General features: G+C 70.5%; 57 protein-coding genes, 1 pseudogene and 1 riboswitch (1 of these 59 only partly in view). Of the genes and pseudogenes, 36 read left to right on the forward strand and 22 right to left on the reverse strand.

Annotated features, from left to right (window positions below; genetic code table 11):
* The 4 genes from P3L51_RS08480 to P3L51_RS08495 all read left to right on the forward strand — a co-directional run.
* The coding region (locus tag P3L51_RS08480; protein WP_354604473.1) for a wax ester/triacylglycerol synthase domain-containing protein at positions 1-1,247 on the forward strand (1,247 nt) is incomplete at its 5' end.
* Positions 1,248-1,623: 376 nt separating this feature from the next.
* The gene (locus P3L51_RS08485) at positions 1,624-2,238 is read left to right on the forward strand and encodes an ABC transporter ATP-binding protein (RefSeq protein WP_354604474.1); all 615 of its coding nucleotides are present in this window, start codon (positions 1,624-1,626) and stop codon (positions 2,236-2,238) included.
* Complete coding sequence (locus P3L51_RS08490; protein ID WP_354604475.1) at positions 2,235-3,098, forward strand: ABC transporter permease; 864 nt, start codon at positions 2,235-2,237, stop codon at positions 3,096-3,098. The genes P3L51_RS08485 and P3L51_RS08490 overlap by 4 nt, the downstream gene beginning before the upstream one ends.
* A gap of 120 nt (positions 3,099-3,218) precedes the next feature.
* Positions 3,219-3,737: a hypothetical protein gene (locus tag P3L51_RS08495; protein WP_354604476.1), complete on the forward strand. Its 519-nt coding sequence runs from the start codon at positions 3,219-3,221 to the stop codon at positions 3,735-3,737.
* Here the strand turns inward: P3L51_RS08495 and P3L51_RS08500 are convergent.
* Entirely contained in the window at positions 3,710-3,883 is a 174-nt protein-coding gene (locus P3L51_RS08500; RefSeq protein ID WP_354604477.1) for a hypothetical protein, read from the reverse strand. The two genes, P3L51_RS08495 and P3L51_RS08500, sit on opposite strands and share 28 nt — an antisense overlap.
* Positions 3,884-4,204: 321 nt before the next feature.
* Between P3L51_RS08500 and P3L51_RS08505 the strand changes: the two genes are divergently transcribed.
* Positions 4,205-5,224, forward strand: a complete 1,020-nt coding sequence (locus P3L51_RS08505; RefSeq protein ID WP_354604478.1) for a DUF4331 family protein — start codon at positions 4,205-4,207, stop codon at positions 5,222-5,224.
* Positions 5,225-5,547: 323 nt separating this feature from the next.
* On the opposite strand, the gene P3L51_RS08510 is transcribed toward P3L51_RS08505, so the two are convergent.
* Positions 5,548-6,006 carry a hypothetical protein gene (locus P3L51_RS08510; protein WP_354604479.1) on the reverse strand — a complete coding sequence of 153 codons (459 nt, stop codon included), beginning with the start codon at positions 6,004-6,006 and terminating at the stop codon, positions 5,548-5,550.
* A 71-nt stretch (positions 6,007-6,077) separates the two neighbouring features.
* Between P3L51_RS08510 and P3L51_RS08515 the strand changes: the two genes are divergently transcribed.
* Complete coding sequence (locus P3L51_RS08515; RefSeq protein WP_354604480.1) at positions 6,078-6,566, forward strand: GNAT family N-acetyltransferase; 489 nt, start codon at positions 6,078-6,080, stop codon at positions 6,564-6,566.
* Positions 6,567-6,583: 17 nt separating this feature from the next.
* Here the strand turns inward: P3L51_RS08515 and P3L51_RS08520 are convergent, their stop codons facing one another.
* Positions 6,584-6,724 carry a hypothetical protein gene (locus tag P3L51_RS08520; protein WP_354604481.1) on the reverse strand — a complete coding sequence of 47 codons (141 nt, stop codon included), beginning with the start codon at positions 6,722-6,724 and terminating at the stop codon, positions 6,584-6,586.
* Positions 6,725-6,941: 217 nt separating this feature from the next.
* On the opposite strand from P3L51_RS08520, the gene P3L51_RS08525 reads away from it, so the two are divergent.
* Positions 6,942-7,691: an immunity protein CdiI family protein gene (locus P3L51_RS08525; protein ID WP_354604482.1), complete on the forward strand. Its 750-nt coding sequence runs from the start codon at positions 6,942-6,944 to the stop codon at positions 7,689-7,691.
* A 321-nt stretch (positions 7,692-8,012) separates the two neighbouring features.
* Positions 8,013-8,663, forward strand: coding sequence for a nuclease-related domain-containing protein (locus P3L51_RS08530; protein WP_354604483.1), 651 nt, complete (start codon positions 8,013-8,015; stop codon positions 8,661-8,663).
* Between the two features lie 57 nt (positions 8,664-8,720).
* On the opposite strand, the gene P3L51_RS08535 is transcribed toward P3L51_RS08530, so the two are convergent.
* Entirely contained in the window at positions 8,721-9,425 is a 705-nt protein-coding gene (locus P3L51_RS08535; protein WP_354604484.1) for a hypothetical protein, read from the reverse strand.
* 268 nt (positions 9,426-9,693) lie between these two features.
* Entirely contained in the window at positions 9,694-10,917 is a 1,224-nt protein-coding gene (locus P3L51_RS08540) for a saccharopine dehydrogenase family protein (protein ID WP_354604485.1), read from the reverse strand.
* Between the two features lie 183 nt (positions 10,918-11,100).
* Between P3L51_RS08540 and P3L51_RS08545 the strand changes: the two genes are divergently transcribed.
* Positions 11,101-11,844 (forward strand): TetR/AcrR family transcriptional regulator, encoded by a 744-nt coding sequence (locus P3L51_RS08545; RefSeq protein WP_354604486.1) that lies wholly within the window; start codon positions 11,101-11,103, stop codon positions 11,842-11,844.
* 92 nt (positions 11,845-11,936) lie between these two features.
* Here P3L51_RS08545 and P3L51_RS08550 read toward each other — a convergent pair whose 3' ends face one another.
* From P3L51_RS08550 to P3L51_RS08565, 4 genes are all read right to left on the reverse strand, one after another.
* Positions 11,937-12,386: a hypothetical protein gene (locus P3L51_RS08550; protein WP_354604487.1), complete on the reverse strand. Its 450-nt coding sequence runs from the start codon at positions 12,384-12,386 to the stop codon at positions 11,937-11,939.
* A 159-nt stretch (positions 12,387-12,545) separates the two neighbouring features.
* Positions 12,546-13,907 (reverse strand): glycoside hydrolase family 18 protein, encoded by a 1,362-nt coding sequence (locus P3L51_RS08555; protein WP_354604488.1) that lies wholly within the window; start codon positions 13,905-13,907, stop codon positions 12,546-12,548.
* Between the two features lie 190 nt (positions 13,908-14,097).
* Entirely contained in the window at positions 14,098-15,027 is a 930-nt protein-coding gene (locus P3L51_RS08560) for a M56 family metallopeptidase (RefSeq protein WP_354604489.1), read from the reverse strand.
* 15 nt (positions 15,028-15,042) lie between these two features.
* Positions 15,043-15,429, reverse strand: coding sequence for a BlaI/MecI/CopY family transcriptional regulator (locus tag P3L51_RS08565; protein ID WP_354604490.1), 387 nt, complete (start codon positions 15,427-15,429; stop codon positions 15,043-15,045).
* A 270-nt stretch (positions 15,430-15,699) separates the two neighbouring features.
* Here P3L51_RS08565 and P3L51_RS08570 point away from each other — a divergent pair, with 270 nt between their 5' ends.
* From P3L51_RS08570 to P3L51_RS08580, 3 genes are all read left to right on the forward strand, one after another.
* The gene (locus P3L51_RS08570; protein ID WP_354604491.1) at positions 15,700-16,536 is read left to right on the forward strand and encodes an undecaprenyl-diphosphate phosphatase; all 837 of its coding nucleotides are present in this window, start codon (positions 15,700-15,702) and stop codon (positions 16,534-16,536) included.
* A gap of 99 nt (positions 16,537-16,635) precedes the next feature.
* Entirely contained in the window at positions 16,636-17,271 is a 636-nt protein-coding gene (locus P3L51_RS08575; protein WP_354604492.1) for a DedA family protein, read from the forward strand.
* Between the two features lie 64 nt (positions 17,272-17,335).
* On the forward strand, positions 17,336-17,854 hold the full coding sequence (locus P3L51_RS08580) for a DUF402 domain-containing protein (protein WP_354604493.1): 519 nt from the start codon (positions 17,336-17,338) through the stop codon (positions 17,852-17,854).
* 87 nt (positions 17,855-17,941) lie between these two features.
* Here the strand turns inward: P3L51_RS08580 and P3L51_RS08585 are convergent, their stop codons facing one another.
* Both P3L51_RS08585 and P3L51_RS08590 read right to left on the reverse strand, forming a co-directional pair.
* Positions 17,942-18,952, reverse strand: a complete 1,011-nt coding sequence (locus P3L51_RS08585) for an alpha/beta hydrolase (protein WP_354604494.1) — start codon at positions 18,950-18,952, stop codon at positions 17,942-17,944.
* Positions 18,953-19,075: 123 nt separating this feature from the next.
* Positions 19,076-19,384, reverse strand: coding sequence for a putative quinol monooxygenase (locus P3L51_RS08590; RefSeq protein WP_354604495.1), 309 nt, complete (start codon positions 19,382-19,384; stop codon positions 19,076-19,078).
* A 144-nt stretch (positions 19,385-19,528) separates the two neighbouring features.
* Here P3L51_RS08590 and P3L51_RS08595 point away from each other — a divergent pair, with 144 nt between their 5' ends.
* The 4 genes from P3L51_RS08595 to P3L51_RS08610 all read left to right on the forward strand — a co-directional run bounded on the left by P3L51_RS08595 (position 19,529) and on the right by P3L51_RS08610 (position 24,456).
* Positions 19,529-20,434 (forward strand): AraC family transcriptional regulator, encoded by a 906-nt coding sequence (locus P3L51_RS08595; protein WP_354604496.1) that lies wholly within the window; start codon positions 19,529-19,531, stop codon positions 20,432-20,434.
* Positions 20,435-20,873: 439 nt separating this feature from the next.
* Entirely contained in the window at positions 20,874-21,707 is an 834-nt protein-coding gene (locus P3L51_RS08600) for a hypothetical protein (RefSeq protein ID WP_354604497.1), read from the forward strand.
* A 263-nt stretch (positions 21,708-21,970) separates the two neighbouring features.
* Positions 21,971-22,930 carry a 5-dehydro-4-deoxyglucarate dehydratase gene (locus tag P3L51_RS08605; protein WP_354604498.1) on the forward strand — a complete coding sequence of 320 codons (960 nt, stop codon included), beginning with the start codon at positions 21,971-21,973 and terminating at the stop codon, positions 22,928-22,930.
* Between the two features lie 188 nt (positions 22,931-23,118).
* Positions 23,119-24,456 (forward strand): enolase C-terminal domain-like protein, encoded by a 1,338-nt coding sequence (locus P3L51_RS08610; RefSeq protein ID WP_354604499.1) that lies wholly within the window; start codon positions 23,119-23,121, stop codon positions 24,454-24,456.
* A 101-nt stretch (positions 24,457-24,557) separates the two neighbouring features.
* Here P3L51_RS08610 and metE read toward each other — a convergent pair whose 3' ends face one another.
* Complete coding sequence (gene metE / locus P3L51_RS08615; RefSeq protein ID WP_354604500.1) at positions 24,558-26,882, reverse strand: 5-methyltetrahydropteroyltriglutamate--homocysteine S-methyltransferase; 2,325 nt, start codon at positions 26,880-26,882, stop codon at positions 24,558-24,560.
* Positions 26,883-27,042: 160 nt separating this feature from the next.
* A riboswitch (cobalamin riboswitch) is annotated at positions 27,043-27,262 on the reverse strand.
* A 45-nt stretch (positions 27,263-27,307) separates the two neighbouring features.
* On the opposite strand from metE, the gene P3L51_RS08620 reads away from it, so the two are divergent.
* The 3 genes from P3L51_RS08620 to P3L51_RS08630 all read left to right on the forward strand — a co-directional run bounded on the left by P3L51_RS08620 (position 27,308) and on the right by P3L51_RS08630 (position 28,924).
* Positions 27,308-27,454, forward strand: coding sequence for a hypothetical protein (locus tag P3L51_RS08620; RefSeq protein ID WP_354604501.1), 147 nt, complete (start codon positions 27,308-27,310; stop codon positions 27,452-27,454).
* A 9-nt stretch (positions 27,455-27,463) separates the two neighbouring features.
* Positions 27,464-28,375 carry a methylenetetrahydrofolate reductase [NAD(P)H] gene (gene metF / locus P3L51_RS08625; protein ID WP_354604502.1) on the forward strand — a complete coding sequence of 304 codons (912 nt, stop codon included), beginning with the start codon at positions 27,464-27,466 and terminating at the stop codon, positions 28,373-28,375.
* A gap of 81 nt (positions 28,376-28,456) precedes the next feature.
* A complete protein-coding gene (locus P3L51_RS08630) occupies positions 28,457-28,924 on the forward strand; it encodes a GNAT family N-acetyltransferase (protein WP_354604503.1) in 468 nt (155 codons plus the stop codon).
* A 107-nt stretch (positions 28,925-29,031) separates the two neighbouring features.
* Here the strand turns inward: P3L51_RS08630 and P3L51_RS08635 are convergent, their stop codons facing one another.
* Entirely contained in the window at positions 29,032-30,114 is a 1,083-nt protein-coding gene (locus tag P3L51_RS08635; RefSeq protein WP_354604504.1) for an aldo/keto reductase, read from the reverse strand.
* A gap of 187 nt (positions 30,115-30,301) precedes the next feature.
* On the opposite strand from P3L51_RS08635, the gene P3L51_RS08640 reads away from it, so the two are divergent.
* From P3L51_RS08640 to P3L51_RS08650, 3 genes are all read left to right on the forward strand, one after another.
* On the forward strand, positions 30,302-31,222 hold the full coding sequence (locus P3L51_RS08640) for an AraC family transcriptional regulator (protein ID WP_354604505.1): 921 nt from the start codon (positions 30,302-30,304) through the stop codon (positions 31,220-31,222).
* A 78-nt stretch (positions 31,223-31,300) separates the two neighbouring features.
* A complete protein-coding gene (locus P3L51_RS08645; RefSeq protein ID WP_354604506.1) occupies positions 31,301-32,551 on the forward strand; it encodes an MFS transporter in 1,251 nt (416 codons plus the stop codon).
* A gap of 153 nt (positions 32,552-32,704) precedes the next feature.
* Positions 32,705-33,283: a TetR/AcrR family transcriptional regulator gene (locus tag P3L51_RS08650; protein ID WP_354604507.1), complete on the forward strand. Its 579-nt coding sequence runs from the start codon at positions 32,705-32,707 to the stop codon at positions 33,281-33,283.
* 112 nt (positions 33,284-33,395) lie between these two features.
* Here P3L51_RS08650 and P3L51_RS08655 read toward each other — a convergent pair whose 3' ends face one another.
* Positions 33,396-33,959: a TetR/AcrR family transcriptional regulator gene (locus P3L51_RS08655; protein WP_354604508.1), complete on the reverse strand. Its 564-nt coding sequence runs from the start codon at positions 33,957-33,959 to the stop codon at positions 33,396-33,398.
* 104 nt (positions 33,960-34,063) lie between these two features.
* Between P3L51_RS08655 and P3L51_RS08660 the strand changes: the two genes are divergently transcribed.
* From P3L51_RS08660 to P3L51_RS08675, 4 genes are all read left to right on the forward strand, one after another.
* Complete coding sequence (locus P3L51_RS08660) at positions 34,064-34,972, forward strand: NmrA/HSCARG family protein (protein ID WP_354604509.1); 909 nt, start codon at positions 34,064-34,066, stop codon at positions 34,970-34,972.
* Between the two features lie 233 nt (positions 34,973-35,205).
* On the forward strand, positions 35,206-36,003 hold the full coding sequence (locus P3L51_RS08665) for an SAM-dependent methyltransferase (RefSeq protein WP_354604533.1): 798 nt from the start codon (positions 35,206-35,208) through the stop codon (positions 36,001-36,003).
* Between the two features lie 153 nt (positions 36,004-36,156).
* On the forward strand, positions 36,157-36,603 hold the full coding sequence (locus tag P3L51_RS08670) for an SRPBCC domain-containing protein (RefSeq protein WP_354604510.1): 447 nt from the start codon (positions 36,157-36,159) through the stop codon (positions 36,601-36,603).
* On the forward strand, positions 36,600-36,953 hold the full coding sequence (locus P3L51_RS08675) for an ArsR/SmtB family transcription factor (protein WP_354604511.1): 354 nt from the start codon (positions 36,600-36,602) through the stop codon (positions 36,951-36,953). The genes P3L51_RS08670 and P3L51_RS08675 overlap by 4 nt, the downstream gene beginning before the upstream one ends.
* 249 nt (positions 36,954-37,202) lie before the next feature.
* On the opposite strand, the gene P3L51_RS08680 is transcribed toward P3L51_RS08675, so the two are convergent.
* On the reverse strand, positions 37,203-38,039 hold the full coding sequence (locus P3L51_RS08680) for an SDR family NAD(P)-dependent oxidoreductase (RefSeq protein WP_435594408.1): 837 nt from the start codon (positions 38,037-38,039) through the stop codon (positions 37,203-37,205).
* Positions 38,040-38,147: 108 nt separating this feature from the next.
* Here P3L51_RS08680 and P3L51_RS08685 point away from each other — a divergent pair, with 108 nt between their 5' ends.
* The 3 genes and pseudogenes from P3L51_RS08685 (at position 38,148) to P3L51_RS08695 (ending at position 40,823) form a co-directional block, all read left to right on the forward strand.
* Complete coding sequence (locus P3L51_RS08685; RefSeq protein WP_354604513.1) at positions 38,148-38,798, forward strand: TetR/AcrR family transcriptional regulator; 651 nt, start codon at positions 38,148-38,150, stop codon at positions 38,796-38,798.
* Between the two features lie 176 nt (positions 38,799-38,974).
* Positions 38,975-39,937 (forward strand): annotated as a pseudogene (locus P3L51_RS08690) (threo-3-hydroxy-L-aspartate ammonia-lyase).
* 85 nt (positions 39,938-40,022) lie between these two features.
* On the forward strand, positions 40,023-40,823 hold the full coding sequence (locus P3L51_RS08695; RefSeq protein WP_354604514.1) for a GNAT family N-acetyltransferase: 801 nt from the start codon (positions 40,023-40,025) through the stop codon (positions 40,821-40,823).
* Between the two features lie 87 nt (positions 40,824-40,910).
* Here the strand turns inward: P3L51_RS08695 and P3L51_RS08700 are convergent, their stop codons facing one another.
* The 4 genes from P3L51_RS08700 to P3L51_RS08715 all read right to left on the reverse strand — a co-directional run bounded on the left by P3L51_RS08700 (position 40,911) and on the right by P3L51_RS08715 (position 44,553).
* Positions 40,911-41,768 (reverse strand): ABC transporter ATP-binding protein, encoded by an 858-nt coding sequence (locus tag P3L51_RS08700; protein ID WP_354604515.1) that lies wholly within the window; start codon positions 41,766-41,768, stop codon positions 40,911-40,913.
* The gene (locus P3L51_RS08705; protein ID WP_354604516.1) at positions 41,752-42,807 is read right to left on the reverse strand and encodes a taurine ABC transporter substrate-binding protein; all 1,056 of its coding nucleotides are present in this window, start codon (positions 42,805-42,807) and stop codon (positions 41,752-41,754) included. Before P3L51_RS08705 ends, P3L51_RS08700 begins: the two co-directional genes overlap by 17 nt.
* A 74-nt stretch (positions 42,808-42,881) precedes the next feature.
* Positions 42,882-43,757 (reverse strand): ABC transporter permease, encoded by an 876-nt coding sequence (locus P3L51_RS08710; protein ID WP_354604517.1) that lies wholly within the window; start codon positions 43,755-43,757, stop codon positions 42,882-42,884.
* A 301-nt stretch (positions 43,758-44,058) separates the two neighbouring features.
* Entirely contained in the window at positions 44,059-44,553 is a 495-nt protein-coding gene (locus P3L51_RS08715; protein WP_354604534.1) for a hypothetical protein, read from the reverse strand.
* Between the two features lie 539 nt (positions 44,554-45,092).
* Here P3L51_RS08715 and P3L51_RS08720 point away from each other — a divergent pair.
* From P3L51_RS08720 to P3L51_RS08730, 3 genes are all read left to right on the forward strand, one after another.
* Positions 45,093-46,505 (forward strand): family 2B encapsulin nanocompartment shell protein, encoded by a 1,413-nt coding sequence (locus tag P3L51_RS08720; protein WP_354604518.1) that lies wholly within the window; start codon positions 45,093-45,095, stop codon positions 46,503-46,505.
* 156 nt (positions 46,506-46,661) lie between these two features.
* Entirely contained in the window at positions 46,662-47,843 is a 1,182-nt protein-coding gene (locus P3L51_RS08725) for a family 2 encapsulin nanocompartment cargo protein terpene cyclase (RefSeq protein WP_494338540.1), read from the forward strand.
* Between the two features lie 15 nt (positions 47,844-47,858).
* Entirely contained in the window at positions 47,859-48,737 is an 879-nt protein-coding gene (locus P3L51_RS08730) for a geranyl diphosphate 2-C-methyltransferase (protein ID WP_354604519.1), read from the forward strand.
* A 155-nt stretch (positions 48,738-48,892) separates the two neighbouring features.
* On the opposite strand, the gene P3L51_RS08735 is transcribed toward P3L51_RS08730, so the two are convergent.
* Positions 48,893-49,753, reverse strand: coding sequence for an MBL fold metallo-hydrolase (locus tag P3L51_RS08735; RefSeq protein ID WP_354604520.1), 861 nt, complete (start codon positions 49,751-49,753; stop codon positions 48,893-48,895).
* Positions 49,754-49,928: 175 nt separating this feature from the next.
* Between P3L51_RS08735 and P3L51_RS08740 the strand changes: the two genes are divergently transcribed.
* Entirely contained in the window at positions 49,929-50,627 is a 699-nt protein-coding gene (locus P3L51_RS08740; protein WP_354604521.1) for a TetR/AcrR family transcriptional regulator, read from the forward strand.
* 23 nt (positions 50,628-50,650) lie between these two features.
* Here P3L51_RS08740 and P3L51_RS08745 read toward each other — a convergent pair whose 3' ends face one another.
* Together P3L51_RS08745 and P3L51_RS08750 are read right to left on the reverse strand one after the other, a co-directional pair.
* The gene (locus P3L51_RS08745; protein WP_354604522.1) at positions 50,651-51,505 is read right to left on the reverse strand and encodes an NmrA family NAD(P)-binding protein; all 855 of its coding nucleotides are present in this window, start codon (positions 51,503-51,505) and stop codon (positions 50,651-50,653) included.
* The gene (locus tag P3L51_RS08750) at positions 51,505-51,945 is read right to left on the reverse strand and encodes a nuclear transport factor 2 family protein (RefSeq protein ID WP_354604523.1); all 441 of its coding nucleotides are present in this window, start codon (positions 51,943-51,945) and stop codon (positions 51,505-51,507) included. The genes P3L51_RS08745 and P3L51_RS08750 overlap by 1 nt, the downstream gene beginning before the upstream one ends.
* A gap of 101 nt (positions 51,946-52,046) precedes the next feature.
* Between P3L51_RS08750 and P3L51_RS08755 the strand changes: the two genes are divergently transcribed.
* The 3 genes from P3L51_RS08755 to P3L51_RS08765 all read left to right on the forward strand — a co-directional run.
* The gene (locus tag P3L51_RS08755) at positions 52,047-52,676 is read left to right on the forward strand and encodes a TetR/AcrR family transcriptional regulator (protein ID WP_354604524.1); all 630 of its coding nucleotides are present in this window, start codon (positions 52,047-52,049) and stop codon (positions 52,674-52,676) included.
* A gap of 42 nt (positions 52,677-52,718) precedes the next feature.
* Positions 52,719-53,408 (forward strand): TetR/AcrR family transcriptional regulator, encoded by a 690-nt coding sequence (locus tag P3L51_RS08760; protein WP_354604525.1) that lies wholly within the window; start codon positions 52,719-52,721, stop codon positions 53,406-53,408.
* 69 nt (positions 53,409-53,477) lie between these two features.
* Positions 53,478-54,507, forward strand: partial view of an FAD-dependent oxidoreductase gene (locus tag P3L51_RS08765; protein ID WP_354604526.1) — the 5' portion only. The gene runs 140 nt beyond the window's last position; the window shows 1,030 of its 1,170 coding nt (coding positions 1-1,030); the start codon lies at positions 53,478-53,480; the stop codon falls past the right edge of the window.

Below are 54,507 nucleotides of genomic sequence, written 5' to 3' on the forward strand. Positions count from 1 at the left end.
GCGCGTTCTTCGCCATGGAACGCCGCCACCCCGACGTCCGCTGGGACGCGGGCGGTGTCGCGTATCTGAGTGGTCCGCCCCCGAGCCTGGCGGACTTCCGCGCGTACGTCGGCTTCCGCCTGCGCCGGCTGCCCATGCTCACAAGCCTGGTCGAGGGGGGCTCAGGGCGCCCCCGCTGGCGGCCGGACGCCGGCTTCACCGTCGACCGGCACGTCCACGAGGCGGTCGCGAACGGCCCCACGGGATGGGACGCCGCCCTGCGCACCGCGCTCGACACGCCGTTCACGCCCGGCACCTACTGGGGGGTCTGGCTGGTCCACGGCCATGTGCCCGACGAGTACGCCGTGTGCTACCGCTTCCACCATGCCTGCCAGGACGGTTCGGCCGCCGCGATGACTTTCCGGACCATGCTGGGCGAGGGGGAGCCCTCGGCACGCCCCGTGCCGAGGAAGGGCCGTCTGGTCGGTCTGCCACGGCGGGTGGGCACGGCGGTCGGGCTGACCACGATGTTCCTGGCCGGGTCCCTCGCCGTTCGGGCCCGCCGCCCGGCCGTCCCTCAAGTCCCCACGGGAGAACGGCGGCTGTGGCGGGGCCGCGTACCGGCGGACACTCTCCGCCGGATCGCCGCGGCACATGGCGGATCGGCCCACGACGTCCATCTGGCCGCGCTCGCGGGGGCGTTGTCGGCCTGGTCGGCCCGGTCCGGCGTCCCGCTCCCCCGGGTACGGGCGCTGCTGCCCGTCGACGCACGCCGCCCGGGAGATGAACAGACCTGGGGCAACCGCTGCTTCGCCCTGCCGCTGGAACTGCCCGTACGGACCGCCCCGGAACGCGGGACCGGATCCCGGGACGGTGAATCCCTGCGGCGACTGGAGCAGGTCATGGCCAGGACCCGGAGACTGCGGAGCGAGACCTGGCGGCAGGCCATTCAGGACCTGGTCCACCACATGCCGGACCGCCCGACCGAGTGGTACCTGCGAAGGATGCTCTCCCCGCGCGTCACCGACGTCATGGCCACGTCCATGCCGGTCGCCGACAAGGGAAGTCTGGGGGACGGCCGCGTGACAGGCGTCGCGCTGCTTCCCCTGCTCGTGCCCGGCCACCTCTTCGGGGTGGGTCTCTCGTTCTTCGCCAACTTGGCCGAGTCGTCCTTCGTGGCCGACCGCGCCCTTCCGCTCGGGGAGCTGCTTCCGGAACTGTGGGAGCAGGCCGTGGGCGAACTGGCGGAAGCGTCTGCGCCGCTGTGACGCGGAGGCGCCGGGGCCGGCCACGGCGGGCAGGGCATGGCCGGGCCGGCCCCGCGTGCGCGGCGCCTGCCTGCGCGGCGCCTGTCTGCTCGGCGTTCCCGGCGGAGGCAACCTCGGTAGGAGCGGACGTCAACTCTCGATCCCGTGGCGGTAGATGGACACGTACGTTCTGCGATTGCGGCGCCACTCGCGCGTGATCGCCCGCGACATGTCCGTCGGCGACGGCAGGGCGGCCGCGCACTCGATCAGCTTTCCTGGCGCCGTTTCCCTTGTGCCGCCTGCTCGTTGGGCACCGGCGGACCGGTTCCGCCGCCCATCGGAAGACGCGTACCGCTTCCGTGGCCATCGGGAAGACCTGGCACGACGGAGCAGCGCGATGGACGTCACAGATGTGCACCACTCCTACCGGCAGCACGCCGTTCTACGGGGCGTCGACCTCCCGCTGCGGCCCGGGGTCCTCGCCGGGATCGTCGGGGAGAACGGCGCGGGCAAGACGACTCTGCTGAGGATCCTCGCCGGTGAACTCCGCCCGGACCGGGGCTCGGTGCACCACAGCGGCAGGTTCGGCTACTGCCCGCAGTCCGTGGTCCTCGACGACTCCTTCACCGTCCGCCAGCACCTGGACTTCTTCCGGCACGCCTTCGGTCTCGCGGACCTGCGGCGAGCCGAGGAAGTGATGGAGACCCTGGCCTTCACCGAGTACGCCGACCAGCGCGCGGGTCTGCTCAGCGGCGGCTCACGGCAGAAGCTGAACCTCACCCTCGCGCTCATGCACGACCCGGACGTGCTGCTGCTCGACGAGCCCTACCAGGGCTTCGACTGGGAGACGTACCTGCGCTTCTGGGAGCTGGCGACGACGCTGCGCGACGCCGGACGCTCGGTGCTGGTCGTCTCGCACCTGGCGTACGACGTCGAGCGGCTGGACCAGTTGTGGCGCCTGGAGGACGGGCGCCTCCTGCGCCAGGACCGTTGCGCGGAGGCGGCGGCATGAGGCGGCACTGGTCCCTGTTCACCACGGCCTCCCGGTACGCGCTGATCGGGCACGCCCGCAACCGCTTCGCGATGCTGCTGGTGGTGGTGTACATCCCCGTGTGGATCGCCCTGGCCTACGCGACCATTCCCGACCGGCCCGCGCCGTTCCGGCTGCGGGCCACGGGCGAGATCCTGACCCCGCCCGGAAATCACCTCACCCAGATCACCGGCGCGCTGAACGCGGTCACCCTGATCGCCGGGTTCATGATGTTCGCCGCCACCTTCACGGGTGGTGCCTTCGACCGGCGCCTGGCCATGGCGGGATACCCGCGTCACCACCTGGTCCTCGCCAAGCTCTCCGCGCTCACCCTGGTCTGCGCGGCCGTCGCCGTGTACGCCACGGCCGCCGCCGGCTTCGCCTGGTCCCCCCGGCAGCCCCTCATGCTCGCCGCCGCGCTGTTCTGCGCCGCGCTGACGTACGGCGCGCTCGGAGTGATCTTCGGCTCCGTGCTCCGCCGCGAGGTGGAGGGCATGTTCGCCATCCTCATGATCAGCATCATCGACGTCGCCCTGCAGAATCCCCTGTCGAGCTCCGGGTCGGACAGCGCCGTCGTACGCCTGCTGCCGTCGTACGGAGCCGTGCAGGCCAGCATGGCCGCCGCCTTCTCCACCGCGCCCGTGGCCCAGGGCCTCGCGATCCAGTCACTCTGGCTGCTGGGGGCGGCGCTGGCCGGGTTCATGGTCTTCCGCCGGCGTACCCGCGACGCACTCCCACCGGAACGGAAGCACCGCGCCCCGGACCACTCCGGGCCCGGCGCGAACGCGCCCGCGCACACGCCGGACCCCGGCGCAGTCGCACAGCGCGCACGACCCACCTGACCGTCCGGCCACCCCCGCCGGCCCGACGGCCGCCGTGACCTGCGGGAGACGGAGGTCGTTCTGCAACCGGGTGACGATTCGTCGCCAGAGCGCCACATCCCGCACGCAAGGAGCACCCCCATGACCCTTTCGCGTACCGCCCGGAGCGCGGTCCTCACCGCGGCTCTCCTCTCCTCCGGCCTGGCCTTCCCCGCCTCCGCGCAGGCGGCTCCGCTGCCGCCCGCGTGTCAGGAGGCGCTGCTCAAAACCCTCGACAAGTTCCCCGTCGCGGACTTCACGGTCCCGGACAAGGTCCAGAGCGCCTTCCTGAACGAGGCCGGAGCCCTGAGCGAGGCCGACCAGGAGGCCTTCACCGAGAACGCGTGCGCGTCCTGGAACACCTGGGCCACCAGGAACGGCCAAGCGGTGGCCACGGACCTGGACACCCGCTACCGGAACGCCGCCGGACCCGTGTGCAACAAGTTCAGCACCTCCGCCATCGGGACGATCAAGAAGTACGCCCCGAACATCCCCGCCCAGACGCGGGAGTTGGAGAAGGTGGCCAAGAAGGTCTGGCAGAACGCCATGCAGAAGCTCGCCGTGGAGGCCACCAACGCCGACTGCCGCAAGGCCTACAACGGGGTGAAGACCGGCTGGTAGCGAAGCCCGTCGGATGACGCCCCGGCCGCCGTCCGGCGTGCCTTCGGCCCGTCGCCCGACCCGACGGCCTCGGCCACATCGACGTCACCGGGGCGGCGGACCCGCTGGGTCGGGTCCGCCGCCCCGGAGGCGGCGACGTCCCTCACCCTCCGACGGCAGGACGCCCCTCGACGGCAGGACGCCCGTCGCCGGTGACTACGGACATCCGGTCCGCCTGCGAAACGCCTCCGCCCCCGCCCTGCCCGTACCGCTCGACGGCGTGTCGCCCGGTCGCCGCCCGGTTGTCGCCCCTTGCGGTGGCCCATTCGGGCGCCATTTCACGGCGGTGCTTTCGCCTTCGGCGGTCGGACTGCCGTGGCGGGCTAGCTTGGCCGCACCGCCCGGGTGCGGACGCACCTCACGAGCGGTGGAACGGCTGTTCGTGCGCTCTGGCGGTCTCCCGGCGAGCGAGCAGAGGAAAGCCTGACATGTCCAACCACTTCACCGGCCTCAGTCTCGGGGCGCCGCTCGGCGACCAGCGTCTCGATCTGTGCGACCTGTACGCCTTCGCGGCACCCGGCGATCCGAGCAGGACCGTTCTCATTCTCAACGCCAATCCCAACGCGGACGCCCTGCACCCCGACGCCGTGTACCGCCTGAACATCGACAACGACGGCGACTACCTGACCGACATCGCATTCAGCTGGGTCTTCGGCCGGCCGGCGGCCGACGGATCGCAGACCTACAGCGTCTTCATGGCCACCGGTACGGAGTCCCGCGAGCCCGAGGCCGTCGGCACCAGGATCGTGTCGGACGCCGCGGTGTCCTTCGGCACCGAGGCCAACGTGGTCGTCAGCGGCGACTACAAGGTGGCCGCCGGCAGCCGCAGTGACGCCTTCTTCTTCGACTTCGACGGCGTCCAGAAACTCTTCGACACCAGCGGTAAGCGGAACTTCACCGAACCGCATGTGAGCGGGGAGTCCCCGTGGACCGGCGTCGACTCCAACAGCACGGCCAACGTCTTCTCCATGGCCGTCGAGCTGCCGACCGCGGCGCTGGCGCCGCGGTCCGAGCTGCACGTCTGGGGCCGGTGCAGCGTCCTGCGCGACGGTGAACTCGTACACGCGGACCGGGCCGGGCACCCGTCGGTGAGCAGCTTCTTCAACACCGACGACACCAAGGAGGAGTACAACGCCGGCGAGCCCGTCAACGACCGGGCGCGGTGGACGGACCAGTTCGTCCACTTGCTGGGCCACACCGGCGACTACACACGGGAGGAGGCGATCGCGGCGCTCGACGAGCACGGCATCCTGCCGGACGTGCTGCACTTCGACCCGTCCAAGCCCGCGGCGTATCCCAACGGCCGTACGTTCACGGAAGATGTCATCGACATCCGCGTCGCGTTCCTCACCAAGAACGAGGCGCCGCCCTCCGGCCTGACGCCACACACCGACACCCTGGACCGGTTCCCGTACCTCGGCGACCCGCACCCGGCAGCCACTTCCTGACGGAGCCCGGCGGGAACAGCCCGGGGCGCCGGTTGACCACGGGCACGGAAGGCCGCCCGCTCACGCCTTGATCGGGACTTCGCCCGGCGCCCGGAGGCGCTGGGCGGATTCCGGGTCGATGGAGTGGGACGTGACAGCGGAGTTGGGGCGCCGCGGGTCCCTGTTGCGCTACCCGCGGATGCCGTCGGCGGCCCGACGGCGGTCCAGCTCGTGGGCGAAAGTGTGTTCGTAGCCGGTCGTGAAGTGCGTGGCGTCCCGGTGGATGTCGGACAGGCGCCGTGCGCGGCGCGCAGGGCGGGCCGCGATCGTCTGCGGTCCGGTGGTCAGCCGAAGATGAGCTCAACGTCCTTGTCCAAGCAGAGGTTCATGACAGCGACCAGCTGGCGGGTGTCTTCGAGGCGCCGTCGGAGAACGGGGTCGCTGTCATCGTGTTGCCGCTGGCCGATGATTGCCTCCAGCCGGGGCAGCATGGCCGCGCATTGAGCGGGCGTAAGGTCCGGGCCGTCGTCATCCGGATGGTCGAGAAGTGGTGCCAGCGTTGTGGAGACGCCGATCCACGGGCGGTCTCCGCCGAAGCCGCACATCTCGGAGAGCCTGAACCCCTCGGCATGGGCCAGCCACTTCCTGAACATGCTGAAGCCTGTGTAGGACCACGAGATGTCGGGGCTGGTCACATCGCCGTCTCCGGGGAAGAGCATGATCCCCATCCTGTTCTCCTCGTTCGTCCGGTGCCCAGGATCGGGCGTGGGGCGCAGGTCGGCAACTGAGATGATCTGCCGCACGGCCGGTGACCCTGGTGCGGTGACCGGCATTGTCCATCGCGTCACTGAAGTACGAGCAGTAGTCTCATCGGATGATCGACCACGGATCTTTCGACCGGACCGGACGGCGCGTCACCCTACGGGAGGTGGGCGACGAGAACTGGCGGGCAGTCGCTGACATCGTGCCTCTCGACGAGCAGCGAAGCCATGTCCCGGCCATGGCAGCCCGCTACCTCTTGCTGTCGACGCTTGAGGACAGTTGGAACTCGCTGGCGGTCTACGCCGACGACGTGGTCGTCGGACACGTCATGTGGGGTCTGGACGAGGACGGCTCGCACTGGATCGGGGGAATGCTGATCGATGGTGCCGAGCAGGGCAAGGGCATCGGCCGGGCCCTTCTGCTGACCATGACGGGCTGGTTGGCGGCGCAGGAGGGTTGCTGGACGATCCGGCTGTCGTATCAGCCGGACAACGCCGTTGCCGGACGGCTCTACAAATCGCTGGGTTTCCTGCCGACGGGAGCAGTTGATGGCGACGAGGTCATCGCCGAGTTGGCGCCGAGCCGGGTCGCCAGTCGCTGAGAGATGACGGGGACGACTCACGGGACCCGGCCGGGGCGGCCCTGCCTGGCCCGGCAGGACCCGCCGGTGGGGCGGATGCCCAGCGGGCCGAACTCGTCGAAGGCGAAGGCGAAGGCGAACACGAACACGAAGACGCGTTCGGGAAAGTACTCCAGCACGTGCTCGATGCGGTCGAGTTGAACCGGTGGATCAGGTCACGAACCGTCTCCTCGTTGACCTTCACCAGCTGCGCGATGACCGGCACGCGGTTCCCCCGGCCGAGGCCGGCAGCGTCATCGCCTGTCGATAGCGCACCGAGTTGGTGCTGCCCAGGCGCACGATCCGCTGCCGCTGCCCCTCCTGAGACGACGGATTAGTGATCGGAGCAAATCCCGTATGACCTTCGATGAGCTGCGCCACGTGCTCGTGCGGGCCCGAGACGAGCAGTCCCCGCTGTACGAGTCGGAGGATCCCGGGGCCTTCGAGGACCTCGGCGCCTTCACCCGTGGCATCGCCCTGGACGATTCCCGGCTGGACCTCCCGGCAGATCTGACGGACGCGCTGCGCTCCTGGTCGCTGACCCACCCGGCAGGGGGTTTCGCCTCGCGCCCGGACCTGCGTAAGTACGTAAAACGGGGTCTGGCGGCCGCTCAGCGACTGGCCAGGCATCTGGGGCCGTCATGGACGGTGCGCTACTGGGACGAGGGTCACGGGTCGGTGAAGTGGCTGTGCTGGGGCTGCGATCGCCTCCACTGGGAGCGCGATCCCCACGGTGCGGCCCCGCACCCGCTCGACATCACGGTCGAGGGCGAGTACAGGTTCGGTCCGCTGCGCTCCGAAGGATTCGGGGACTTCTTCCCGGATGATCCCGCCGCCGCCCTGCCGCTCTCCGACGACCTCGTCGCCGCTCTGTACACGTGGGCGGGGAGTATCGACACCACGCTGAACCTGTACGTGCGAGACCGGGAGGAGGGCAAGTACGACGCCGAGTGGCAGCGGCTGTTCTCCGAGGGAACCGACCTGGCCCGCCGGACCGCACACGAACTCGGCCCCACCCGGACGGTGACCTACAAGGGACTGGCGAACGGTGGCCTGGACGCGCTGACGTCGATCACCTGGCAAGGGGACCGAGTTGTAGACGGCTGAACGTGGCTGGTTCGGCGTGTGGTCCTCGGTCACGGCGTCCGTTCGAGCTCGTGCTCGCCCGCTCGCCCGCTCGACCACGAGGCCATGGATCGCCCGCCGGCCTCGGCCCGCCGCCCGGCGCGACTCGTCGCCCCGTACCCAACTCCCCGTAAGTGGACGGGCTTTGGCCTCATGGTCAGGGCGGTGATCGCGTGACACCGTGGGGTGCCACCGCGAGAGGACGGCGCTGCGCCGCAATCCGTACGCGGGGCACCTGACCACCTGTCTCGCCCACGACGGTCGTCGCGGCGAGGTTCGTCACTACGGCGGGGAGACCACTCGATGAGTGCGGGGAACTCGGCTTCGGCGCGTGCCGCGGCATTGCGAGCGGCGGCACGGAAGGGCTGGTGGCGGCGCGTCCTGGCCTGGATGGGCGTCGGACGGCGCGCGACGCGCCGCGCGGACGCGAGAGCGGCGTTGTGGTCGCACGGCGCCGCGGGGGAGGAGCGGACCGCCCGATTACTCGCCGAGGTTCAGGCGCGGGGGTGGGTGGTGTGGCACGACCTGATGCTGTACGGGCGCCGGTTCAACCTGGACCACGTCCTGATAAGCCCGTGCGGTACGGCGGTGGTGGTGCTGGACACGAAGGCGTGGCGCCGCACTTGGACCACGGGGCTTGTGTCCGGGCGGGTGCACTGCGGGCCGGACGACCGTCACAACCAGATCGAGAAGGTCGCCTCGTACGCGCGGGCGGTCGCAACCGTCGCCGGTTTGCATCCGGCGGCGGTACGGCCCCTGATAGTCGTTCATGGTTCCCCGGTCGCCGGCGGGTTCCTTGAGGCGATGACACCTCACGGCCCGGTGCGTGTCCTGAGCCCGGAGTCCCTTGTGCCGACACTGTTCAACGGTTCCGGCGTGCCGGATGTATGGCGTGCGCGGGCGTTGGCCGAGCAGGTGGGCCATGTGTTGTCCCCGTACGTGGACCGGGGGTAGCGGTACGGGACGCCGGCGCGGTTCACGTGGAGGACCGCACGCCCGGCCCGGGTGCGCTCACACCGGCCGGGGCCCCACCCGCGCCGCCTTCAGACAGTTCACGATCCGCTCATGGCTGTCGCCCACGGCGTCCGTGACCCGTACCCGCAGATACAGCGCGTCGACCTGGTCGACCACGCGCTTCGAGAAGGCGCCCACCAGAACGGTCTCGTAGTTCCCGCTGCCGACCAGCGGGAATCCCGGGCCGAATGAGACGAGCAGGTAGTCGTCCCCGGCGGTGAGCCCCGCCGCGGTCAGTACGGCGCCGGCGCCCCGCGCGTCCACCCACGCCGCGTCGCCGTCCTCGGAAACCCCCGCCCGGACCACCCGGAAGCCATAGCTCTCGATCACCGCGGTGTGCTGGCCGCCGTTGAGGATGCCCACGCGCCATGCCGCGCCCTCCGACCGGAGGTCTCCCTTCTCCCAGGACGCCCGCCACCCCAGATACGGCCTGACGGTACGGGCGTACTGGGCCCGGGCGAAGACCGCGCCCGCGGCGACCGCCAGCAGACTGCCCAGCGGGTCCGGTTCGAGTAGCCGCAGCCGCCAGGGCCAGTCGGCCCGGGTCTCTGCCGGCATGTTGGACCGTACGACCTCCCACAGCAGGATCGCGAGGAGTATCCCGAGCAGCACGAGTGGCGCGACGAACAGCAACCGGCTGCGGCGGATGCGCCGTTGGGTATCGGACAGGGGTATCGGCGGGTCGGGTCGCGTCGGACTCACACTCTCCCTTTCGTCAAGAGGCGAGTACCCGGCCCGAGTTGGCCGCGCTCGCCCGCTGCTGATCGCGCATGACGAGTATGCCCGCGAGAGGGTCGTGCCGGTCAGTAGGCGTCCCAGGGGCGAGCCCGCGTTCGCCCCGACCACGACGTACGGAGTCGATTCGCGCACCCGTACCCGTACCCGTACCCGTACCCGCACCCGGGTCCGGGTCCGGGTTCGCACCAGCACCCGGATCCGGACCCGCACCGGGATCCACACTCACCCGCCGTCAGTTCTCCTCGCGCAGGCCCCAGGGAGAGCCGTACGCGGTGAGGAGGTCGAGGAACGGGCGGGGCGGCAGCGCCTCGGGGCCGAGGACCCCGCTGCCGGTCCATACGCCGCCCGCGATCAGTTCGAGGGCGATGACCGGATTGATGGCGGTCTGCCAGACCACGGCTTGGGAGCCGTACTCGCGCATCGACCACTGGTTGTCGACCACGTGGTAGAGGTACACCTCACGTACGGCGCCGTCCTTGACGCCCTTGACCCAGGTGCCCGCGCAGGTCTTGCCGGTCATGCGGTCGCCGAGGGTGGCCGGGTCGGGCAGACAGGCGGCGACCACATCACGGGGCGAGACCTGGACCGGGCCGCTCCGCCCCGGGACCGTGACCTCGGTGGTGGAGTCCAGGCCCAGCTCGTGGAGGACCTTGAGCTTGGCGATGAAGTCGTCGCCGAGGCCGTACTTGAACGTCACCCGCCGCGCGTCGACCCAGCGGGGGATCAGCAGCACCTCCTCGTGTTCCACGTTGACGCACTCGACCGGGCCGATCCCCTCGGGAAAGTCGAAGACCTCCGGCTCGCTGAACGGCGCGGTGGTGAACCAGCCGCGCTCCTTCTCGTAGACCACCGGCGGATTGAGGCATTCCTCGATGGTGGTCCAGATGCTGAAGGACGGGGCGAAGTCGTAGCCTTCCACGGTCAGGTCGGCGCCGTCCCGGATGCCGATCTCCTCGATCTCGTCGAAGAGTTCGTCGGCCGCGTACCGTGCGAAGACGTCCGACAGGCCCGGCTCCACGCCCATGCCGACCAGAGCCAGGCGGCCCGACCGCTCCCACTCGCCGGCCATCTCGAACTGCCCGTCGCCGAGCTTCACACCACAGTGCTCGTACGGGTGAGTGCTGTGCGGCGAGGACAGGGACATCGCCATGTCCAGGTAGTGCGTGCCCGCTGCCAGGGCGGCCTGGAACAGCGGCATGACGAACCGCGGGTCGGTTGCGTTGAGCAGGACGTCGCACCTGTCCTCGGCGAGTGCGCGGCGCACCGCTTCCTCGTCTGAGGCGTCCAGGCGCCGCGCGCTGAAGCGGCCCCCGTGCTCCCCCAGCGCGGCGACGGCCTTCTCGGCGCGGGAGAGGTCGTAGTCGGCCACGGTCATATGGGTCAGGAAGTCCCGGCGGGCCGCGATCCGGGTGACGGCGGTTCCGACGCCGCCGGCGCCCACGAGCAGTACACGCATGTCGCACACCTTTCGTTCCCGCAGGCGGGCGCCTGCCGGTCGCCCCGATGCAACGGGATGGCACCGGCTAGGGTCAACTGTGTTGGCATAAGACCGGCCGGTGGGCGGTGGGCGGTGGCCGGTGGGCGGCTGACGGGGGACAGGCCGACAGGGAACGCCGACGCGGAACGGAGGAGGAACGCGATGCCGAAACAGGTGGTGCCGGAGGGGGCGCGACGCAGGCGCCGTCCGACCCGGCAAGGCTCCGTACTCTCCGAGACGCTGATCGTGCGGACCGCGCTGCGGGTCCTGAGAGAGCACGGCGGCACCGGGCTGACCGCCCGCCGGCTGGGCGCCGCCCTCGGCGCCGACCCGAGCACCCTCTACCGGTACTTCGCGGGTATGGACGATCTGACCCGGGCGATCGGCGAGGAACTCATGGGACGGGCGCTGGACAACTGGACGGCCACGGGGCACTGGCAGGCCGACCTGCGCGCCCTCGGGCTCGCGATCCACTCCTCCTACCTCGCGCATCCGCAGGCCGCCGTACTGACCGCCAGCCGGGTCACCGGCCGGCCCCGGGAGATCGCGGTGGACGAAGCGATCCTCGGCGTCCTGCGCGACGCGGGCTTCCCCGACGCCGCCGCGGTCCGCGTCTACCACGCCTTCATCGACTCAAGTCTGGCCTTCGCCGCCCTGGACGCGGGATCGCTGGCCCTCACCGACGAGGCCCGCGAGACGGACGAGGAGATGTGGAGCTCCACCTACGCCCGGCTCCCCGCCGCCACTCATCCCCACATCGCCGCCACCGCACGACTGCTGGTCGGCCGCATGACACAGAGCGCCTACCCGGTCGTCCTGGACACCCTGCTGAACGACGCGGCAGCCCAACTCACGCCCGCCCGCCCCCGCCGGGCCGCCCAGTCCCGCGCCGGGCGCAGCACGTGAACGCGGCACACTGTTCCTCGGTCGGGGGCCCGCTGACAGCGCCCGCCCGAGCCGAGGGTGTTGCCACTGCCCGAAAAGGTTCCACCAGGCGGTCAGAAGCTCCAGCTGTAGAGGCCACCGCCCGTGTCCACCGCGGACGCCGCCAGCCGGGACACACCCTCCAGGACCGCCAGTAGATCATCGTCGGTCATATCGTCCCCGTCGGCAGCCCTGAGCCGCGTGGTCCAGCGACCTGCCAGCTCCGCCAGCTCGGTGGGGCTGGCGTCGGCCAACGCCCGCGTCAACCGGTGCGGTAGAGCGAACACCTCGACGCCATCGTTCAAGGGGGCGGTGACATACTCCGGCCACCGCTCATGGAGCCGCTCAAAATGCGGGATCTCGGCGGAGGGCTCCTCGAAGTACGTGTCCCACTCCGCGATGGCACTGTCCGGCTCAATGAAACGGCAGGTCACAGAGTCAAAGGCCTTGCCAGGTCCCCGCTGTCGCGTCCCGGCGGCGCTCTCGTCGTCGGGAGCGAGGAAGAACACGATGTCGCGCGCCATCGCACCATGATGGCAGGCCCGAACCGGCACCGTTCGTGGCAGGAAGATCGACTGCGCGGGATCCCCGGTTCCGGTGACCGGGGATCCCGCGCAGTCGCGGTCCGGCGGGCCGAGCCGACGACGGGTCTCGAACCGCCGGCTCGGCTCTGACCCGGATCGCTAGCGGCGACCGAGGGCGCGGTCCACGGCCTTGATCAGCTCGCCGTCGGGGGTGTCCCCGTCCAGCGACCAGAACATGGCGCCGCCGAGCCCCTTGGCGCGGACGTACGCCGACTTGGTGCGCAGCACCTGCGGGTCGTCGTACGTCCACATCGTCGTGCCGTCGAAGAGCCAGGCGTGGCCGTTCCTGACGTCGCGGTGCACGGTGTACGTCCCCGAGTCCGCGAGCTTCTTCAGCGCCTCGTAGTCTTCGTTGCCGTTCGCCCAGGCGCCCGGGGCGGGCCCGGTCGCGGGCCGGCCCATGCCGTCGCCGTCGCCCGAGACGCCGGTCCAGCCCTGGCCGTAGAAGGGCATGCCGACCACGAGCTTGCGCGCCGGCGCGCCGCGTCGCAGCCAGTCGTTGACCGTCTGGTCGACGCTGAAGTCGTCGGGCTTGGCGTAGAGCGCGGACTGCTGGGCGGTCGTGGGCTCCCAAGTGCCGTGGAAGTCGTAACCCTGGAGGTTCACGAAGTCGAAGTCCCGCATGATCTTGGAGACTTCGAATCCCGCGTCGATCTTGGCCGGGGCCGTGGGGACGAAAGCGGTCAGCTCGTAGTGCTTGCGCTTCTCGTGGCCCTTCCGGGACTTGGCGTACGCGTCGAGCTGCTTGCGGAACTCCCGTACGAGCGCGGTGAAGTTCTGCTTGTCCTCGGGGCGGAACACCGTGCCGACATCGCCGGCCGATCCGGGCCACTCCCAGTCGAGGTCGATTCCGTCGAAGAGGCCCGCGGCGGCTCCCGCGCCGCCGCGACCGCCGTCGGCGGGCAGATTGCCCTTGATGTAGAGGTCGACGCAGGAGGCGACCAACGCGCTGCGGGAGGCGGGAGTGCGGGCCGCGTCCGAGAAGTTCTTCGACCAGCTCCAACCACCCAACGAGATCAGGACCTTGAGACCGTCATGCTTCGCCTTCAGCTCGCGCAGCTGGTTGAAGTTGCCGGCGAGGCGCTGGCCGTCGGTGTCCGCCACGCCGTCGACGGAGCCGGCCGCGTCCAGCGGGCGTACGTAGTCGGCCCAGGCGTCGGACTCTCCCGGGGTGTTGCCGGTGAAGCACTTCCCCTCGGCGCTCACGTTCCCGAAGGCGTAGTTGATGTGGGTCAGCCTGGCCGCCGCCCCACTGGTGTCCATGTCCTTGACCTGGTAGTTCCGCCCGTAGACGCCCCACTGGGCGAAGTAGCCGACCCGCTTGTACGAGCCGTGCGAGGGTTGCGAGCCATGTTTGTCGCCGTGCGGGGCGGGGTTGGCGCCCGCGGAGGGGGCGAGGGTGGCCATGAGGCCGAGGGAGAGGGCGGCGATGGTCAGCCGGGAAAGGTTCTTTCGAGGCATGAGGCTCGTTTCCTGTGCGTGTGCCGGAAGGGAGCGGTAATTCAACGGTGCGCACAGGAAGGTATTGGTCTGGACCATTAACGTCAAGATGTGGCGCAGCCATACCGAGGGTAAGTATTCGTGCCGACCCCCTGACGCTCCTGACGCCCCGGCGCCCCGACGCCCTCACGGAGCGAACCGGCCGCCGGCATCAACCGATGTGCGCGAGTTCCAGGAATTCGTGCAGATCGTGAGCGGCGTCCAGCGCGCACACGCCGCTCACCGCGACGAGAAGGCTCGCGGCCATCAGGAGGTGGGCCGGGCTGCGCGGGGCGGGCTGGAGCAGGGCGGCGACCCGCCGGGGTACGACCCCTGGCCCCGGGCGTCGGCCGAGGACGCCCAGGGCGGTGTCGGGCAGGCGCCGGGCACGGGTGCGCTTGGTGGCGACGGCGGCTCTGGCGACGGTTTCGGCGACGGCGCGCCGGTCGCCGGTGGTGTGGGCGGCGTCCTCGTCGGCCCAGCGCTCGACGGTGAAGGCGACCGCGGCGGCCAGCGGCCGTAGCAGCGGATTGGCGGCGGCGGACATCTGCGCGAGTGTCACGAAGGCGTAGTGGTGGTGGTTCAGGTGCGCCTTCTCGTGGGCCAGGATGATGTCGTGACCGGCGGGGTCGAGGGCGTCGAGCATGCCGTGGGAGATGACGATGCGGCCGGGCAGGCCGGGCATCGTGTAGGCGTCGGCGTGCCGGTCGTCGGTGACGACGACGGCGTCCCGCCCCGGCAGGCAGGCCGCGTCAAGCGCCGCTGACCACAGCGCCCCGGCCCGGCGCGCGGTGAAGCGAACGGTGGCCGAGGCCGCGAGAACGAGGAGAATCGCTCCGGCGACGGCCGCGGGCCAGGCTGCCGGATCCTCGTGGGCGATCACGTCCGGCGAGTAGCCCGTGAGGCCGGAGATCAGCGGGACGCGTACCAGCCCCGCCAGGGCGAGGAGCCCCAGAACGACGGTGCTGGACGCGGCGAGGACCAGTCCGGCGACGGTCAGCAACCAGGTCGCCAGCCGCGGTTCCAGGCGGCGGGACAGCGGGCCGGCGCTTACGCAGGCCAGTACGGGAAGCAGCAGCGGCAGGTAGACGGCCAGACGCATCGGTTCGCGTCCCCGCTACTCGTCGCTGCCCAGCAGGCGGCGCAGCAATTCCTCGTCCGCGTTGGACAACTCGTCCACGAAGTGGGTCAGGACCGAGGCGCGGTCGTTGCCGCCTTCCATCACCTGGTGCATGTGCCTGGCGGTCAGTCCGGACTCGTCGGTGACGGGCGTGTAGGCGTAGCCGCGGCCTTGCGGTGTGCGGTGCAGCACGCCACGGCTGTGCAGACGGGCGAGCGTGGTGGACACGGTGGTGTGCGCGAGCGGCGTGGTCAGACGGTCGGCCACGCCTCCCGGTGTCAGAGCGGCGCCCGCGGAGTGCAGCAGGGCAAGGATCTCCGCCTCCAGCGCGCCGTTCGCCCGGCGCCCGCCGGCCGCTCCCGGTGCCCGCTCCTCGCCGCCCAACGCCCGCCTCCCGGCTTCGTGGTCTACAGTCTCCAGTAACTTCTATTCGCGAATAGAAGTTACTGTTCGTTCACTGTCCACCGCGAGTGTGCGCCCGCGGTGGCCGCTGCCCACAGGATGCCTGATGTTCCCTTCGTCTGCCCACAGCCCTCGAAGCGCGGGCCCGCCGTGGTGGCCCACGGTGATCGTCACGGTGGGCGGTGTTCTCCTGCGGCGGCGCCCGACAGATACCTCTGCCGTCCTCGTATCCCCGCACGAAAGGCGGCGTTCATGAGCGCCATCAGCGTCGGCCAGGCCGTGATCCTCGGTGTGGTGGAGGGAGTGACGGAGTTCCTGCCCGTCTCCTCCACCGGCCATCTGAAGATCACCGAAGGGCTGATGAACATCCCGGTGGACGACCCGTCCGTGGTCGCGTTCACCGCTGTGATCCAGGTCGGCGCCATCGCCGCCGTCCTCCTCTACTTCTCCAAGGACATCGCCAGGATCATGGGCGCCTGGGGACGCGGGCTGCGCCACCGCGACGAGCGTCATCACCACGACTACAAGTTCGCCTGGTGGGTCGTCTACGCCACGATTCCCGTCGTCGTCGTCGGGCTGGCCGCCAAGCCTCTGATCGACGGCCCGCTCGGCTCACTCTGGGTCGTGGCCGGTTCGCTCATCGTCGGCAGCGGCCTGATGTGGGCGGCCGACCGGATGGGCCGACACCGACGCGGTGAGGACGACACGACCCTCAAGGACGCCATGCTCGTCGGCTCCTCCCAGATCCTGGCCCTCCTCTTCCCCGGCTTCTCGCGGTCCGGCGCCACCATGTCCACCGGGCTCATCCTCGGCCTGGACCGGGTCGCCGCCACCCGGCTCTCCTTCTTCCTCGGCATCCCCGCGCTGACCGGCGCGGGAGTCTACGAGTTGAAGGACGCCGTCGGAGCCGGCGCGGACGCCGCTCCGCTGGTCGTGGGCACCGCGGTCTCGTTCGCCGTCGCGTACGCCTCCATCGCCTGGCTGCTGAAGTTCATCGCCCGGCACACCTTCAACGTCTTCGTCGTCTACCGAATCGCCGTCGCCGCCTTCCTGTTCGCACTCCTGGCGACCGGAACCCTCCACGCCTGACCCGATCCGCCCGAGGGGTGGTCCCGGCGAGGCGTTGTCCCGAGATCCGTCGACAGGCCCGATGCTCTGTTCCACCCAGCCCGCGCAGGAGGCGTGACCATGACCCTGGCCCTCGGCCCGCAGTGGCTCGACCCCGACCATCTGATCTCGACGTTCGGCCTGATCGGCATCCTCGTCATCGTCTTCGCCGAGTCCGGCCTGCTCATCGGCTTCTTCCTGCCCGGTGACTCCCTGCTGTTCACCACCGGACTCCTCGTCGCCGGGGACAAGTACCTCACGCAACCCCTCTGGCTGGTCTGCCTGCTCATCGTCCTGGCCGCCGTCCTGGGGGACCAGACCGGCTACCTCATCGGCCGCAAAGCGGGCCCCGCGCTTTTTCGACGTCCCGATTCGCGCCTGTTCAAGCAGGAGAACATCGAGAAGGCCAACGCCTTCTTCGAGAAGTACGGCCCCCGCTCGATCGTGCTGGCCCGCTTCGTCCCGATCGTGCGCACCTTCACACCGGTCATCGCCGGGGTCAGCGCCATGCGCTACCGCACTTTCGTCATCTTCAACGTCATCGGCGGAACGCTGTGGGGAGTGGGCGTCACCGTCCTGGGCTACTTCCTCGGCCAGATCGACTTCGTCAAGGCGAACATCGAAATCATCCTGATCGCCATCGTCGTCGTATCCCTGCTGCCGATCCTTTTCGAGTACGTCCGTGCCCGACGTGCCAACCGTGACGGCCGACCGTGAGGTAGCGCCCCTGTGCGGCCGGCGGAGAGGACAGAAGCTCTCGCCGTCGCGCTAGCGTCCAGGCATGACAGCAGACAGCAACTCCGTGCTGGTCGACATACGGAAGTACGACGGCAGCCTGAGCGCGCGGTGGACCGCCACCCGGCTCGGTGAGGACGAGCACGGCGTGTGGTTGGGCACGGCGCGGGGCATTGCCGTCGGTTCGGCCACGGGCGGCTGGACGACCCGGTTCGCGTACGTGTTGTTGGTCCCGCGCGATGCGTGGTGGACGGCCACGTTCTGTGTGGATCCGGGTCCCGAGATGTACTGCGATGTGTGCACGGAGCCCGAGTGGAACCCGGACGGGACAGTCCTGCGCACGGTGGACCTCGATCTCGATGTCGTACGGCCTCATGGCGGCGAAGCCTCCGTCCAGGACGAGGACGAGTTCGACGAACACCGCGTGCTCTACGGCTACCCCGACGACGTCATCGACAAGGCCCGACGGACCTGCGAGTGGCTGATGGAGGCGGGCCGGCGCGATGGAGCCGGCGCCGAACCCTTCACCTCGGTGTACCGGCACTGGCTCGCTCTCATCGGATAGTCGAGGCCGGCGCGCATGGCCTTCTCCGAGCAACACCGGCCGGAGCGGCAGGGGTTCACCAGCCAGGCGGGACTTTGAAGACACGACCTAGGGAACCCGTACGTCCTCAGAGGGCGCCTCCTCCTCGGTTCCGCCGGTGGCGACCGAGGTCAAGACCCGGGTGAGCCAGTCGGTGCGGGTCCGGCGGGCCGTGGCCGAGACGCGCGTCCCCGGGTACAGCGCGTCGAATCCGTGGAAGCCGCCCGCCCAGACGTGCAGTTCGGCCTGGCCGCCGGTCGCCCAGATCCTGGTGGCGTAGGCGACGTCCTCGTCGCGGAAGACCTCGGCCGAGCCCGCGTCGATATAGGTGGTCGGCAGGTTCGAGACGTCGTCGGCGACCGCCGGTGAGACATGGCCGGGCACCTGCTCGGCCTCGATGTCGCCGAGGACCGATCGCCAGCCGAATTCGTTCATCTCCCGGGTCCAGACGCCGGGCTCACCGGAGTACTGCCGGCTGGAGACGGTGCTGTTGCGGTGGTCGAGCATGGGGCAGATCAGTATCTGCGCGGCGATTGCCGGGGTGCCCAGGTCGCGGGCGAGCAGGGCGACGCCGGCGGCGAGGCCGCCGCCCGCGCTCGCACCGGCGACGACGATCCTGGCGGGATCGATGCCCAGTTCGGCGGCGTGCTCGAAGGTCCAGAGCAGTCCTTGGTAGCAGTCGTCGACCAGGGTCGTGCCGGTGGCCTCCGGTGCGAGACGGTAGTCCACGGTGACCACGACCGCGCCGAGCTCATCGAGCCACTCCAGCGGGATGTCGATCTGCGAGAAACGGTCACCCATGATCATCCCGCCACCGTGCATCCAGTAGACGCACGGTGCCTCGGCCGAGCTCTCGGTGCCGGCGGGGCTGAAGACCGACAGCGGAATCGGCGTGCCGTCCGAGCCCGGCGCGGTGACCTCACGCCGGTCGACCGCGCGGCCGACGAGCAGCGGTTCGACGGGCATCGACGAGAACGGGCGGATCTGTGCGAGCGCCTCGGCGTCGATTTCGGACCGCAGCGGCATGTCGGCGAGCAGCGTGCGCAGTTGGGGGTCGAGGTCGGGTCGGGGCAGCGGCATGGTGGAGACCTTTCGTCGGGTGGTGTCCTGGTGGTCGCGGTGTCGTGCGATCAGAGGAAGGAAGAATGCCGATCGAGGTACGGGGCTGTCGGGTGGGAACGAGGAAGGACCGGCCGGCCGGTCTCAGAAGGCCGCTTTGCCGCGGACCGGGACGTAGTCGGTGTACTCGGACTCCTTGGCCAGCAGTCCGCCTATCCGCGCCACGATGGCCTCGCCGGCGAAGACGCGGTGGTGGTCCTCCTCGCTTGTCCAGCCCTCGGTGACATGGACGACGTCGGGGGTGGACGCGGAGCGCGAGACGAGGTAGACGACGCAGTGCTCGCTCGAGCCGGGGCTGCCCTCGTCCAGGCCGGTCAGCAGCAGGTCGACCAGCTGATCACCCATTCCCGGCTTGGCGGTCAGGGTGGCGTTGAATCCGTAGGTGATGGTCACGACTACCTTCTTCTTTCGGTGTGGACTTGGGTGATCCCATTAGATCCCTGTGAACTGCGAAGACGATAGAATGATGCTCTCGGGTACATGCACGATCCTCTCCATCTCAAGACCGGATGCCCGGTTGTGTGCTGCAATCAGGTCATGCATCTCGACGAGCTCCGCACCCTGCTTGACCGGCATGCCCGGCCCGACTGGACCACCGCCATCGACGGCGTACTCATCTCGAAGGTCGACCGGCCGGACCCGCCGGCGCCTTCGATGTCCGGCACGGTGCTGGCGGTCATCGCCCAGGGCGCCAAACGGCTCGCCCTGGGCGACCAGGTGTACGAGTACGGCGCCGGCCAGTGCCTGGTCGCGTCGGTCGACCTGCCGGTCACCGGGGAGTTCAGCCAGATCGAGCCCGGGCGGCCGGCACTGGGATTCGGCCTCACACTCGAACCGTCCGCCATCGCCGAACTGCTGCTGAGTGCCGGCCCCGGAGACGCTCCCCGCACCGGCGGCGGCGCACCGTCGGGGATCGTCGTCAGCGACGCGTCGGTCGCGCTGCTGGACGCGGTGGTCCGGATGCTGCGCCTGCTGGACGAGCCCCGGGACCGGGCTGTGCTGGCGCCGCTGATCAAGCGCGAGATCCTGTGGCGCCTGATCACCGGCGAGCAGGGTGCGGCCGTTCGCCAGTTCGGGCTCGCCGACAGCAGCCTCAGCCATGTCTCCCGGGCCGTGCGCTGGATCCGCGAGCACTACGCGCAGCCCTTCCGCGTCGAGGAGGTGGCGCGCCTCTCCGGGATGAGCGTCTCCGCCTTCTACCGCAACTTCCAGGCGGTGACCGCGATGAGCCCCATCCAGTTCCAGAAGCAGATCCGGCTCCAGGAGGCCCGGCTGCTCCTGGCGACCCGCCCGGGCGATGTCACCGGGGTCGGCCAGCGCGTCGGCTACGACAACCCGTCACAGTTCAGCCGGGAGTACCGCCGCCAGTTCGGCACACCTCCCAGCCAGGACGCCACCCGCCTCCGGAACACGGCGCGTACGCCCGCGGCTGTCCTTCCCTGAGGTGACGTGACGTGACGAACCATCAGCCGGTCAGCCGGCGGCGCCGGGCCGACGATGTAGCCGTCGGGGAAGACGCCATCGAGTAGGTCACGCCGCGCATCAGAAATCCTCCTCGGGAACGGGTTCCGACACGACGGCCGCGGGCCGCCGCGGGGCTCCTCACGGCTCGCGGGATCCCCACGGCGATCCGCGAGCGGTGAGCCACGCATGCGGTCGCGGGAAGCGCTGATTCTCGGGACGTCGCGCGCCGCCCCGCCTCGATGCGGGCCTTGCGCCGCCCCCTCGTGTCCCCAACCGGGTTTTGACCTGCGGATACACTCAGGCACTGTCAGTTGCGGCGCCCAGCGGGAGACCGGAGACGCCCGCACGGCATGGCTGAACGAGTCCCGCCTCGGTGACGTCAAGGGCGCCGCGTCGGCCCCCGCAGAAGGAGGCATCGGTGGACGACGAGACCCCCAGCACGGACGTGACCCTGTGGGCCACGCTGGACGAGCAGGCTGCCGGGCCCCGCGGGGAGTTGCTCGTCCACTGGTTCCGTACCGCGCTCGACCGCCTCTTCCCTCCGGACGCCGAGGCCGAGTCGTACGCGCTGGTCATCGAGTCGATCAGTGGCGGGCGCGAGATCCGGGTCCGGGACGTCCGGGCCAACTGGCAGGTGCTCGCCGACGCGTTGCGGCCGCTGCCGTTCTACTCGGCGGCGGGCTTCCACGAGCCCTCCGAGGACGCGGGCTCCTGGGTGGACGTCGTCGGCCGCGTCGGCGGTACGCAGGCGAGCGGCGGCGGCCACACCGAACTGTCCGCGGATCTCCGGGCCGGTGAGCGGATCGGAGATCCCGGGTTCTGCGCGAGTCTCGTCGACTTCCTGGCCGTGGCTCTCGACGGAGCCAATCCGGCCTTCGCCCGGGTGGACCACCTCAACTTCCACGAGAGCACCGACCTGGAAGCCACTCTGGGACGGCCTCGGCGCAGGTCACGGAGGGAGTCACGCACGCTCCTGCGCGGCTACTCCTGGGTCACGGGCGTGCCCGCCGAACTGGCAGCCCGGCTCGGCGGTGCCCGTGCCCTGGAGGCGACCGGCGCGTTCCACGCCGTACGACAACTGCGCGGCGGCGGGCTGCTGCTCCAGGCCAGTGAGACGCTCGCCGGATACGACGAGCAGCGGATGTACGCGGTGTTCCGTGCCCTGGCACCGGTGCTCCCGCCGGGAATGCCGGACAGGGCCCCCGCCCGGCCCGAGTCGCGGGTGGTCTTCGAGGACGCGGCCGAGGTCTGAGCGCAGGACCCGGCGGCTGCGGCATGCCGCCGTCAACGATCAGTTCGGGCCCCCACGGCTTAGTCGGCGGGCCCGGTCGGCCGCGCGCCCTACCCGGTGTCCCTCCCGGTCGCCCGTGGCCGCGCCGCCCGTCGAATCCCGCCGTTCGCGGTCGGTCCCCCTCTGAGGCCGCGCGGGTCGACCCATTGACCTGCCCTGTTCATGGTTCTAGCCTTCATTCTCATACGTAGACATCAGTCACAGGGGAAAGCAGGGCCGGATCGATGGCAGGGCTGAGCGTGGAGACCGAGGGAGTGGCGCAGCGGCTGCGTGCGGCGATGAAGGGGGGTGTACTTTCCTTCCCGGTGACGAGTTTTCAGGAGGACGGCGGGCTCGACGTAGCGGCATACCGGGCGTATCTGGCCTCCCAGTTGGACTCCGCTCCCGGCGCGGTGTTCCCCGCCTGCGGAACCGGCGAGTTCAGCGGGCTGAACGAGGATGAGTACCGTACGGTCGTCGCGGCCACCGTCGAGGTCGCCGACGGCCGACTGCCCGTGGTCGCCGGCATCGGCTACGGCTGGGCGCAGGCGCTGCGGTTCGCCCGGATCGCGGAAGAGGCGGGCGCCGACGCCCTGCTGGTGATGCCCCACTATCTGGTCGAGGCCCCGCAGGACGGCCTGGTGGAGCAGTTGCGGCGTATCGGTGCCGGCACCCGGCTACCGCTCATCGCCTACCAGCGCGGCCCGGTCACCTTCACCCCGGAGGGGCTGCGCCGGATCGCGGACATCCCCACCGTCATCGGCCTCAAGGACGGCCAGAGCGACCTCGACCGGCTCCAGCGCCTCACCCTGGCGGCGCCCGACGGCTTCCTCTTCTTCAACGGCGCCGCCACCGCCGAGATCCAGGCACGCGCGTACGCCACGGTCGGGGTCCCCGCCTACTCCTCCGCCGTCCACGCCTTCGCCCCCGAGATCGCCAACACCTTCTTCTCCGCTCTGCGCGACGGTGACGACGCGGCCGTGAACAAGCTCCTGCGCGACTTCTACGTGCCGTTCGTCGAACTGCGCGACCGGGTGCCGGGCTACGCCGTCGCACTGGTCAAGGCCGCCGCCCGGCTGCGCGGCCTGGCCGTCGGCCCCGTACGCGCCCCCCTCACCGACCCCGGCCCGGCCGACCTCGCCGACCTGGAGAAGATCCTCGATGCCGGCCTGAACCTGGTCGGTGCCGTACGACGACGCGCCTGAACCGCCAGGACCCGCGGTTCGAGGGGGAACTGCCAGGCCTCCGGCCGTCGTCGGATCGCGCTCCCGCTGCCCCTCGCCCTGCCGTCGAGCGGGCCCTCGACATCCTCAACCGCTGAAACCGCTGAAACCGCTGAAGCCCCTGACCGGCCTCCACCCTCCCCGTACGCCCTCGTCCGTAAGGTTTCCTGATGAGCATCAGCAGCCGGCCGACCGTCACCGCGCTCTCCGTCTACCCGGTCGCCGGCCGGGACTCCATGGCGCTGAACCTCTCCGGCGCGCACGGGCCCTACTTCACCCGCAACGTGGTGGTCCTCCAGGACTCGGAGGGACGGACGGGCCTCGGCGAGGTGCCGGGCGGGGAGAAGATCACACGGACGCTGCGTGACGCCGAGCCCCTCGTGCTCGGCGCGAAGATCGGCGACTACAAGCGGGTCCTGCGCGAGATGGGGGACCGGTTCGCGGGCCGGGACTCGGGAGGCAGGGGCGGGCAGACCTTCGACCTGCGTACGACGGTCCACGCCGTCACCGCCGTCGAGTCGGCTCTCCTCGACCTCCTCGGTCAGCACCTGGACGTGCCCGTCGCGGCGCTTCTCGGCGACGGGCAGCAGCGCGACTCCGTACGGGTACTCGGCTACCTCTTCTACGTCGGTGACCCCGACCGGACCGACCTGGAGTACGTCCGTGAACCGGGCGCGGCCGAAGACTGGTACCGCCTCCGGCACGAGGAGGCCCTGACACCGGAGGCGATCGTCCGCCAGGCCGAGGCCACCCACGAGCTGTACGGCTTCCGGGACTTCAAGCTCAAGGGCGGTGTCCTGGACGGCGCCGAGGAGGTCAAGGCGGTACGCGCGCTCAAGGACCGCTTCCCCGAGGCCCGGATCACCCTCGACCCGAACGGCGCGTGGTCGCTGCGCGAGGCGGTCGAGCTGTGTCGGCCGCTGGTCGGCACGCTCGCCTACGCGGAGGATCCGTGCGGAGCCGAGGAGGGCTACTCCGGGCGGGAGATCCTGGCCGAGTTCCGCCGCGCCACCGGTCTGCCGACGGCCACCAACATGGTCGCCACCGACTGGCGGCAACTGACCCACGCCCTGGCCCTGCAGTCGGTGTCCATCCCACTGGCCGACCCGCACTTCTGGACCATGCAGGGGTCGGTCCGCGTCGCCCAGCTCTGTCACGCGGCGGGCCTGACCTGGGGCTGCCACTCCAACAACCACTTCGACATCTCCCTGGCCATGGTGACCCACTGCGGGGCCGCGGCCCCCGGCGAGTACAACGCCCTCGACACCCACTGGATCTGGCAGGAAGGCCTTGAGCGGCTCACCACCGCCCCGCCATGTGTCGTCGACGGCGAGATCGCCGTCCCCGACGCTCCCGGGCTGGGAGTCCGACTCGACATGGACCGGCTCCTCGCGGCCCACGAGCTGTACCGGGAGAAGGCACTCGGCGGGCGCGACGACGCCGCCGGAATGCGATACCTGGTCCCCGGCTGGGAGTTCGACGCCAAGCGCCCCTGCCTCGTGCGCTGAGGACCGGTACCGGTACCGGTACGGCGGCCGGTCGACGAACCGGCCGAGGTGCGTCGGGGCCGGGGCGGGCGCCACGCGGTGCCTGCCCCGGCCCCGTCGGGTCAGGAACCTTCAGCGGCCAGCTGGGTGCGGATCTCGCGGGCGGCGGTGACCAGGTTCTCCAGGGAGGCCCTGGTCTCGGGCCAGCCGCGGGTCTTGAGCCCGCAGTCCGGGTTCACCCAGAGCCGTTCGGCGGGGATCGCCTCAAGTCCCTTGCGGAGAAGGGCGGTTGCCTCCTCGGCGCTCGGGATGCGAGGGGAGTGGATGTCGTAGACGCCGGGTCCCGCCTCGCGCGGATAGCCGTGTGCGGCGAGTTCACCCGCGACCTGCATGTGCGAGCGGGCCGCTTCGAGGCTGATGACGTCGGCGTCGAGGTCGTCGATGGCCTGCACGATGTCACCGAACTCCGCGTAGCACATGTGCGTGTGGATCTGCGTCTTCGGACGGACGCCGGCGGTGGTCAGACGGAACGATTCCGTCGCCCATGCCAGATAGTCGGCGTGGTCGGTGGCGCGCAGCGGCAGGGTCTCGCGCAGCGCGGGCTCGTCGACCTGGATCACCGAAGTACCCGCCGCCTCAAGGTCGTTGACCTCGTCACGCAGGGCGAGAGCGACCTGGCGGGCCGTGTCGCCGAGCGGCTGGTCGTCGCGGACGAAGGACCAGGCGAGCATTGTGACGGGGCCGGTGAGCATGCCCTTGACCGGGCGGTCGGTGAGCGACTGCGCGTACGACGTCCAGCGCACCGTCATCGGCTCCGGGCGCGAGATGTCTCCGGCGAGGACCGGAGGGCGTACGTAACGGGTGCCGTACGACTGCACCCAGCCGTGCCGGGTGGCCACGTAGCCGGTCAGCTGCTCGGCGAAGTACTGCACCATGTCGTTGCGTTCGGGCTCGCCGTGGACCAGGACGTCGATTCCGGTCTTCTCCTGGAAGGAGAGGACGTCGCGGATCTCTTCCTCGATCCGCTCCTCGTAACCGGCGGTGTCGATCAGCCCCTTGCGCAAGTCGGCGCGTGCGGTGCGCAGTTCGGTGGTCTGCGGGAAGGAGCCGATGGTGGTCGTGGGCAGAAGCGGCAGCTTGAGGTGCGCCCGCTGGGCGGTGGTGCGCTGGGCGTACGGCTGCGAGCGCCGCCCGTCCGCGTCGGTGACGGCCGCGGTACGGGCGCGCACGGCCGGGTCGCGGGTGAGCGCCGAGTCCGCGCGGGAGGCGAGAGCGGCGCGGTTGGCGGCGAGTTCGGCGGTGATCGCGCCGGTGCCCTCGGTCAGGGCGCGGGCCAGGGTCGCGACCTCGGTGCTCTTCTGGCGGGCGAACGCCAGCCAGCGGGCGATCTCCGGTTCGATGTCGGTCTCGGCGGTGGCGTCGAGCGGGACGTGCAGCAGGGAGCAGGAGGCGGAGACGTCCACCTGGCCGGCGAGGCCGAGGAGCGTGCCGAGGGTCGCGAGGGACTTCTCGAAGTCGTTGATCCAGATGTTGCGTCCGTTGACGACGCCCGCGACCAGGCGCTTGCCGGTCAGTCCGCCGACGGCCGCGAGGTTTTCGAGGTTGGCGGCACCTGATTCGGTGAAGTCCAGGGCCAGACCTTCGATCGGGGCCTTGGCGAGCACCGGGAGCGCGTCGCCGAGCCGCCCGAAGTAGGAGGCGACGAGCAGCTTCGGCCGGTCGGTCGCGCCGCCGAGGTCACGGTAGGCGCGGGTGGCGGCGTTCAGCTCGGCCGGGGTGCGGTCCTCGACCAGCGCGGGCTCGTCCAGCTGCACCCAGTCGGCGCCGGCGGCACGCAGGTCGGCCAGCACCTCCGCGTACACCGGCAGCAGCCGGTCCAGCAGCGTCAGCGGCTCGAAGTCCGCGGCCACCCCCGGAGCGGGCTTGGCCAGCAGGAGATACGTGACGGGGCCGAGGAGCACGGGCCGGGCGGTGAGACCGAGCGCGAGGGCTTCCTTCAATTCGGCGACCTGTTTGGCGGAGTCGGCGGCGAAGACCGTGTCCGGGCCCAACTCGGGAACGAGGTAGTGGTAGTTGGTGTCGAACCACTTCGTCATCTCCAGCGGAGCCACGTCCTGCGTGCCGCGCGCCATGGCGAAATATCCTGCCAGCGCGTCGGCGTCGACCGCCGCACGGTGCCGCGCGGGAACAGCGCCGACCATGACGCTGGTGTCCAGCACATGGTCGTAGTACGAGAAATCACCGGACGGCACGTCATGGATGCCGGCGTCGGCCAACTGCTGCCAGTTCGAACGGCGAAGGTCGGCCGCGGTCCTCCGGAGGGCGTCGGCGTCGACGCGGCCCTTCCAGTAGCCCTCGATGGCCTTCTTCAGTTCACGGTTCCGGCCCTGGCGGGGGTAGCCGTACACGGTGGCCCGTGCTGCCGCGGCTGCGGACTGCGCTGTCACGGAACTCTCCTTCGCGAGATGTGTCCTGAACATCCCGGAGACGGGACGCGGACGCGAAGGGACGACCGATCGTGCGGACGTCTCGCGCGATTGCCGCGCGTGCCGCTCGATATGTACGCCGACCCGCCCACGAGGTCACCGGAATGACCGCGCGCGATCGGTCGCGCACGGGCAACGGGCAGGTCTTCGGACTCGTGGGCTCGTCTCGTATCGGTTACGAGACACCTACTGGCCGTCGCTTCCCAGGCCCGCCGGGCCCAGTGCGTATGACGGCGGTCGTTCCCACTCACCGCTGCGGGGCAGTCCCGGATTCCCACCGGGTTCCCTCTTACGACGTCCTGCCTGGCGGGCAGGAGCGAACCAGCTGCACTGAACAGCCTACGGGGGACGGACGAGGCTCACACACCCCTGCCCACAATCCGGACGTGATCGCGGACGTGACCGCCGACCTGATCGCCGACGTGATCCCGGACGTGATCGCGCGCGTGATTCCGGCGGCGGAGCACGGCGGGCGGCCCGGAGCGGATATCAGCAATCGGACGGCGGTCGGATCGCCCGTGGCAGGCCATTAACCTGCGCCCATGGCTCTCGGTATTCCCAGCACAAGAGCGGACCACGCTGTATCCATCCGCGACCTCCTCGCCGCGGGGGAGCGTGTCTACTCCTTCGAGTTCATGCCGCCGCGCAGTGAGGCGGCCGAAGCCGGGCTCTGGACGGCGATCCGAAGGCTGGAAGCACTGGCACCGGACTTCGTCTCGGTGACGTACGGCGCCGGCGGTTCGACGCGTGGCCGCACCATCGGCATGACGGGGCGGATCGCCCAGGAGACGACGCTCACCCCGGTCGCCCACCTCACGGCGGTCGACCACAGCGTCGCCGAACTGCGCAACATCCTGGGCCACTACGCCGACCAGGGCGTCCGCAACATCCTCGCGCTGCGCGGCGACCCGCCCGGCGACCCGCTCGGCCCCTGGACGAAGCACCCGCAGGGGGTCGAGTACGCGGCGGAGCTGGTCGAGCTGATCAAGGAATCCGGCAACTTCTGCGTCGGCGTCGCGGCCTTCCCCGAGATGCACCCGCGCTCGGCCGACTGGGACAGCGACATCCGCCACTTCGTCGACAAGTGCCGGGCCGGCGCCGACTACGCGATCACCCAGATGTTCTTCGACGTCGACGACTACCTGCGCTTCCGCGACCGGGTCGCGGGCGCCGGGTGCACGACGCCGATCATCCCGGAGATCATGCCGGTCACCACGATCCGCTCACTGCGCCGTATTCCGAGCCTCAGCACCGCGGTCTTCCCGGCGCGGCTCGCCGAGCGGATGCTCGACGTCGAGGACGACCCCAAGGCGGTCAGGGCGCTCGGCATCGACCACGCCACCGAGATGTGCCGTCGGCTGATCGGCGAGGATGCTCCGGGTCTGCACTTCATGACCATGAACTTCTCCAAGGTGACGACGGAGATCTACCAGAATCTCGACCTACGGCCCTGAGGCCGAATCCAGGACGACCCGCGGGGAGTTCACCTGATGGGGCGTCAGGCCAGGAAGCCGGCGGCAGGAGCGACCAAAGGGATGACCTCACTGCGTGAAGTGCGTGACAGCGACCTGGACATCTTCTGGGAGCACCTGTCCGACCCCGCGGCGCAGCACGTGGCCGCGGTCACCAGGACGTACCACTACGACCGGGGGCACTTCGACGCCCACTGGGCGAGGATTCGTGCCAGCCCCGAGGTTCTGATGCGCACCGTGCTCGCCGACGGGGAGGTGGTCGGTCATGTCGCGGTGTACGGGCCTCCGGATGAACGCGAGGTCACGTACTGGATCGGCCGAGCGCACTGGGGCCGGGGGATAGCCACGACGGCGCTCGCGGCACTGATCGAACTCGTCCGCACCCGCCCGCTGCACGCCCACGCGGCGGCCGACAACGCGGGCTCGATCCGCGTACTGGAGAAGTGCGGCTTCGTCATCACCGGGCACGAGAGGGGCTTCGCCCAGGCCCGAGACGGCGAGATCGACGAAGTTCTCCTCACCTTGAGCTGAGTCCCGTCCCGACGGAACGGCCTACCGCCACCGTCTGCGCCCCGACGCGGCGTACGTCAGCTTCGCCGACCCGGACCTACGCGACTGGCGGCAGGGCTCATGGACGCTCAGTAGCGGACATCGCTCTGCAACAGCGGGGGATACACGGCCGATTCCTCGCCGTCCACCGTGGCCCCGGCGAACTGCAGCATCGCGCGACTCTCGCCGTGCATGGGCGCCGGGTAGTCGAGGGTCGGGGCCGAGACCTCGTCCAGCGCGCGAAGGTGGTCCGGGCCCAGCGTGATCTCAAGAGCGGCGAGATTGTTCTCCAGGTGCTCCACGCGCCGGGCTCCCAGGATCGGTACGACGGTGCCCTGGCGGGCCCGCAGCCAGGCGAGGGAGACCGCGGCGGAGCTCGTGCCGAGTTCGTCCGCGACGGCGGCGACCGTGTCGATGACGGTGTATTCCCGCTCGGTGGGGCCGCCGACGTAGGCGGAGCGGGCCGAGTCGGCGACCTCGGCGCCGCGCCGGTACTTGCCGGACAGGAAGCCGTTCTTCAGTGGGCTCCAGGGGGTCAGTGCCATGCCCTGGTCCCGTGCCAGCGGCGCGAGTTCGCCCTCCACGGTGCGGGCCAGCAGCGAGTACTCGACCTGTAGCGCGATCAACGGGGTCCAGCCTCTGAACCGGGCCATGGTCTGCGCCTGCGCGGTGACCCATGCCGGGGTGTTGGAGAACCCGATGTAGCGGATCTTGCCGGCCCGTACCAGGTCGTCGAGGGTACGCATGGTCTCCTCGATCGGGGTGTTGCGATCCCAATTGTGCAACCAGTACAGGTCCAGGTAGTCGGTGCCCAGTCGTCGTAGCGACTCGTCGAGCTGGGCGACGATCGATCCCCGGCCCGCGCCACCACCGTTGGGATCCCCGGGGAACATGTTGAAGAAGAACTTCGAAGCCAGCACCACGCGGGAACGCCGTCCGGGGTGTGCGGCGAAGTGGTCCCCGAGGATCTTCTCGGAGTGACCGTTGGTGTAGAAGTTGGCCGTGTCGATGAAGTTCCCGCCCCGGTCAAGGTAGGCGGCCAGGATCTTCTCCGACTCCTCGACGCTGCAACCGGCGCCCCCGGGGTCCTGCCCGAAGGTCATGGCGCCGAGCGCGAACGGGCTGACACGCAGCCCCGAGCGGCCGAGGGTGACGTACTGATCGAGTGACATGAGAGCCCGCCTTCGGATGTGTGGATGGATGAATCGATGGCTGTACGGCGACAAGAACGAACACCTCCAGCACACCTCACACCCGGTGGTCCGGGGTAGACCGATCCGTGCGAGGTCTTGCACAATCCTGCCGAACTTGCCCGGATCGGGCTTGCCCCGGCCGGCCGGGAGTGCTTTCGTGAGGGGTATGTCCACCACCCCGTCGCGGCTCGACGAACTCAGGACACTGATCGCGGCCCACGCCCGCCCGGACGGAGGGACCGCGATCGAGGGACTGCTGTTGTCCCGCGTGGCGGACGCCGAGCCGGATCATTCGCTGACCGAGCCGCTGCTGGTGGTCATGGCCCAGGGCGGCAAGCGGCTCCTGCTCGGTGACGAGGTGTACGAGTACCGCGCCGGCCAGTGCCTGATCGTCACCGCGGATCTGCCCGTCACCGGCCACTTCCTCGGCGCGAGCCGGGAACACCCGTCCCTCGCCCTGGGGTTCGTACTACGGCCGGCCGCGATCGGCCCTCTCCTGCTGGAGAGCGCGTCCCCGCGGCGTACGAGCCGCGCCGCCGGACCGCCGTCGATCGCCACCGGGGACGCCGGTCCCGAACTGCTCGACGCCGCGACACGGTTGGTGCGATTGCTCGACCACCCCGCCGACGTGCCGGTGCTCGCACCGCTGATCGAGCGGGAGATCCTGTGGCGGCTGCTCCGTGGACCGCACGGCGCCATGATCCGCCAAATCGGTCTGCCCGACAGCAACTTGACCCATATCAACCGGGCGGTCCAGTGGATCCGCGACAACTACGCCCAACCCCTGCGAGTCGACGACCTCGCCCGGCTGGTCGGCATGAGCACCTCGGCGTTCCACCGGCACTTCCGCACCATCACCGCCACCAGCCCGCTGCAGTTCCAGAAACGTATCCGCCTGCAGGAGGCCCGCACCCTGTTGCTCGCGCACCCGGACGACGTCGCGGGCGCCGGACACCTCGTCGGCTACGACAGCCAGTCCCAGTTCACCCGCGAATACCGCCGCCTCTTCGGCGCGCCACCCGGCCGGGACGCGGCGCGCCTGTACGCCGCCGCCGCCGATCCGCGCGAGGGCCGACGCCTGCCCTGACCCGCCTCGGCCGGTGCTGTTGTCACCGCCCAAGGGGAGGAGTGTACGTTCGTACGCTCTGATTGTAGGCTCCCGCTCATGACTGTTGACGTAATGCGCCCGCCTGCCCCGGCAGAACGGCAGGCTCGCACGGCCGTGGCCGTGCTCTTCTTCACCAACGGGGCGCTGTTCGCCAACCTCCTGCCGCGCTTTCCGCAGATCAAGGCCGATCTCGGCATCGGGAACGCCGCCTACGGGCTGGCCGTCGCGGCGTTCCCGACGGGCGCCATCGCGGCCGGCCTGGCGGCCGGGGTGCTCATCCGCCGGTTCGGGTCGGGGCGTGTGGCGGTGGCCGGCACGCTGCTGACAGGCATAGGCGTGCTGGCCGCCGGTCTCTCGGGCTCCGTGGTGCTGTTCGCGACAGCGCTGTTCCTGGCCGGGGCGATGGACGCGATCACCGATGTCGCGCAGAACGCCCACGGCCTGCGCGTGCAGCGCCGGTACGGTCGCTCCATCATCAACTCCTTCCACGCCATCTGGTCCATCGGCGCGGTCGTCGGTGGATCCATGGCCGCCGGCGCCATCGCGCTCGGCCTGTCGCTGGGGCAGCACCTGCTGATCTCGGCGGTGGTGTTCGGCATCGCCGCCTGCGTCGCCCTGCGGTTCTGTCTGACCGGGCCGGACACGGAGCCGGTCGCGGAGGGAACGGCGGAAGCGCGGGAAGCTGAGAAAACGGATGGAGCGGGGGAGCCGGACGCCGAAGGCCGGGAGCGAGAGGAGCGCAGAAGGGCACGGCTGCGCACCAGGTACGTGCTGGCCGCACTCGTCCTCATCGCCGCCGCCGGAGCGCTCGTCGAGGACGCGGGCAACTCCTGGGCCGCGCTCTACCTCTCCGACTCGCTGCATGCCTCGGGAACGCTCGCGGCCTCCGGCTACATCGCCCTGGTCGGAGCCCAGTTCGTCGGCCGTCTGATCGGCGACCGGCTCGTCGACCGGTTCGGCCAGCGTACGGTCGCACGCTTCGGCGGGCTCATCGCCGCGGTCGGCATGGGCCTGGCCCTGGCCGTGCCCACGGCGACCGGCACGATCCTCGGTTTCGCCACCGCCGGGTTCGGGGTGGCGACCCTGGTGCCCGCGGCGATGCACGAGGCCGACGAACTGCCCGGCCTCAAGCCCGGGTCTGGGCTCACGATCGTCTCCTGGCTCATGCGGCTCGGCTTCCTGCTCTCGCCGCCGGTCGTCGGGCTCGTCGCGGACGCGACCAGCCTTCGGGCGGGCCTGTTGGTGGTGCCCCTGGCCGGGCTGATGGTGATACTGCTGGCGGGGGTGCTACAGCCCCGACGCCGGTGAGCGGCGCCCCGGACAACCGCCGAGCGTGTACGTTCGCACCTATGCCGATGGACTACTCCGGGCAAGGCCCGCGCGCACACGGGGAACGCAAGCCGGCCGGGGGCCTCGGCGGCGGCCCCGCCCGCCCGCTCCGTACCCTCTGAGCGCACCGACATGGCCACCGGACACACTGACCCGCAGCGCCGCGAACGCATCATCGACGCCACGCTCGACCTGATCGCCGAAGAGGGCCTCGCCCGCGTCTCCCACCGCAAGATCGCCGCGCGAGCCGGCGTACCCCTGGGGTCGATGACGTACCACTTCAGCGGCATCGACGAACTGCTTCGCGAAACCTTCGGGCGCTTCACCGACCACATCGTCGCGGTCTTCGACACCTATCTGTCCGCTCCGACCGATCGTGACCAGGCGAGAGAGGCTGTGGCCGACCTCGTCCACATCCTGTCCGAGGGGCCGCAGCGCGACCTCGTCCTCACCCAGGAGCTGTACACCCTCGCCGCGCGCCGGCCGGAATACCGGGAACTGACGCACGGGTGGATGCGCCGCAGCCGCATCCACCTGGAAAAGCACTTCGACCCCGACACCGCCCGCCAACTCGACGCCCTCATCGAGGGCTTGACGCTCCACCGCGCCCTCGCCCGCGAACCGCACGACCGCAATCTGACACTTGAGGCCATCATCCGCATCACCACGACCGGCGACGGGCGTGCGGGACGGACCGCGTCCGGAGAGTGAACAGGATTGCCGCGGGCCCCGGTCGGGGCGCGCGTCGCTCGCCGCGCGGAGCGTGCTGAGGCCCGCTCCCGTGTGGGCGGTCACCTCCACGGGCCGTCACCCCTGCCGGCTCTTACCCCTGTGGGCTGACTCCCGCCACGGTCAGGCCGAGCAGTCGGTGCGCCTCGGCGGTGGGGTCCGGGTGGTGTTCCGTGGCCAGGGCGATGCCTGTGACCAGCGTGACCAGGTCCGTGACGGTGACGCCCGGCGCCACCGCGCCGGCCCGCCCGGCGTGCTCCAGCAGCGGTTCGACCGCCCCGCCGAGCTTCGCGGAGCAGGCGTTCACATGATCCGGGTCGTCCATCCTTCCGTCCTGGACCAGGGCGTCGGCCAGGCCCCGTGCGGAGGCGGCGTACGTGGTGAGCGCGCCCAGCCACTCCAGCAGCGCGGCCCGCGGGTCGGCCGCCCCCGCCAGGTCGCGCGCGTGGGTGCACAGGGCCTCGATCCGCTCGCTGAACACCGCGTTCAACAGCGCCGCGCGGCTGGGGAAGTGGCGCCGCACGGTGGCCGAGCCGACGCCCGCGACGCGGGCGATCTGTTCGAGGGAGGCGTCGACGCCGTGCGCGGCGACCTCCTCCTCGGCGACGGCGAGAATCCGCGCGTAGTTACGACGGGCGTCCGCGCGCTGGACGGTCATGGCGTGATCTCCGAGCTTGCTAAGTGGCGGGGTCCTCCGTATCGTACCGAAAGATAAGTGGCGGGCCTCGCCACTTAGCTGTTCGCCGCCACCCGAGGAACATCATGACTACAGAATCCGCACCCGTCCTGGTCGTCGGCGCCACCGGTTTGCAGGGAGGCGCCACCGCCCGTGCCCTGCTGGCCGCGGGCATCGCGGTCCGGTCGCTGGTCCGCGACCCCGCGACCGAACGGGCGAAGGCCGTCGAAGCGCTCGGCGCCGAACTGGTCACCGGCGACCTGGACGACCGAGACTCCTTGACGCGGGCCGCCGAGGGAGCCCGCGCCGTCTTCTCGGTACAGATGCCCGACGTGAACGGGCGCGCATTCGAGGGCGAGGTCGAACAGGCCGTCAATCTCATCGAGGGCGCGCGGGCCGCCGGAGTGCCGCAGTTCGTGCACACCTCCGTCTCCGGAGCCGGGCAGCACACCGATTGGGTCAGGGGCGACTGGGCCTGGATGGAGCCGTACTACGCCGCGAAGGCCGGGATCCAGGACCGGGTGCGCGCGGCGGGCTTCACGCACTGGACGCTCATCAAGCCGGGCTTCTTCATGGAGAACTTCCGCCCCTCCGTGGAAATCCTGTTCCCGCGCGGGGTCGAGGGCGGTCTGGTGACCCTCCTCAAGCCCACGACCCGGCTGTCCCTCGTCGCGGTCGACGACATCGGCCAGGCCGCGGCCGCGGCCATCGCGGCGCCGGAGCGGTTCGACGGGGTCGAACTGGAGCTGGCGAGCGACTACCTGACGATGACGGACATCGCCAAGGTCCTCTCCCGCAACCTGGGCGCCGAGTTGACCGCGCCCGACATGACCGAGGAGGAGGCGACCGCCGCGGGGATGCCCGCCATGGGCTTGGGGCAGGCCCACGTCAATGAGCACCCGCAGCCCGCCCGCCCCGAATTCGCGCGGGCCCTCGGTATCCCGCTCACGACCTTCGAGGACTGGGCGCACGACCACCTGCGGGCCACGGCCTGACGTCGCCCGGAGCCTGGTCCGGGGTGTTCGTGCCTGCCGGTCCGGGGCGTTCGTGCCGGCCGGGGCGCCGGTCCCGCTGCCGAGGGTCGGTGGGCATCCAGGTGTTGGGGCGGCTGCGCGCCGTCCTCGCGGAACTACCCACCTACGCGCCGGAGTTGATGTGGGAGGCTGTCGGCAGGCGCTCGCGGGCGGGGGGATCCGGGGCGGTCGTCGAGAGCAGCGAGGAGCGCAGCGTGGGACAGAACGTCTTCCGTGCCGAGAAGATCGACACCAGCAGGCCCCATCCCGCGCGGATCTACGACTACTTGCTGAACGGCAAGGACAACTACGAGGTGGACCAGCGGGCCGGCGACGAACTGGCCGCCGCGGCGCCCGAGGTGCGGATCGGCGTACGGGCCAACCGGGCCTTCCTGCAGCGCGCCGTGCGGTACGTGGTCGGCAGCGGTGTCCGGCAGATACTCGACGTCGGCACCGGGCTGCCCACCTCGCCGAACGTGCACGAGACCGCCCAGGAAGTGGCGCCGGACGTACGTATCGCGTACGTCGACAACGACCCGATCGTGAACGCGCACGCCAACGCGCTGCTCGACCGCTCCGGCGAGACCGGCATCGTGCTCGCCGATCTGCGCGACCCGGCGGCCATCCTGGACCACCCCGACGTCCGCCGGGTGATCGACTTCGACGAGCCGGTCGCCCTGCTCCTCGTCGCCGTGCTCCACTTCATCACCGACGCGGAGAAGCCCGAGCAGGTCGTCACGACTCTTCGCGACGCGCTGCCGGCCGGCAGTTTCCTGGTCCTCTCGCACGCCACGGGTGACTTCGCCGATCGCAGCGAAGCCCAGGCCGTCTACACCAAGGCCACGGCGACGCTGAACCTCCGTTCCCGCGCCAGGGTCGAGCGGTTCTTCGACGGCTTCGAACTGATCGAGCCCGGCCTGGCCCAAGTCCCGTTCTGGCGTCCGGACACCCCGCCGCCGGCGGGATCCGGCACGATCGGCTTCTTCGGCGGCGTGGCACGCAAGACCGGGTGAACGGCCCTCCGCGTACGCGCCGCCAAACCGTTGCCGCGCGTACGCGGACCGCGCGGTCCCGCGCGAGTGAGGTGCAACCCGTGGGTTGCGTCTGAGGTCAGCCATGTGCAACTCTGGAGTTGCACCTAATGGCGGCGATGGAGGAGTTCCCTCATGAGCGAGAACCGAATCGAACGCGAAATCACGATCGAAGCCTCCCTGGAGCGGGTCTGGTCACTGGTGTCCGAACCGGGATTCTGGGTGACCGACGAGGCGAACCTGACCGGAGCCGTGGCGAAGGAAGGCGAGGTGAACGTCGCGCGGAGCGCCGAGTACGGGGACTTCCCGGTACGGGTGGAGAAGGTCGAGCCTCCGACGTACCTGGCGTACCGCTGGGCGAGCGCGTTCCCCGGGCAGGAGCTGCGCGAGAACAACAGCACGCTCGTGGAGTTCACGCTCACCCAGGAAGGTGACAGGACGCGGCTCCGCGTCGTCGAGAGCGGATTCGAGGTGCTGGCCGGGTCCGAGGAGCTGCGCAGCCAGGCGGTGAAGGACAACACCGGTGGCTGGCCGCAAGTGCTCGACGCGTTCAAGAAGCGCGCCGAACAGCCGTCCGCGTGACGGACGAACCTCGCGGCCTGGACGCGGTGGTCGACAGCGTCTTCGTCGCCCTGGCGGACCCCACGCGACGCAAGTTGCTCGACCTGCTCGCCGCCCGGGGCGAGGTCACCGCGACCACGCTCGCCGACGGCCTGCCCGTGTCGCGGCAGGCGGTGGTCAAGCACCTGGCCGTCCTGGACGCCGCCGGGCTGGTCTCCGGACGCAGGGTCGGCCGGGAGGTGCGTTACGCGGTGCGGCCCGCGGTGCTGGACGCGACGGCGCGATGGATGGCCACGCTGGCCGCCGACTGGGACCGGCGGCTGGCGAACATCAAGCGCGTCGCGGAGGCCGCGGAGCGGGAGGCGCGCTAGGTCGTGTCTTCGAAGTCCCGCCTGGTCCGCGGCGTCTGGCGCGGCACCTCGCCGCGTTGTCGGAGTCGGCCGAGTACGCCCGGTACGAGGCCGATCCTCCGCCTTGCGAGGCACCGCACCAGCCGCCGCGGGCCCCGCCCTGCGGGCGGACGGCGCTACTTTGAAGACACGGCCTAGGTGTACTGGCCCGCAGGGTTGTTCGAACCCGGCAGGGGGCCGACCACCCCTCGCCCTGACGCCGGGTGTGGATCACCCGATGGCCTGGGGTGTGACGGCGGGGATTCCCTTCGGGTAGTGGCGGCGCAGGTTGGTCGCGAGGATGCGGTCGAGCGCGCGGTCGGACAGTATCCGGGTCAGGCGGGTGATCATGGCGGCGTCCCGCCCGGCGGTGTAGCGGGTGCGTGGTCTGCGGGCCGTCACGGCCTTCGCGATGACCCGGGCGGCGGCGTCGGCCGTCAGGCCCGACGCGGTGCCCGAGGCCATCAGTCTGTTGTTCGCCTGGACCAGGCCGCCGTAGCGGTCTTCCTGCTGCGGAGTCATCCGGGTGGCCAGGTCGTTCGCCGTCGCGATCCCGCGGGCGGCCATCTCCGTGCGGACACCGCCGGGCTCGACCACGACCACCCGCACACCCAGTGGCGCGACCTCCCGGCGGAGTGAGTCGCTCACCGCCTCCAGGGCGAACTTCGCGCCGGCGTACGCGCCGTAGGTGGCCATGGCGACCTTGCCGCCGACCGAGCTGATGTTGATCACGCGCCCCTTGCTGCGCAGCAGCGCGGGCAGGAGCGCCTGGGTGACGGCGATGTGGCCGAACAGGTTGACCTCGAACACCCGCCGCCACTCCGCCATCGGCAGGGCTTCGACCGGGGCGTTCACCTGGATGCCGGCGTTGTTGACGAGCGCGTGCAGCGCGCGCGGGTCGGCGGCGACCCGCGCGGCGAGTGCTTCTACCTGCTCGGACCTGGTGATGTCGAGGATGACCGGCTCGATGCCGGTCGACCGTAGAGCGTCGGCGTCACGGTCGCGGCGTACGCCGGCCAGGACGTGGAATCCCTGGCGGGCCAGTTCGCGGGCGGCTGACGCGCCCATGCCTGTGGAGGCTCCGGTTACGACGATCAGCTTCTGAGTTTCAGATGACGTTGTCACCTTGGTTACGCTACCAGTTCAGATGACACCGTCAACTGTATGATGGGCGTCATGGTTACCCGTGCGGAGTCCGCCGCCGTCACCCGCCGTGCCCTGCTCGACGCGGCCGCCGAGCTCCTGGACCTCGGCGGCCCCGAAGCGGTCACCCTGCGCGAGGTGGGCGCGCGGGCAGGAGTGAGCCGGGGAGCGCCGTACCGGCACTTCACAGGCAAGGACAGTCTGCTGACCGCAGTCGCCACCGAGAGCTGGGAACGGATCGGCGGCCAGGTCCACGCCCTGCGGGCCGACCCGGACCTGTCTGCCACCGGCAAGCTGCGCGGCGCTCTCCGCACTCTGGTCGGCGTCGGCCGGGGCCAACCGCACCTCTACCAGATGTTGTTCAGGCGGCCCGGACACCGTCCTGAGGAGCTCGGCGAAGGACTCGATCGCGTCCGGCGCCAGCTGTGCGGACCGGCGGCCGACCCGGTCGCGGACCGCGTCCGCGCGGCTGGACGCTTTCAGCGCGAGTTCCTGGCCATCGTGGCGGACCTCGTGGGGGAGCGGAAGGCGGGGCTCTACGGGGCCCTGCTGCTCACCAGCGCCCATGGCATCGCGGACATGGAACTCAGTGGGCACCTGGACACAGGCGGATTGCGCACCACCGCCGACGAACTCATCGACACGCTCGTCCGCATGGTCGCGGGCGCCGGCGATACGGCATAGCAACGCCCATTGCCCCTCGGCGCGGGCTCGCTCGCGGGCCGGGCGCGGTAGGCGTCGGCTCCATCCGAGGGGCGCCGGCCCCCGTTGGCCGGTTACGCGGCTCGTCGGCCGCCCTAGGTCCGGGCCCGGTCCAGAGAATGTGTCATGTCAGTCGGGCCCAGGAAGGGAAGCTTCAGATGCCTCAGCCGCCGACCTACGACGACGTCCAGGGCGCCGCCGCGCGTATCGCGCCGTACGCCCATCGCACCCCGGTGCTGCGCTCACGCCTCATCGACGAGCGGCTCGGTGCCGAGGTGGTGTTCAAGTGCGAGAACTTCCAGCGCATGGGTGCCTTCAAGTTCCGTGGCGCGTTCAACGCCTTGTCGCGGTTCACTCCCGAGCAGCGGCGTGCCGGGGTGGTCGCCTACTCCTCGGGCAACCACGCCCAGGCGGTCGCGCTGTCCGCCCAACTGCTGGACATGTCGGCCACGATCGTGATGCCGCACGACGCGCCCGCCGCGAAGGTGGCCGCGACCAAGGGGTACGGCGGGGAGGTCGTCGCGTACGACCGCTACACCGAGGACCGGGAGGAGATCGGCCGCGCGCTGGCAGCCGAACGGGGTCTGACGCTGATCCCGCCCTACGACCACCCGCACGTGATCGCGGGCCAGGGCACCGCGGCCAAGGAACTGTTCGAAGAGGTCGGCGACCTGGACGCCCTGTTCGTCCCCCTCGGTGGTGGCGGTCTGCTGTCGGGCTCGGCTCTGTCGGCGAGGGCCCTGTCGCCGAACTGCCGGCTGTACGGCGTCGAACCCGAAGCCGGCAGCAAGGGCTAGCAGTCCGTCCGCCAGGGCTCCATCGTCCATATCGACACCCCGCGGACCATCGCCGACGGCGTGCAGACCCAACACCTGGGCGCCTACACGTTCGACATCATCCGCCGTGAGGTCGCCGACTTCCACTCGGTCAGTGATGCCGAACTCGTCGAAGCCATGCGGGCCTTCGCGACCTTCATGAAGATCGTGGTCGAGCCCACCGGATGCCTCGGCCTCGCAGCCGTCCGCGACCTGGCCGCCCAACTGCGCGGGCAGCGGGTCGGCGTGATCATCAGCGGCGGCAATATCGACCTCGACCGCTACGCGTCACTGCTGGCCCCCTGACCGGCGCAACCATGGCGAACACGAATCGTTGTCCAGCCGGGCAGCTCTTACGCACGCCGCAGACGCGACAAGTTGAGGAGTTTCGGTGACCGGTTTCGCGGACTCGATCGAATCGATGGAGCAACTCACCACGGTCTGGCGCGCCATGGTGCTCGACCGGGACGCGGGCGCGGATGTACGAGACCTTCCGGGCCTCGCTGTTCGCTGGGCGGACTGCCGGTTCCCGTTCTGGAACTGCGTCACATTGACCGATGTCGGCGCCGACGCCGAGCTGGTCGAGCGACGGCTGCGCCAGGCGGCGGACATCATGCGCTCGAAGGAACATCCGGGCTTTCTGTGGGTCTTCGAGGACCTGCTCGACGACGGGGCACGAGCGGCGCTGGAGACGGTGGCCTGCCAAGCCCTCCTCGAACACGCCTTCCCCGGCACCGGCATGGCCGCGGATCTGCTTCCCGTCCCCGAGCCGGACCACCCCGATCTGACGTTCGCGCGAGTGAGCACCGACGAACAGTTGCTGGCCTACGCGGACCTCAACTCGCGTGCTTACGGATTCACCCTGGAGGACGGCCGCGACGGACTGGCCGGCTCCGCGCTGTGGAAGAACGAGGTGTACGCCTACCTCGGTATGCGCGACGGGGTCCCGGTGACCTGCGCCGGGACGGTTGAGGCGCAGGGCCGCCTCTTCGTCGTGCTGGTCGCCACGGACCCGAGGTGGGAGCGCAGGGGCTACGGCGAGGCGGTGACACGCAAGGCGCTGTACGAGGGGGCCCGGGCGACCGGACTGACCCGGGCGACCCTGCACGCGACAGTCGCCGGGTCGCCCGTGTACCCGCGTATCGGCTTCCTGCCGAACTCACCGATCCACTTCTACAGCCTGAAAGGCTGACCCCGGACCCCTGCCCTGACCCCCTGTCCTGACCCCGGACCCGCTGTTCCCGCCCATACGCTCCGAGAGCGGGCTCAGCGGGCGGGCTCAGCGGGCCGCGTCCCGTACCGCGGCGCCGATCTCCGCGCGCAGCGCGGCGTACTCGGGCAGTCCCCGCAGCTCGTCCGGGTCGTCGGCGCTCCCGTTACGGGGCAGGGCGATGGGGGCGTCCAGCGCCACGGTGCCCGGACGGGCGGTCAGCACGACCGCCCGGGTGCCGAGGAAGACGGCCTCGTCCACACTGTGCGTCACGAAGACCGACGTGGTCCCGGTCTCGGCGCTCACCGTGCGCAGGTCCTCCTGGAGCCGCTCGCGGGTGAGCGCGTCCAGCGCCGCGAACGGCTCGTCCAGCAGCAGCAGATCCTTGCCGCCGGCCAACGCCCTGGCGATGGCCACCCGCTGCTGCTGGCCGCCCGATATCTGCCAGGTCCTGCGGCGCGCGGTGCCGGCCAGCCCCACCCGTTCCAGCAACTCCTCGACGCGAGCCGGGCGTTCGGCCCGGGGGACCCCGGCGTAGCGCAGGGCCAAGGAGATGTTGTCCCCGACGGTGTGCCAGGGGAACAGCCGTGGCTGCTGGAAGACGACCCCCGCCTGGCGCCCCGGCTCCGGTGGGCGGCCGTGTACGGCGACCTCGCCCGACGAGGCGTGTTCGAAGCCGGCGATCAGCCGGAGCAACGTGGTCTTCCCGCACCCGGACGGGCCGACGAGTACCAGGAACTCGCCGGCCGGGATGTCCAGCGACAGCGGGCCGAGCGCGGTGACGGCGTCAGCGCCGCGCCCGTACCGGTGATGGACTTCGCGTACGGTCACGGCGGGGGGTGCGACGGCCGCCGTGCCGCCCGCGGGGCGGGTCGTCTCGTCGTCCTGCCGGACCGCGCCGTCGGGGTGCTCACTCGGTGACGGCATCGCTGAGCCCTTCCACGTACACGGCCTTCTCCAGCTCCGACAGTTCCGGGGCGGCCGGTATCTGCTTCTGTCCGGCCAGGAACTCCGCCGCGCTGTGCAGGTTCTGGGCCAGGCCGCCGACCTGGCCCGGCCGGCCGAGCCACTTGTCGTCGGCCTGTTCGGCCGGCTTGAGGAAGATCCCCTGCTTGAGCTGGGCGGCGGCGTCCTCGGAGCTGATACCGAGTTGCTTGCCGACGGCCAGGGCGGCGGCCGACGGATCGTCATGGATCACAGTCAGCGCCTGTGCCTGGGCCTTGCGCCAGGCGGTGATCACTTCGGGCTGGGCCTTGATGAAGCTGGTCGACGCCACCCCGAGGTCGAGTGTGGGCTTGTCGGCCGCCGCCAGCTCACGGCTGGTGATCAGGGTCTTCCCGGTCTTGCCGAGCTCGTCGAGCGTGGGGAGCCAGACATAGGCCGCGTCGATGTCGCCGCGCGACCAGGCGGCGACTATGTCCTGCGGTTCGAGGTCGAGCAGCTTGACCTTCGAGGCGTCCACGCCCGCGCCGTCGAGTGCGGCGAGCAGGCTGTAGTGCGAGGTGGAGCTGAACGGTGTCGCGACCTTACGGCCCGCCAGATCCTTGACGTCCTTGACGCCCGAACCGTCACGGGCGACGAGCGCCTCGTTGTCGCCCGCGACATCCAGCACCCAGGTGACCTGGTACGGAATGTTCAGCGGCTCGGACAGACCCCGTGCCACCGGGCTGGAGCCGATCGCGGCCAGATCCACCGAGCCCGAGACGAAAGCGGTGTTGATGGTCGCGCCGGAGTCGAACTTGATCCACTTGATGGTGTGGTCGGGCAGCGCCTTCTCCAGCCAGCCGTTCTCCTTCACGATCAAGTCGCCGCTGGGGAAGGCCTGGTAGGCGATCCGGATCGTCTTGCCGCCGCCCTCGGAATCGCCGCCCCCGGCGTCGCCGGTACCGCAGGCGGTGACGGCGATCAGCGCTCCCAGAGCCGCGACGAGCGTGGTGGTGCGGCGCGGACCGCGTGTTCCGGGCATGGCGTAGTCCTTCATTCGATGGGCGGAGGGGAGAGGGATACAGCAGGGAGGGTGCGGGGCGAGGGTGCTCGGCGTCAGGACAGTCGGCGCCAGGGCGCGAGCCGGTTCTCCGCGCTCCTCAGCAGGCCGTCGATCAGCAGGCCCGAGACACCGATCGCGAAGAGGCCGAGGATCACCACGTCGGACTGGTTGTAGCGCTGGGCGTCGCGGATCATCCCGCCGATGCCCGGCAGCCCGTTGACGGTCTCGGCGGCGACGACCGAGGAGTACGCGATCCCGAACGCCAGCCGTACGCCGACCAGGATCTCCGGCAGCGCCGACGGCAGGACGACGGAGGCGACCACCTGCGAGCGGCGTGCCCCGATGGCCCGCGCGGCCTCCACCAGCGAGGCGGGCGCGGAGGCGACGGCGGACGCGGTGGCCACGGCCACGGGCGGCATGGCGGCGATGGCCAGCAGCCACAGTTTGGGGGCCTCGTCGATACCGAACCAGATGATCAGCAGGCTGAAGTAGGCGAGCGGCGGCAGGGTACGGAGGAAGGCGACCGCCGGTTCGAACACGACCCGCACCCACGGCAGCGTGCCCATCAGCACCCCGGCGACGAGCCCGGCCAGGACGCCGGCGCCCGCTCCGATCCCGATCCTGCGCAGGCTGATGCCCACATGCTCGATCAGGGTGTGACCCTGGTAGCCGCGTACGCCGTCGTGGGTGCCGGACGTCGTGACGAGCGCGTCCCAGACGGCCGAGGGCGGTGGTACCAGCAACGGTGACCACAACCGCAGGGCGGTCACGACCTGCCAGAGCGCGAGCAGGACGGCCAGGGCGATCAGCCGGAGCCCCACCCTTCGCAGCCGCGCGGCCCTTTCCGGCGAGCGGCGCGGCGCGGGGGCGGTCCCGGTGGGGAGCGCCGGGCCCGGCGGCTCCTTGGCCGTGGCGGTGGATGTGGTCATGGCGGACTCCGTCGAATGGGCGAGGCGAGGCGGAAGTTCGCGCCCGGGAGGGCGGACAGGGAGACAGCGGGCCTTCCCGCAGGGCATGAACGGTGCCTGCGGGAAAGGGAGATGCCACCGAGAAGGTGCGAGGTGCGGGGCCCGCACGTCATGCGCGGAAAGAATCAATCCGTGCCGACGCGCGCGGACGGGGCCGCACGGTTCGGGAAGCGCTCAGCGCCGCCGGGCCAGGCTCAACAGGAGCAGCTGGTCACACGGCAGAGATCGATGTGGAGACACTCCACGAGATACTGATCGCTGGTCACGGCAGGATTTCTAGCACAGCGCCATGGCCGGTACCAGGGGGTGTCCGCGACCTGGTACGGAACGGGGCGCGAGCGGCCCACAACTGACCTGCCGTCAGCCATGAGCCCTCTTCGAGCCGTACTCCTCGCACCTCGGCGACCAGGATCGTGTGGTCACCCGCCTGATGACGGTCGGTCCCGTACCGCACACTCCAGCTCCACCAGCGCCCCGGGCGGCCACCCGAAGACCGCCCGGCGTCAGCCCGAAGCCGCTCGACGCGAACTTGTCGGCGCCTCTGGTCGGTCGAACAGCCTCGCCAGCGGGCGCTGTTCGGCCGATCGCGCCCGCCCCGTCCGCGAGCAGCACCGAGATCGAGTGGTCCCCCGGATCCACGATGTCCGTCGCGCTCGGCGCCCACCACGAGCACATGCCGGGCACTGCCCGCCCGTACGGCGTCCGAGGCGAGCGCCAGGGCGTGGCAGAAGCCCGCGCGGGCCCCGGAGACATTCACCGCCGCGGCGCCCGGCGCGCCGAGTGCCGGCGCGAGCAGCAAGGCGAGCGGTGGGTGGTGCCCGTACGAGCTGCGACATGCTCGCGACCAGGACGAGGTCCACGCCCGAGGGGGCGGCCCCGGCCTGGGCCAGGGCTTTCTCCGCAGTCCGGGGTCACGGGGCGGGCCGTCCGCGCCGAGTGCAGCGGCACCCGGGGTGCGCTCCAGCCCGCTTCCGCCTCGTCGCCGTGGACTGCCATCGATTGGTGATTGTCACCATGCGCCCATCGGACACCGGGGCGCTCAAGTCCGGCTCAAGCGGGGCCGGTCACCGTCCCGTGCGGTGGCGACCGGTGATCGCACCGCTCGAACACCACCGGCCACCCGGATAAACCTCATGCGGTACAAGATCGCCGCATCGAGGTAACTCAGTGGACTCTCCCGGCAAGTTGGGCGCGGCGGCCGTTAGCGTTCCCATGGATCTCGACGGATTCCACGCGAATCACGCGTTACCGCGTATGTCCGCCGATCACCGCCGTCGTAAAGGAGAAACCGCCCCGATGACCGTCGACAGCAGCCCGGAAGCACAGCAGGAGTCGCCACCGCAGTCCAGTCTGGGCACCGCGGCCGCCCGCAACCTCGCCACCACCACCAAGTCCGCCCCGCAGATGCAGGAGATCACCTCCCGGTGGCTGCTGCGGACGCTTCCCTGGGTCGAGACCAAGGGCGCTGCCTACCGGGTGAACCGTCGGCTGACCTACACCGTCGGCGACGGGCGCGTGGAGTTCGTCCAGGACGGCTCCACCGTCCGGGTGATCCCCCGCGAGCTGGGCGAACTGGCCCTGCTGAGCGGCTTCGAGGACGTCGAGGTGCTGAGCGCGATCGCCGACCGGTGTGTCCAGCGCGACTTCCGCGCCGGCGAGACACTGGTCGAGCGCGGTACGCCCGCCGAGCGGATCCACCTCATCGCACACGGCCGGGTCAACCAGACCTCCGTCGGCAAGTACGGCGACGAACTGGCCGTCGCCGTCCTCGCCGACGGCGACCACTTCGGTGAGAACACACTCCTGGACACCGACGCGAAGTGGGACTACACCGCCACCGCCGAGACCAACGGCACCCTGCTCACCCTGTCCCGCGCCGACTTCACCGCCGTACTGTCCTCGGCGCCCGGCCTCCGGACGCACATCCAGGGGTTCAGCTCGATTCCCCTCCAGCGGCAGAACCGGCACGGCGAGGCCGAGATCGCGATGTCGGCCGGCCACACCGGCGAGGCCGCGCTGCCCGGCGCGTTCGCGGACTACGAACTGAAGCCGCGCGAGTACGAACTCTCCGTCGCGCAGACTGTTCTGCGCGTCCACACAAGGGTCGCCGACCTCTACAACGGGCCGATGAACCAGACCGAGGAGCAACTCCGCCTCACCATCGAGGCGTTGCGGGAACGCCAGGAGTACGAGCTGGTCAACAACCGGGAGTTCGGCCTGCTCCACAACGCCGACTTCAAGCAGCGCATCCAGCCGCACTCCGGTCCGCCCACCCCGGACGACCTCGACGAACTGCTCTGCCGCCGCCGCGGCACCAAGGTCTTCCTCGCTCACCCCAAGACGATCGCGGCGATCGGGCGGGAGCTCAACGCTCGCGGGCTCTATCCGGACCATGTCGACCTCGGCGGCCAGCAGGTCCCGGCCTGGCGCGGCGTACCGATCCTGCCCTGCGGCAAGATCCCCATCACCAAGGAGAACACCAGCTCGATCATCGCCATGCGCACCGGCGAGGACAACCAGGGCGTCGTCGGCCTGCGCCAGACCGGTCTGCCGGACGAGTACGAACCGGGCCTGTCGGTCCGCTTCATGGGCATCAGCGAGCAGGCGATCATCTCGTACCTGGTCAGCACCTACTACTCCGCCGCCATCCTGGTGCCCGACGCGCTCGGCGTGCTGGAGAACGTGCAGATCGCCCGCACACGGTCCTAGCGCCGACGGCGCCGATGGCGCCGACGGCCCGTCACGCCTCGCCCATCGCCCATCGCCCCTCGCGCTCCCGCCCGTCGTGACCTTAACGACCCCCGCGGGCCGGGCGAGCACGCCCGAGCTGCGGGGCAGCCCACCCACCTCACCAAGGAGTTACGGATGCCCGATCCCGGGCCTTCCCCTCTGCCGCCGAGTCCGTCCGCCGCCGCGGTGAGGCAACCGAGCCCGGCCCTGGAACGGATCCTGGGCGGCCCCAGTGGTCTGGGCACGGCGGGTCTGCATCTGGGCCGACCCGCGCAACCTCCACCTCTCCCGGAAGCCACGGCTCTCCCGGATCCTCCGGGGCCCGAGAGCCCGGTGGAGGGCAGACCGATCCCGGGCCTCTATCACCACCCGGTGCCGGAGCCCGACCCGGAGCGGGTGGAGGAGGTCGGACGCAGGATCAGAACGTGGGCGGTGGACGAGGTCCAGGCGTTCCCACCGGAGTGGCAGGACCAGTTCGACGGTTTCTCCGTCGGCCGCTACATGGTCGCTTGCCATCCGGATGCCCCTACCGTCGACCACCTGATGATCGCCACCCGGCTGATGGTCGCCGAGAACGCGGTCGACGACTGCTACTGCGAGGATCACGGCGGCTCACCCGTCGGCCTCGGCGGCCGTCTCCTGCTGGCACACACGGCTCTGGACCCGCTGCACACGACGAGGGAGTACGAGCCGCAGTGGGAGGAGTCCCTCGGGTCCGACGGGCCCCGGCGGGCCTACCGCTCCGCCATGGAGTACTTCTGCCGGCAGTCCACTCCCTCGCAGGCCGACCGGTACCGGCACGACATGGCCCGTCTGCACCTGGGCTACCTCGCCGAGGCGGCATGGGCCGAGACGGATCACGTTCCCGAGGTGTGGGAGTACCTGGCGATGCGCCAGTTCAACAACTTCCGCCCCTGCCCCACGATCACCGACACCGTCGGCGGTTACGAACTGCCCGCCGATCTGCACGCCCAGCCCGCGATGCAGCGGGTCATCGCGCTCGCCGGCAACGCCACCACCATCGTGAACGACCTGTATTCGTACACGAAGGAGCTCAACAGCCCCGGACGGCACCTGAACCTGCCCGTGGTGATCGCCGAACGGGCGGGCGTCTCCGACCGGGACGCCTATCTGAAGGCGGTCGGGGTCCACAACGACCTCATGCACGACTTCGAAGCCGAAGCCGCCGCCCTGGCGGCCACCTGCCCCGTCCCGAGCGTGCTGCGTTTCCTCCGGGGAGTGGCCGTGTGGGTCGACGGCAACCACTACTGGCACCAGACCAACACCTACCGATACAGCCTGCCCGATTTCTGGTAAGGAGCGCACTTCACTGTGACCAGCACCCAGCTCAGCACCGGCACGTCCGTGTACATCCCCGCCCCTGCGTCGCCCTACCAGGGCGACATCGCCCGCTACTGGGACGGTGAGGCCCGGCCCGTGAATCTCCGTCTCGGCGACGTCGACGGGCTCTACCACCACCACTACGGCATCGGCGACATCGACCACGCCGCCCTCGGGGACTCCGGCGACAGCCGGTACGAGAAGAGGCTGATCGCCGAGCTGCACCGGCTGGAGTCGGCCCAGGCCGAGGTCCTCCTGGACCACCTCGGCTCCATCGGGCGCGACGACACCCTCGTGGACGCCGGCTGCGGCCGGGGCGGCTCGATGGTGATGGCCCATCAGCGATTCGGCGGCAAGGTCGAGGGCGTCACCCTGTCGGCCAAGCAGGCCGAGTTCGCCAACCGGCGTGCGGGGGAACTCGGCATCGCGGACCACGTCCAGGCCCGCGTGTGCAACATGCTCGACACGCCCTTCGAGACGGGGCAGGCCGCGGGCTCGTGGAACAACGAGTCGAGTATGTACGTCGACCTGGACGACCTCTTCGCCGAGCACTCCCGCGTCCTCAAGGTCGGCGGCCGCTACGTGACCATCACCGGCTGCTGGAATCCGCGTTACGGCCAGCCCTCGAAGTGGGTCTCCCAGATCAACGCGCACTTCGAGTGCAACATCCACTCCCGCCGGGAGTATCTGAAGGCCATGGCCGACAACCGTCTCGTACCGCAGGCCATCATCGACCTGACCCCCGAGACTCTGCCCTACTGGGAGCTGCGGGCCACGTCTTCGCTGGTCACCGGTATCGAGGAGGCGTTCATCAACTCGTACAAGGACGGCTCTTTCCAGTACCTCCTGATCGCGGCCGACCGCGTCTGACGGAGGGCCTGCCGAAGGCCGGCTGAAGGTCGGCTTGAAGGCCGGCTGAAAGGTCCGGGTCCGTCCGTCACCTGACGGGCGGACCCGGACCTTTCCGGAGGGCGGACGTCCGGGCCATGGATCACGTGGCGGGCCGGTGTCCGTGGGGCGGATCCTCAGCTCGTGGAGCCGGCCGCGTAGAACGCCTGGACGGCGAGGCTGATCCACTCAGGCCGCTCCCAGGTGCTCCAGCGGGCACGCGCGGCCTTCTCGATCGTGGCCGCCGCCTCGTCGGCGGACGCGCCGCCGGTGCGCAGGCGCTCGACCTCGTCGCGGACGTAGGCCAGATAGTCGCGTACGTGGCGGATCAGCGAGGTGTCCGCCACCTCGCCGTGCCCGGGGACGACGATCTCCGCTTCGAGGGCGATGAGTTGATCGAGCACGGTGATCCAGCGCGGGCCGTCGACATCGACGTCGTACGGCGGGAAGTACGGCGTGATCGGGAAGATGCGGGTCTCGAACAGGTCCCCGCCGAACAGCACCCGGTCGTCGATGAGCACGGTCTGGTCGGAGGCGGTGTGCGCCGGGCCGACGGTGCGCAGCACGGCCGTACGGCCGCCGAGGTCGATCTCGGCCCGGCCGTCGTACACGAGATCGGGGTCGACCAGCTCGACTCCGTCGAGCTCCGCCGCGATGGCGGGGCTCAGATCCTTGAACATGTCGATGTACGCGGAGCCCTTGCGGTGCAGCTCGTCGCGCTGCCCGCGGTTGTAGACGATCGTGGCCGCGCCCTTGAACGCCTGGGCGCCGAAGCCGTGTTCGGGGTGGAAGTGCGTGATCGTCAGGTAGAGCGGCAGGTCGCCGGCCAGGCGCCGGGCCTGCTCCAGGACGTGGGCGCCGTTGCGGGGGCCCATGCCGGTGTCGATGACCAGCGCGGCCTTCGCACCCACGACGATGCCGACGTTCGGTACGAGGTCCACGCGCCGGTCGGGGATCACGAAGACGCCCTCCGAGACCTGGACCGGCTCACCGCTCACGATAGGCGCCGGCGCTCCACTCGCGTCGGGTAAGCCCTTCGGCTCGATGCTGCCCGCACTCACCGAAAGTTCTGAGGCGCACATGGCCGCACTCCAATCTAATCAGCGTTCAGATGGTGTGCCTCGAATGTAACATCGATCTGATCGTTGCTCAGATGGGGGCTAGGATCGAGGGATGGCAAGACAGCACTACCACCACGGTGAACTGCGGAACGCGCTGCTGGACGCCGCGGAGGCGCTGGTCCGCGAACGCGGCGTCGACGGCTGGTCGCTGCGCGAGGCGTCGGCGCGGGTCGGCGTCAGTTCGAGTGCCGCGTACCACCACTTCGCCTCACGCGACGCACTGGTGCGCGCGCTGAGGCGGCGCGTTCTCGCCCGGCTGGGCGAACGCCTGAGCCGGGCCGTCGGCCGCACCGCCGACCCGGAGGCGGACACCGATCACCAGCGGCGCCTCGTCGCCATCGGCCGCACCTACGTTCAGTGGGCCGTGGAGGATCCCTCGGTCGCCCGGCTGGCCTTCGGCGCCGGGGCCGCCGACCCCGATACCGATCGCGGCTCCGATTCCGATTCCGCGTCCGGGGTCACGCCCCACCCGCACGACCTCCTCGACGCCGAACTCGACCGGCTCGTCGCGGCCGGCGGACTGCCGGAGGCCGCCCGTCCCGGAGCCGACTTCGTCGTCTGGGCCGCCATCCACGGACTCGCGACGCTGCTCGTCGACGGGCTGGCCCGGCTCGACGAGCGGCAGGCCGTCGCCCGCGAGGCGGAGCGCGTCGTACGAGCCGTCCTCACCGGCCTGACGCGGGAAGCCGTACCGCCCGAGAACTGGCCGACCGTGCGCTCCGCCCACACCGAACGCCGCGCCGAACGGTAGGGCGGGATCGAAAACGGGATCGCTCAGGCCAACTCCCGTTCCGCGAAGGCGCGGAAGGTCCCGGGCGGGCGGCCGGTGAGGCGCCGCACCGTGTCGGTGGTGCGGTCCTCGGCCCCCTCCGCGATGGACCGGTCGAGGCCGGCGAGCATCGCGGCGTACTCGGCGGGCATCGCGGAGGCCAGTCGGTCGCGCATCTGCTCGTACGTCAGTTGCTGATGGGTGACGGTCCGGCCCGTGACCCCGGCGAGTACGGCGGCGATCTCACCGTAACTCAGCGCCTGCGGACCGGTGATGACGAGTTCACCGTTCGGGGCCAGGGTGTCGGTCAGCGCGTGTACGGCGACACGGGCGATGTCGTCGGCGTCGATGAACCCGACACGGCCTTCACCGGTGGCCGTCAGGACGGTCCCGTCGGCTCGGATGCTCTGCGCGTGCGGGTGGTCTCCGGCGAAGTTCTGCATGAACCACGAGGGCCGCAGTACTGCCCATTCGTCGAACAGGCCGGGCAGCGCCTGGTGGATCTGCCCGGTGTACGGGCCGCCCGAGGGGATCGCCGACGAGCTGAGCAGTACGGCGCGGCGCACGCCGGCCTCACGGGCCCGCTTGAGGAAGGGCAGCATGACGGCGGCCGGCTCCAGCGAGCCGAGCGGCGGTATGAGATAGACCCGGTCGGTGCCGCTGAGGGCTTCGTCGAACGTCGCGGGGTCGTTCCAGTCGAAGCGAACGGCCTCGGCGCCGTCCACGGCGGTGGCGCGTCGGCTCGCGGCCTTCACGCGGTGCCCGCCCGCGGCGAGTTGGGCGGCGACGCGGCTGCCGGTGGTGCCGGTGGCGCCGATGACCAGGGTCCTGCCGGGAGTCGTCTCTCCGGAAGTGCTCATCAGTTCTTCCCTGTGAAGTCGACCGAGGGGTCCTGGACCGCGAGCGGGTTCCAGTAGTCGCGGTAGTGGGTGATGAGGCCGTCCTTGACGGTCACCACGGCGATGTAGCTCATGTCGAACGGCTTGCCGCTCTCCACCAGCCGGCCCACCCCGCGCATCTCGACCACGATCGTCTCCGCGACGGTGGTCCGGTGGATCTCCACGTCGGGGAAGTCGTGGAGGTCGATGTGGTCGGGGTAGCCGCGCATGTAGTCGCCGATCGCGGTCTTGCCGTCCAGGCGCTTCGGCCAGCCGTCGGGGGCGAACGGGAATTCGAGCACTCCGTCGGCGTCCCAGAGGTCGACCCAGCCGGGGATGTTCTTGTCCACCAGCAGTCGTAGGCCGTGGCGGTACAGGTCCGCCGGTGTCGATGGTGGTGTCGGTGCCGTGTCTGTGGGCACGGGGAACTCCGTTCAGTACGATACGGACCGAGGGTCCGCTTCCTGTCGAACGATACGGACCCTGGGTCCGCTTTGCAACCAACGGGAGGAACCTCATGCCAGTGCCAGTGCCAGTGCCGGAGCCGGTGCCCGAGTCGGCCCCCGAGCGCAAGCCGCGCAAGGACGCGGCCCGCAACCGGGCCGCCGTCCTCGTGGCGGCCGACGACCTCTTCGCGCACTGCGAGAGCCCCGAGTCGGTCACGATGGCCGACATCGCGGCGGCGGCCGGTGTCGGCAAGGCGACGCTCTTCCGTGCTTTCGGCGATCGCACCGGCCTGATCCACGCGCTGTACGGGGCGCGGCTCGAACCGGTCGCGCGCGCCATCGAGGAGGGCCCGCCGCCGCTGGGGCCCGGCGCCCCGCCGCTCCTGCGCGTACCCGCCCTGCTCGACGCCGCCCTGTGCTTCAAGCTCGACAATCGCCACCTCGCCCTCGCCTTGGAGGGGATCGGGGGCGACAGCCCGTACCAGGCTGAGCACTATCAGCGGTGGCACGGCACCCTTCGGGCGGTGCTTGAGCAGATCCCGGGTCTCACGGACAGCGACTTCACCGCCCACGCGCTGCTCGCCGCCGTCCGCGCCGACCTGGTCGAGTACCTCGCCGGTCAGCGGGGCGTGCCGCGTGAACAGATGCGGGCACAGCTGGCGGCCTTCACGGCCAAGGTCCTGGGTGGGGGTGTCCCTACGGGCTGAACGAACTTGTTCGTAGCGAACATGTTCGTTACGCTTGCCGGTATGACACCTGGTTCCCCCGCCCCCAAAAGCCGCCGGGAGCGTCCGGCCAAGCCCGCGCTCAGCCGGCAGGGCATAGTCACCGAAGCCGTACGGATCATGCGGACGGAGGGCCTTCAGCGCGTCACCATGCGCCGTCTCGCGAAGGAGTTGGACACCGGGCCCGCGTCGCTGTACGTCTACGTCGCCAGTACGGCCGAGCTGCACGCCGCGATTCTGGAGGAGTTCCTGGGCGCCGTCGATCTGCGCCCCGTGACGGCGCGAGGGGACTGGCGCGAACGCCTTGCCTCGGTCCTCATCTCGTATACGCGCGTGCTGTTCGAGCATCCGACCCTCGCGCACTCCGCGCTCGTCGCCCGCCCCTCCGGCGCGAACTATCTGGCGCTGGTCGAGGCGGTTCTCGCCCTGCTGGACGAGGGCGGCGTCCCCGGCGGCCAGGCCGCGTGGGGAGTGGACGTGCTGCTCCAGGTCGCCACCGCCACGGCCGCCGAGCAGTCCACCCGCGCCGAGGACACCCACGCGAAGGACGACCACAACGCACTCGCGCGGAACCTGCGCGAGGTGTCGGCCGACACCCACCCCCGTATCGCCGCGCTCGCCGACGACCTGGTGTCGGGCACTCCGCAGCAACGTCTGAGCTGGATGTTCCACACGGTCGTCAACGGGGCGCTGACCACGCCTCGGGAGCCCTGACCCCGGCCCCCGGCGGCCCCGTCGGCAGCGCCCGCCCCGTACTCGCACCTCCGAAGAAGGAGCAGCCCCATGACCACCAGCCATTACCCGATCGCCATCATCGGCGGCGGTCTCGGCGGCCTGACCCTGGCCCGAGTCCTTCATGTCCACGGCATCGACGCCACGGTCTTCGACCTGGAGGCGTCCCCGGACGCGCGGACGCAGGGCGGCATGCTCGACATCCACGAGGAGACGGGCCAGGCCGCGCTGCGCGAGGCCCGGTTGTACGAGGAGTTCCTGGCCAGGGTCCACCCCGGCGGCCAGGCGATGAGGGTCCTCGACAAGCACGCGCACGTCCTGCGCGAAGAGAAGGACGACGGTACGGGAGGGCGCCCCGAGATCGACCGCGGCGACCTGCGCGACCTGCTGGTCTCCTCACTGCCGGAGGGCACAGTCCGCTGGAACGCCAGAGCGGTCTCCTGCCGCGCGCTGGATGACGGCAGGCACGAGGTCACGCGGGCCGACGGCGAGGTGTTCACCACGGACCTGCTCATCGGCGCCGACGGTGCCTGGTCCCGCGTTCGGCCTCTGGTCTCCGCGCGGACGCCCGCCTATACCGGCATCTCCTTCGTCGAACTCGACCTGCTCGACGCGGAGAAGCGCCACCCCGACAGCGCGGAACTGATCGGCGACGGCATGTGCTTCGCTCTCGGCGACGAGAAGGGCTTCCTCGCCCACCGCGAGACGGACGGCAGTCTGCACCTCTATGTGGCGCTGCGCGCGGACGAGAAGTGGCTGGGGACACTGGACTTCACGGGCACGGGCACGGGCACCGGCACGGACACCGACGCGGCGAAGAGGGATCTGCTGAAGCACTTCGACGGCTGGGCCCCCGCCTTGCGTGATCTCATCACCGAGGCGGACGGCCCGCTCGTGCCCCGCCACATCCACGCCCTGCCCATCGGCCACCGCTGGCCCCGGGTCCCGGGGACGACACTCCTCGGTGACGCGGCCCACCTGATGTCGCCCTTCGCCGGAGAGGGGGCCAACCTCGCCCTGATCGACGGCGCGGACCTCGGCCGCTGCCTGGCCGGGCATCCCGGCGACACCGAGGCGGCGC

The sequence above is a fragment of the Streptomyces panacea genome, from assembly GCF_040560175.1.
GTDB classification, from domain to species: Bacteria; Actinomycetota; Actinomycetes; order Streptomycetales; family Streptomycetaceae; genus Streptomyces; species Streptomyces panacea.

What these genes read in the sequence shown, in the direction of transcription:
- P3L51_RS08485 (WP_354604474.1), top strand. Translation starts at nt 1,624, where the DNA reads ATGGACGTCACAGATGTGCACCACTCCTACCGGCAGCACGCCGTTCTA.
- P3L51_RS08490 (WP_354604475.1), top strand. Translation starts at nt 2,235, where the DNA reads ATGAGGCGGCACTGGTCCCTGTTCACCACGGCCTCCCGGTACGCGCTG.
- P3L51_RS08495 (WP_354604476.1), top strand. Translation starts at nt 3,219, where the DNA reads ATGACCCTTTCGCGTACCGCCCGGAGCGCGGTCCTCACCGCGGCTCTC.
- P3L51_RS08505 (WP_354604478.1), top strand. Translation starts at nt 4,205, where the DNA reads ATGTCCAACCACTTCACCGGCCTCAGTCTCGGGGCGCCGCTCGGCGAC.
- P3L51_RS08515 (WP_354604480.1), top strand. Translation starts at nt 6,078, where the DNA reads ATGATCGACCACGGATCTTTCGACCGGACCGGACGGCGCGTCACCCTA.
- P3L51_RS08525 (WP_354604482.1), top strand. Translation starts at nt 6,942, where the DNA reads ATGACCTTCGATGAGCTGCGCCACGTGCTCGTGCGGGCCCGAGACGAG.
- P3L51_RS08530 (WP_354604483.1), top strand. Translation starts at nt 8,013, where the DNA reads ATGAGTGCGGGGAACTCGGCTTCGGCGCGTGCCGCGGCATTGCGAGCG.
- P3L51_RS08540 (WP_354604485.1), bottom strand. Translation starts at nt 10,917, where the DNA reads ATGCGTGTACTGCTCGTGGGCGCCGGCGGCGTCGGAACCGCCGTCACC.
- P3L51_RS08545 (WP_354604486.1), top strand. Translation starts at nt 11,101, where the DNA reads ATGCCGAAACAGGTGGTGCCGGAGGGGGCGCGACGCAGGCGCCGTCCG.
- P3L51_RS08550 (WP_354604487.1), bottom strand. Translation starts at nt 12,386, where the DNA reads ATGGCGCGCGACATCGTGTTCTTCCTCGCTCCCGACGACGAGAGCGCC.
- P3L51_RS08555 (WP_354604488.1), bottom strand. Translation starts at nt 13,907, where the DNA reads ATGCCTCGAAAGAACCTTTCCCGGCTGACCATCGCCGCCCTCTCCCTC.
- P3L51_RS08560 (WP_354604489.1), bottom strand. Translation starts at nt 15,027, where the DNA reads ATGCGTCTGGCCGTCTACCTGCCGCTGCTGCTTCCCGTACTGGCCTGC.
- P3L51_RS08570 (WP_354604491.1), top strand. Translation starts at nt 15,700, where the DNA reads ATGAGCGCCATCAGCGTCGGCCAGGCCGTGATCCTCGGTGTGGTGGAG.
- P3L51_RS08575 (WP_354604492.1), top strand. Translation starts at nt 16,636, where the DNA reads ATGACCCTGGCCCTCGGCCCGCAGTGGCTCGACCCCGACCATCTGATC.
- P3L51_RS08580 (WP_354604493.1), top strand. Translation starts at nt 17,336, where the DNA reads ATGACAGCAGACAGCAACTCCGTGCTGGTCGACATACGGAAGTACGAC.
- P3L51_RS08585 (WP_354604494.1), bottom strand. Translation starts at nt 18,952, where the DNA reads ATGCCGCTGCCCCGACCCGACCTCGACCCCCAACTGCGCACGCTGCTC.
- P3L51_RS08595 (WP_354604496.1), top strand. Translation starts at nt 19,529, where the DNA reads ATGCATCTCGACGAGCTCCGCACCCTGCTTGACCGGCATGCCCGGCCC.
- P3L51_RS08605 (WP_354604498.1), top strand. Translation starts at nt 21,971, where the DNA reads ATGGCAGGGCTGAGCGTGGAGACCGAGGGAGTGGCGCAGCGGCTGCGT.
- P3L51_RS08610 (WP_354604499.1), top strand. Translation starts at nt 23,119, where the DNA reads ATGAGCATCAGCAGCCGGCCGACCGTCACCGCGCTCTCCGTCTACCCG.
- metF (WP_354604502.1), top strand. Translation starts at nt 27,464, where the DNA reads ATGGCTCTCGGTATTCCCAGCACAAGAGCGGACCACGCTGTATCCATC.
- P3L51_RS08630 (WP_354604503.1), top strand. Translation starts at nt 28,457, where the DNA reads ATGACCTCACTGCGTGAAGTGCGTGACAGCGACCTGGACATCTTCTGG.
- P3L51_RS08635 (WP_354604504.1), bottom strand. Translation starts at nt 30,114, where the DNA reads ATGTCACTCGATCAGTACGTCACCCTCGGCCGCTCGGGGCTGCGTGTC.
- P3L51_RS08640 (WP_354604505.1), top strand. Translation starts at nt 30,302, where the DNA reads ATGTCCACCACCCCGTCGCGGCTCGACGAACTCAGGACACTGATCGCG.
- P3L51_RS08645 (WP_354604506.1), top strand. Translation starts at nt 31,301, where the DNA reads ATGACTGTTGACGTAATGCGCCCGCCTGCCCCGGCAGAACGGCAGGCT.
- P3L51_RS08650 (WP_354604507.1), top strand. Translation starts at nt 32,705, where the DNA reads ATGGCCACCGGACACACTGACCCGCAGCGCCGCGAACGCATCATCGAC.
- P3L51_RS08655 (WP_354604508.1), bottom strand. Translation starts at nt 33,959, where the DNA reads ATGACCGTCCAGCGCGCGGACGCCCGTCGTAACTACGCGCGGATTCTC.
- P3L51_RS08660 (WP_354604509.1), top strand. Translation starts at nt 34,064, where the DNA reads ATGACTACAGAATCCGCACCCGTCCTGGTCGTCGGCGCCACCGGTTTG.
- P3L51_RS08670 (WP_354604510.1), top strand. Translation starts at nt 36,157, where the DNA reads ATGAGCGAGAACCGAATCGAACGCGAAATCACGATCGAAGCCTCCCTG.
- P3L51_RS08680 (WP_435594408.1), bottom strand. Translation starts at nt 38,039, where the DNA reads ATGGGCGCGTCAGCCGCCCGCGAACTGGCCCGCCAGGGATTCCACGTC.
- P3L51_RS08685 (WP_354604513.1), top strand. Translation starts at nt 38,148, where the DNA reads ATGGTTACCCGTGCGGAGTCCGCCGCCGTCACCCGCCGTGCCCTGCTC.
- P3L51_RS08700 (WP_354604515.1), bottom strand. Translation starts at nt 41,768, where the DNA reads ATGCCGTCACCGAGTGAGCACCCCGACGGCGCGGTCCGGCAGGACGAC.
- P3L51_RS08705 (WP_354604516.1), bottom strand. Translation starts at nt 42,807, where the DNA reads ATGCCCGGAACACGCGGTCCGCGCCGCACCACCACGCTCGTCGCGGCT.
- P3L51_RS08710 (WP_354604517.1), bottom strand. Translation starts at nt 43,757, where the DNA reads ATGACCACATCCACCGCCACGGCCAAGGAGCCGCCGGGCCCGGCGCTC.
- P3L51_RS08720 (WP_354604518.1), top strand. Translation starts at nt 45,093, where the DNA reads ATGACCGTCGACAGCAGCCCGGAAGCACAGCAGGAGTCGCCACCGCAG.
- P3L51_RS08725 (WP_494338540.1), top strand. Translation starts at nt 46,662, where the DNA reads ATGCCCGATCCCGGGCCTTCCCCTCTGCCGCCGAGTCCGTCCGCCGCC.
- P3L51_RS08740 (WP_354604521.1), top strand. Translation starts at nt 49,929, where the DNA reads ATGGCAAGACAGCACTACCACCACGGTGAACTGCGGAACGCGCTGCTG.
- P3L51_RS08745 (WP_354604522.1), bottom strand. Translation starts at nt 51,505, where the DNA reads ATGAGCACTTCCGGAGAGACGACTCCCGGCAGGACCCTGGTCATCGGC.
- P3L51_RS08760 (WP_354604525.1), top strand. Translation starts at nt 52,719, where the DNA reads ATGACACCTGGTTCCCCCGCCCCCAAAAGCCGCCGGGAGCGTCCGGCC.